Genomic DNA, 55877 nt, shown 5'->3' on the forward strand with positions numbered 1-55877 from the left:
CATGATCACCACCATGCGCACCCTGCCGGAAGCGATCCGCCGTTCCCTGACCTGGGATCAAGGAAAAGAACTGACCCGGCACGCCGAGATCACCTTCGCCCTGGACCTGCCGATCTACTTCTGCGACCCGCACAGCCCCTGGCAGCGCGGCAGCAACGAGAACACCAACGGCCTGCTACGCCAGTACTTCCCCAAAGGCACCGACCTGTCCCGGCACAGCCGAGCCGACCTCGACCGGGTCGCCGCCGAACTCAACGCCCGACCACGCAAGACACACGGCTGGGACAGCCCCGCCGAAGTTCTCCCTCGGCTACTGTCTCGCCCCGTAACCACCGGTGTTGCGATCACGCCCTGAACTCAAGAAGATCGAACACCGATGAGGTCTACCTCGTCCCGGCGGACAACCAGCCCGGTTCCCGCCGGCATCCGGCTCCCGGTCGGGGCCGCAGGCAACGCGGTGCAGCACGGCAACCGCGTCCGGGGTGAGGGCCGAGGCGGTGAGTCGGGACCACCGGATAGTGGCGTGGGCACCCGGCAGCGACGGTCTCGTCGGAATGGGCGTGCCAGAGGGTCGGGGACGGCCGCCCACGCAACCACGGGGTCCGGTAGCGGCGCCAACCCGCCCACCGCGCCCACCGGCGGGGCCGGTGCCGACACCGGTGCCGGCCCGCGGCACCCCGGGGCGGGTGTGGATCGCCTCCGGTCGCGAGGTGGGCGGGCTCGCCCACGGGAGCCGAACCGCTGCGACACCGGCGATGGCCGCGTGCTCACCGATGATCGCCGGTAGCGGTACGGCCCGCCTGCCCGGCGGGGCGCGAGGCGCCATCGGAGGCGGTGGGGCGGCCGTGATCGTCGGGATCGGGACCTCACGCTCGTATGGAGGGTGTCGCCGAATCGGCCGCGCCGGGCGATCGATGCCCTGGCCTGCCGTTATCGGGTGCACATCGTCGTTGCCACAACCATGGACAACCGATACCGCCGCGGGCGTCACCGCCCTCCCTCCGCACGTTCCGCACGACGATGCACGGGTGCCGCAGCCCCGATTCGGCAACACCCTCCCCGTGCGGCTCTGCGACCACTCTCGTCGATCACGGTCGCCGCGGGATGGACCGCGAGACGTTCAGCGGCCACGGCCGCACCCGGGTACTGCTCACATCGATCACGAGTCGCACCGCCGCGCGCTGCGGGTGATCGCCGGGGTCCGCCGCGGTGGGCGGTCCCCGGCGGAAGGGCACGCCTGTCTGCGACGAGACCGTCGCTGCCGGGCGCCTTCGCGACTATGCGGTGGTCCGGTTTCCCGCCGCTACGACCCGGTGGCGCTGGGCAGCAGCGCCGGGCACCCGGACGTCACGTACGCGGCGTCGAACTCGAAGTGCCACGGCTCGTTCTCGTAGCGACGGCACCACCCCAGCGCACGGCCGTTGCGTTCCACCCAGCCCGCCGAGGCGAGCGGCTGGATGTCCACCGCGATCCCGACGACGTGCATCGACTCGTCGGGTTGCAGCACGTACTTGCTGGCCAGCTCCGCGGTGCCGAACTCCTGCACGGCGTCGGCGAACTGCCGTGCCTGCTGCTCGCGGCTCCGTTTGCCGTCGTTCATGCAGAGGTGCACGCCCTCCGTGCCCGCGGCGGAGCGGAGCCGCTGCCAGGCGGCGAGCGTGCCGGGGGGCAGCCGGTCGGGCGGCTCGTCGACGTAGCGCGCATCGAGGGGGCAGGGTGGGCCGGTCTCCGCTCCGGGCATCTCCTCGACGATCGCCAGCGGCTTCCCGACGACCCGGTCCCAGACGAGCACCACCCGGCCGGCCGCGCCGAGCGCACCGAGCGCGGCGGTCGCCCCCACCACCGACGCCATCAGCACGCCGATCACCGCGCTCCGGATCTTGGTTCGGCGCTCGGTGGGCACCGGTTCGAAGGTACCCACCGGACCCGCCCGTTCCCCGATATCGTGATCTTGCTCGCGCGCTCAGCCGAGCTCCTGCGCCACCACCGCCGCCGCCTCCGCGAGCAACGCGTCGTCCCGCGTCGCGTCCTCGGCGGCCCGCGACGTCAGCACGGCGACGACGATCGGTGCGGTGTCGGGCGGCCACGCGACCGCGACGTCGTTCGCGGTGCCGTAGCTCCCGGTCCCGGTCTTGTCGCCCACCCGCCAGCCCGCGGGCAGGCCGGCACGGATGCGCTTGTCGCCCGTCTTGTTGCCGATCAGCCATTCGGTGAACAGGTCGCGGTCGGCCGGGTCGAGGTGGTCGCCGAGCACCAGCGTCCGGATGCTGCCGGCGATCGCCCGCGGCGTGGTGGTGTCGCGTTCGTCGCCGGGGATCGCGGTGTTCAGCGCCGGCTCGGTCCGGTCGAGCCGCGTGACCTCGTCGCCGAGCGACCGGGCGAAGGAGGTGATGCCGGCCGGGCCACCGACGTCCGCGAGCAGCAGGTTGCCCGCGGTGTTGTCGCTGTAGCGGACGGCGGCGTCGCAGAGCTCGCGGACCGTCATGCCCTCGGCGACGTGCTGTGCGGCAACCGGCGACGGGTCGACGACGTCGGCCCCGGTGAAGTGCACGCGTTCGTCGAGGTGCTCGGGCGGGGTGCGCTGCAGCACCGCGGCCGCGGCGAGCGCCTTGAACACCGAGCACATCGCGAACAGCTCGTCGGCACGGTGGGCCAGCTCCCGGCCGCTGCCGGTGTCCACCGCGTAGACGCCCAGGCGGGCGTCGAAGCGCCGTTCCAGCTCGGGCAGCCGGTCCGTGCGCGGCGCGGGCCGCTCCGGCGGGGCGACGGGCGCGGGCGGCGCGGCTGCGGGCGCACCGCATCCGGCCAGCGGGAGCAGGAGCGCCGCCGCCAGCACGGAGCGACGGGGCAGCTTGGTCTCGATCACGCGCGACAGGCAAGCAACCACCCGGCGATACCGCAAATATGGCGACACGCCGGACGCGATACGGATCGGCTATGGCTGCTGCTACCGTTCGCCGGGTGGATCTCCTCCGGCACCTGGAGTTCTTCGTCGCGATCGCCGAGGAGGAGCACTTCGGGCACGCCGCGGCCCGGCTCGGGATCGCGCAGCCGCCGCTGTCGCAGGGCTTGCAGCGGCTGGAGCGCTCACTCGGCGTGGTCCTGGTCGACCGCAGCTCCCGCGGGGCCCGGCTCAACGCCGCGGGGCGCGATCTCCTCCCCCGGGCCCGGGCCCTGCTGGAGGATGCGGAGGACCTGCGCCGCGCGGCGAGCGCGCACGGCGCGGCACCGGTCCGGATCGGCGCCGTGCCGCAGCTCCCGATCCGGGCGGTGGCCGCGATCGCCACCGCGTGCAGCGACCCTCCGGAGATCGTCACCGCGCCGTCCACCGAGCTGCTGGACGCGCTCGCGGCGGGCCGGCTCGACCTCGCCGTGGTCGTGCACCCCGCGCTACTGGGCAGCCTGCAGAGCGGCCCCGTCCACCGGGTCGCCACCGCGCTGCTGCTGCCCGCGGGCCACCCGGCGGCGACGGGGGGCCCGGTGGTACTGCGGTCGCTGCGCGGACTCGCGCTCGCCACGGCCCCTCGCGCCCACGGGCCCGCGGCCCGCGACCTCCTTCTCGACACGCTGGAGCAGCGTGGGCTGGTCACGAGCACCGTGAGCGCACCGGACGACCGCGCGGCCCTCGTGCACGTCGCCGCCGGCCGGGCGTTCGCCCTCACCGCCGACCCGGGCCTCGACGCGCCGGGCGTCGTCCGCCGGGACGTCGCGGGCGAGCCCCTCCCGCTGCGCCTGCGCACGGCGTGGCGCGGCGCGGGCCCCGACCCGGCCGTCCGCGACGCGGTGCTGGACGCGCTCGACCGGGAGCCGGCGCCGTGAACGGACTGGAACGGGAGATCCGGCGCGCGTTCGCCGACGCCGGCGTGCACGGCAGGCTGCACGCGATACCGCTCGGCGGCCCGGCCAGGGAGGTCGGGTTGGACCCCGACGAGCCCGTCGTGATGGCGTCGGTCTACAAGCTTCCGCTGCTCGTGGCGTTCTGCCGCCTCGTCGACGCGGGCGAGGTCGACCCGCGCGAACGGATCACCGTCGACCCGGCCGGACGCACCACGGGACCCACCGGTCTGTCGATCATGCGCGACCCCGTGACGATGTCGTGGCGCGACCTCGCCTGCTCCATGATCTCGGTCTCGGACAACGCCGCCGCCGACGTGCTGCTGCGGCGCGTCGGCCTCGACCGCGTGAACGAGGCCCTGAGCGACCTGGGTCTGGAGCGCACGCGCGTGCACGGGGGCACCGCCGACGTCTACCGCGGGCTGGTGGCCGACACCGCCGCCGCCGACACCGCCTCGGCGTTCCGCACCCTCACCAGCAACGACGCCGCGGTGGCCGTCCGCGCCTACGACGCCGTCCTCACCAGCGCCACCACCGCGCGCGAGATGACCCGCCTGCTCGCCGCCGTCTGGTCCGACCGCGCCGCCTCGCCGCGGCAGTGCCGGTTCGCCCGCGATCTGCTCGGCGCGCAGGCCTCGCAGCACCGGATGCGCTCCGGTTTCCCGCCGGTCGGGGTGCGGGTCGCGGGCAAGACCGGCACGCTCGCCGCCGTCCGGAACGAGGTCGGCGTGGTGGAGTTCGACGGCGAACGGCCCGTCGCGGTCGCCGTCTTCACCCGGGCCGCGCGCGCCGAGGAGCTGCTGCCGCGGGCGGACGCGGTGATCGGCCAGGCCGCGCGGCTGGCGGTCACGGACCTGCGATCCGGTCGCCTCTGACCATCGCCACCTGCCCGATCTCCAGCGCCACCAGGACGGTGCCGTCGGGACCGACCGCCACCCCGTGCGGCTCCGATCCGGCGCCGAGGTCGTGCACCGCGGTGACGGTGCCGCGCTCGTCGAGGTGGGCGAGGCAGTTCGCGGCCCACAGCGTCACCCAGCACCCGCCCGCGCCGTCCGGTGCGACGGCGTGCGGGCGCGCGGCGCGGTCGGGCAGGTCGAACTCCTGCAGCGGCTCGCCCGGGACGAGCCGCCCGACCCGGCCGGCGCCGATCTCGGCGAACCAGATCGCGGTCCCGTCGCTCGCGATCCCGACAGGACCGCAGCCGGGGTCCGGCAGCGGGTGGACGGTGATCTCGCGGCCGGCGTCGACCCGTCCGAGCGCGGCCCCGCGGTTGAGGGTGAACCACATCGCTCCGTCGGGCCCCGCCGTGATCATCGCCGGCATGCCGGTGCCGCCCGGGACCGGTGTGAGCGTCGCCGTCCCGTCCGGGGCGAGGCGTCCGATCGCGTCGGCCGCGATGGCGGTGAACCAGACGGCGCCGTCGGCTCCGAGCGCGATCCCGTACGGGCCGGCGCCCACGGGGAAGCTGCGCCGGGTGCCGTCGGGTCGATCGATGCGGTCGATGCGGTCGTCGCCTCCGCGGGTGACCCAGACGGCCCCGTCGGGCGCGAGCGCGAGCAACGACGGCCGGGATTCCGGGTTGCCCAGGTCGTGCAGCTCCGCCGTGCCGCCGGGCGGGATCCGGGCGACCTGGCCGCTGTGGACGAGCGTGACCCAGGCGACGCCGGCACCGTCGACGGCGACCGCGTACGGGCCCGCCCCGGGTTCACCGATCGCGGTTCGAGTGAGCACCAGACCTCCTAGACGCGACTAGTGTCGCAGTAGGAGGATAGGCCGCATGTCGATCACACGTCGGCCCGGGGGCCGCACCGCCCGCACCCGCGCCGCGGTGCTGGCCGCCGTCGAGGCGGAACTGCTCGACCACGGCTTCGACGGCGTCACGGTCGACGCGGTGGCCGACCGGTCGGGCGTGCACCGGGCCACGGTGTACCGGCGGTGGCACGACGTCGGCGGCCTGCTGGCCGACGCCCTAGCCGCCGGCCGGGAGGACGGCTGGCAGCCGCCCGACCTCGGATCCCTCGCCGCCGACCTGGCCGCCCTGAACCGGGACATCGCCCTGCACCTGACCGGCGAGCGGTCGCTCGGCCGGGCCCTGATCGTCGCGTCCTACCGCTCGGCCGCGGCGGCCGCCGCCCTGCGCGAGTTCCACGCGGACCGGTACCGCCGCTGCGCGGTGGTGGTCGACCGGGCCGTCACCCGCGGGGAGGCGCCCGCGGGCACCGACGCCCGGCGCCTCCTCGTCGCCGCCACGGCCCCGCTCTTCCACGAGATCCTGCTGCTCGGCGGCACCGTCGACGACGCCCTCGCAGCCCGGTGCGCCACGGATGCGGCGAGAGCCGCCGCCGCGGCGGTCTACGTCTGACACGCGCACCCCGGCTCGCCGATCAAGGCGAAATGGTTGCCAAATGATCTCCAGGAGCGACCATTTCCCCTTGATCACCCATGTAGAGCAGCCCTTTGCCCTTGATCGCTGCGACAAGCCGGCCCCTGCCCGTGGGACCGCCTCCTGGCGGCACCGCGCGCCCCCACGGGCAGGCCCCCGGCCTGCCCACGAAGCCTGCCGTAGGGGCCGCGGAGGCTCGCAGGTCAAGGGGCGCGAAGCGCTCGCGCAGCGACGCGAAGCGCCCTTGAGCTGTGAGGGGCGGCCCCGCACACTGCGCGGTGCCGCCAGGAGGCCCTGAGCAGGACGATTCCACGGTCTTGCGCGAGGTCGTCCCCTCATGCCCTCACACCACCCCGGGCAACGAAGATCCAATAGGGATCAACGGTCTAGTCCCGGCGGCGCGGCGGGTAGGTGCACGGCGACGCGGAGCCCACCAGCGGCCCGGGGGGTGAGGGTGAGGGTTCCCTCGTGCGCCCGGGTGATGCTGTCGACGATCGCCAGGCCGAGGCCGACGCCGGCGTGGTCGGTGCGTACGCGTTCGGTGCCGCGCCGGAACGGCTCGGCCAGCGTGGCGACCACCTCCTGCGTGAGCCTCTCGCCGGTGTTCTCGACGGTGAGCAGCACGCTCCCCGGGTGAACGCTGGTCGTGACCCACACGCCGCCCCGCTCGGGCAGGTTGTGGACGATCGCGTTGTGCACGAGGTTCGTGGCCACCTGCTGCAGGAGCGCGGGTGAGCCGACGGTGGGGGCGATGTCGCCGCCGGTCGCGACGGCGACGCCGTGCTTGTCGGCGAGGGGGAGGAGCGTCTCGGTGGCCTCCTCCGCCAGCAGGGACAGGTCGATCGGTTCGCGGGTGAAGGAGCGCCGGTCGGAGCGGCTGAGCAGGAGCAACGCCTCGGTGAGGTCGATCGCTCGGGCGTTGACGACGTCGAGGCGGCCGACGAGCTCGCCGGTGTCGCGATCCGGGTCGTTGCGGGCGACGTCCAGCAGCGCCTGCGTGATCGCCAGCGGAGTGCGCAGTTCGTGGGAGGCGTTGGCGGCGAACCTCCGCTGCTCGCCGACGTGCGCCTCGAGCCGCGCGAGCATGGCGTCGAACGCGTCGGCGAGCTCGCGGAACTCGTCCCGGCGGCCCGGGAGCCGCACCCGGTGCGACAGCGACCCGTTCGTGGCCAGGCGGGTGGCATCGGTGATGCGAGCCAGCGGGGCGAGCATGCGACCGGCGAGGATCCACCCTCCCACCAGGCCGAACACCAGCAGGAACGCCAGCACGGTGATCGCCGCCGGAACGAAGACGATCGGCCCCCGGCCCTGGAGCAGGAGGACGTTGGACACCAGGTTCCGGAGCGTGAGGCCCCCCGCCCCGGGCGCGTCGGGAAGGAGGAACACCCACACGGCGGCCAGGAGCAAGGCCCCGGCGAGCATGACGAACCCGGCGTAGCTGAGGGTGAGCTTGAGGCGAACGCTCAGACCGGGCCGCCTGTCCACGGTCTACTCCTCCCCCGCCCGGGTGCCGGGTGTCTCGATGCGGTAGCCGACGCCGGCCACCGTGCCGATGATCCCGGGCTCGCCGAGGCGTTTGCGCAGCGCCGACACCGTGATGCGCACCGCGTTGGTGAACGGGTCGGCGTTCTCGTCCCACGCCCGCTCCAGCAGCTCCTCGGCGCTGACGACACCACCGTCCGCTGCGACGAGGACGTCGAGCACGGCGAACTGCTTGCGGGTGAGCGCGACGTAGCGCCCGTCGCGGTAGACCTCCCGGCGGAACGGGTCCAGCCGCAGGCCCGCGATCTCGCGCACCGGTGGCCTGCTGTGGGCGCGCCTGCGTTCGAGCGCCCTGAGCCGGAGCACGAGTTCCCGGAGCTCGAACGGCTTCGTGAGGTAGTCGTCGGCGCCGAGTCCGAACCCGGAGGCCTTGTCGTCGAGCCGGTCGGCGGCGGTGAGCATCAAGATGGGCATGCCGCTGCCGGAGGCGACGATGCTCATCGCGATCTCGTCGCCGGAGGGCCCGGGGATGTCGCGATCCAGGACGGCGATGTCGTAGGCGTTGACGCCCAGCAGCTCCAGAGCGGTGTCCCCGTCGCCGGCGATGTCGGCGGCGATCGCCTCAAGGCGCAGCCCGTCCCGGACGGCCTCGGCCAGGAAGGGTTCGTCCTCGACGATCAACACGCGCACAATCCCGTGATGCTACGAGCCGGCGCATATCGCCGGCATATCGAGAACCTGATACGGGCCGGCAACACCACGCTGCCTTGACTGCGGGGCATGACCTTCCGCGGACCAGCACGAACAGCGGCCCGGTCCCTGCTGACCGCCACCGCCCTCGTCGCCCTGATCGCCACGGGCTGCTCGAACGCGCCGGCGGAGACCGACAGCGGTGCCGATGAGAACGCAGAAGCGGCCCCGAATCCCGAGCGGACGAGGAAGCTTCCCGAGTTCGCCCAGTGCATGCGCGAGAACGGCGTGGAGGACTTCCCGGACCCCGACGCCGACGGGATCATCCAGTTCCACGGCGGGACGGACACGCCGGAGTTCCGGTCCGCGCGTGAGAACTGCCGCGCCGTCCTGCCCGAGGGCCTCGGAACCGAGCAGGGGGCCCCGGGAGGCGGCGGATGACCCGGGTGCAGGCCGGAGGCGCCGACCCGTTCGGCGACCGCTTCCCGACGCAGCCCATCGCCGTCGGCCGCCGCCAGGGAGGGCTCGTCCTCGACGACCGTCCGCCCCGGCACCACCACGCGGCCGCCACCGGAGGTGTGTCCCGCCGCGCACCGGCACGAACAGCAGCCCACCCGACGCGGCTGACGATCCTCATCGCCGTTGCCGTCGTCATCGCCGCGACCATCGGAGCCCTCGGCCACCGGTCGTGGGCGGTGTCGTCCCCCGCTCCCCCGCGGTCCGTTCCGGCGACGGGCCCGGCACCGGAGGCCCGGCAAGCGGGTGACCTCCCACGGCCGCACCGCCCACCGGGCGGCGACGCTCGCGACCGCAATGGCGCGCTCGGCCAGGCCGACGGTGCCGTCCCCGACGGCGTGACGGTCTTCGACGACGACGTTCCGGCCGTCGCCAACCTCGACCCGGGTCTGCTCGGGGCCCTCCGACGGGCGGCAACGGATGCCGCGGACGACCGGGTCGAGTTCGTCGTCAACAGCGGCTGGCGTTCCCCGGAGTACCAGGACCACCTCCTCGACGAGGCGATCTCGAAGTACGGCTCGAAGAAGGAAGCCGCCCGGTGGGTGGCCACCGCGGACACGTCCCCGCACGTGTCCGGGGACGCGATCGACATCGGGCCCACCGCCACCACGGCGTGGCTGTCGAAACACGGCGCCGAGTACGGGTTGTGCCAGATCTACCGCAACGAGCCCTGGCACTACGAACTGCGCTCCGACGCCGCCGATGACGGCTGCCCGGGCATGTACGCCGACCCCACGCACGATCCGAGGATGCACCAGTGACCAACAGCCCGACCACCACCCAGCGGGCCACCCAGGAAACCCTGGCCGCCAGCGCACGGGGCCTGACCAAGACCTACGGCCGCGGCGACACCCAGGTGCACGCCCTGCGCGGCATCGACCTCGACCTGCCCCGAGGCAGGTTCACCGCGATCATGGGACCGAGCGGGTCGGGCAAGTCGACGCTGATGCACTGCCTGGCCGGGCTCGACCAGGCCGGCGCCGGCACCGTCACCGTGGCCGGGACCGACCTCGGATCGCTCGACGACGACGCGCTCACGATCTTCCGCCGCGAGCACGTCGGGTTCGTGTTCCAGTCGTTCAACCTGCTGCCGATGCTCACCGCGGAACAGAACATCGTGCTCCCGCTGGAGCTGGGGGGCGCCCGGATCGACGACGCGACGACCGAGCGCGCGCACACCCTCGCCGAGACCCTCGGCGTGGCCGACCGGCTCGGCCACCGGCCGGCCGAGCTGTCCGGCGGCCAGCAGCAGCGGGTCGCGATCGCCCGGGCCCTGATCACCCGACCGGACCTGTTGTTCGCCGACGAACCCACCGGGAACCTGGACAGCACCACCTCGGCGGAGGTGCTGCAGCACCTGCGCCGGTCGGTGCGCGAGCTCGGGCAGACCGTCGTGATGGTCACCCACGACCGGGACGCGGCGACCTACGCCGACGACGTGATCACGATGCAGGACGGGCGGATCGCCTGATGCGCACCGTGTTCCTCGCGTCGCTGCGCACGAACGCCCGCCGCTACGTCGCCGCGGCGATCGCGGTGATCGCCTCGGTCGCCTTCGTCGTCGTGATCGGCGTGCTCACCGCCGGGGCCAGGAGCGGGCTCATGGCCGGCGACGGGGCGCCGTTCCGGAACGCCGACCACGTGGTGTCCCCGGCGGGGTGGCCCGCGGCCCAGATGGACCTCGAGGAGGTGATCGCGTTCGCCGATCGGCAGCGTGACGCCGCCGCGATCGGCCGGGGCAGCCCGCCGGCCCAACTCGCGGATCGGCCGCTGTCCGAGGCGAGGACGTGGACCGTGGGGCCGATCGCCACCTCCCCGCAGCTGCGCTGGCAGGAGCTCGCCTCGGGCCGGTTCCCGGCGGGCGGGGGCGAGGCGGTGGTCCAGGTGTGGTTCGCCCAGGCCGAGCGGATCGCGATCGGCGACCGGATCCGGATCGGCGAGGGCGACGCGGCGGCCGACGTCGACGTGGTCGGCCTCGTGGAGACGCCCTCGCCCGGTGCCCAGGCCTCGGTGTACGTCACCTGGCCGCAGCTGCTGCAGTGGCGCGACGACCTCCATCTGGGCTCGGTGGCGGTGCGCGGGGACATCGTGGGTCCGCTCCCCCGAGGCGCGAAGGTGCAGTCGGCGGAGGAGTTCGTGACCGAGCGGCAGGCCAAGCTGACCGACGCGGTGGACACCTGGTCGCTGCTGCCGCTGCTGTTCGCCGCCATCGCCCTCGTCGTCTCGGTCCTGGTCATCGCGAACACGTTCTCCATCCTGTTCGCGCAGCGGATGCGCGACTTCGCCCTGCTGCGTTGCGTCGGCGCGACCCGGGGGCAGGTGCTGGGGTCGGTTCGCCGGGAGGCGGCCGCCGTCGGGGTGCTCGCGTCGCTGGTCGGCGTCGCAGCCGGGATCGGCCTCGGCTACGGGCTGATCGCCCTGATCAACGTTCTCGTGCCCACGGCCCGCAGCGGCGTCATCAACACCCGCGCGCCCATCATGACGGCGAGCGCCCCCGAGCCGGCCGCGTTCTGGCCCTGGCTGGTGGGCGCGTTCGCCGTCGGCCTGGTGATCACCCTGGTCGCCTCCTGGCTGCCGACCCGCCGCGTGGTCCGGGTGACCCCGCTGGCCGCACTGCGCCCCGAGACCGCGGTCGACGCGCGCACGGCCACCGGCCGGGTGCGGCTGGTGCTCGCCGCGCTCGGGCTGGTCGTCGGACCGGTCCTGCTCGGGCTGGCGATGGCCCGGGACGACACGGTTCTGATGCTGGCCGGAGGGGCGGCGACGGCGGCCGGCGTGCTCCTCGTCGGACCGGTGGTCGTGCCCCGCCTGGTCCGGATCGCCGGAGCGCCGCTCGGCCCCACCGGAAGGCTCGCGACGAAGAACGCCGTGCGCAACCCCCACCGGACCGCCGCCACCACCGCCTCCCTGCTGGTCTGCGTCACCCTGACGACCGCCGTGCTCACCGGATCGGCCACCACGCGGGCCGCCTCCGACGCCGAGCGCGGCGAGGAGCACCCCATCGACGTCGCGCTGACCTCGCCGGGGGCACCGCTCGGCGGCGACCTGCTCGACCGGGTCCGTCGCACCCCCGGCGTCGAGCGGGCCGTTCCGGTCGACGGCGCCGCGGCCCGGGTGTCCGGGCTCGACGACCCGGTCCCGCTCCTCGCCGCGGCCGACGCGGCGCAGGTGGCCCGCGACGGCGGGGCGTTCGCCCGCGTCGAGCCGGGCGAGATCAGGATCGACCCCACCGAGTTGACCCGCGACCCGCTCCACGACCCGATCGACATCGGCGCCGGTGCCGAGGTCACGGTGCGTGTGGGCGATCGGGAGGCCCGGCTGCGGGTCGTCGTCGGCACCGGGTGGGGCCGGGCCGGCGTGGTCGCCCCCGAGACGCTGGCGCGGCTCGCCGACCCCGCGCAGCCGCAGGCCATCTGGGTCCGCGCCACCTCCGGCGACGACTCGCTGCAGCTCGTAGGAGCCTTGGAGGAGCTGGCGCGCCCGGCCGGCGCCCGGGTCTACGACCAGCTGCAGGCCCGGGCCGTCGAGAACCAGACGCTGGGGAACCTCACCTGGTCGGTGCTCGGCCTGCTCGCCGTCTCCGTGACGATCGCCGTGATCGGGATCGCGAACACCCTGGGCCTGTCCGTGCTCGAACGCGCCCGGGAGAACGCGATGCTGCGCGCGCTCGGGCTCACCCGCAGGCAGCTGCGGCGGATGCTGGCCCTCGAGGCGATGCTGCTGTCGGTGGTCGCCACCGGGCTCGGCACCGTGATCGGCATCGGGTTCGGCTGGGTCGGCTACAAGACGTTCGCGGAGCGGGCGCTGAACACGGTCCCCCTGCAGGTCCCGTGGCTGCAGCTCGGGGTCGTCGTCCTCGTCGCCGCGCTGGCCGGACTGCTCGCCGGCGTGCTCCCGGCACGCCGGGCCGCCCGGGTGACGCCCGCCGCGGGACTGTCCTTCGACTGATCAGACCCCGAGCCAGGTCAGCACGGCCATGACGCGGCGGTGGTCGTCACCCGATGGCGGGAGGCCGAGCTTGGTGAAGATCGACGAGATGTGCTTCTCCACCGCCCCCTGGCTGATCACCAGCGTGCGGCCGATGGCGGTGTTGGTGCGACCCTCCGCGATGAGGCCCATGACCTCCCGCTCCCGCGGCGAGAGCTCGGCGAGCGGGTCGCGGCGGCGCCGGTGCGCGAACAGCGCGGAGACGACCTCCGGGTCGAGCACGGTGCCACCGTCCACCACCCGCTGCAGCGCGTCGGACAGGTCGGCGAGCTTCGAGACGCGGTCCTTCAGCAGGTAGCCGACGCCCCCGCCCGCCGTGAGCAGGTCGGAGGCGTAGGACTCCTCGACGTACTGCGACAGCACCAGGATCGCCGTGCCGGGAACGGTGCGGCGCACCTCCAGCGCGGCGCGCAGCCCCTCGTCGGTGAAGCTCGGGGGCATCCGGACGTCCACGACGGCGACGTCCGGGCGGTGCTCCTGCACGGCGGCCACCAGGCCGTCACCGTCCCCGACGGCGGCCACGACGGCGGCCCCGGCCTCGTCGAGGAGGCGGACGAGCCCCTCCCGCAGCAGGAGCGAGTCCTCGGCGAGCACCACACGCATCTACCGATCATCCCCCACGCCGCGCAGCGGGATCTCGGCGGTCAGCACGGTGGGTCCACCGGGCGGGCTCACCACGTCGAGCACGCCCTCGACCGTGGCCAACCGGTCGGCGAGCCCGGCGAGCCCGTGGCCCTTCCCGAGGTGGGCGCCGCCGCGCCCGTCATCCCGCACCTGGACGAGCACGCGGTCGGCGTCGGCGGTGACGACCACCGTGCAGAGGGTGGCGTTGGCGTGCTTCGCGACGTTCGTGAGTGCCTCGGTGACCACGAAGTACGCGGTGTTCTCGACGGCGGCGGCGAGTCGCTGCCCCTGCCGCAGTGCGACGTCGAGGGAGACCTCCACCGGGCAGCGGGCCGCGGCGGCCGCGAGGGCGGGACCGAGGCCGCGGTCGGCGAGGATCGGCGGGGCGATGCCGCGGGAGAGGGCGCGCAGCTCGTCGAGGGCCTCGCGGCTCTGTTCGAGGGCCTCCGCCACCAGCGGGCGCGCCTTGTCCGGGCTGTCGTCGAGCCGGCGGGCCACCGCCTCCAGGTCCATGTTCAGCCGGACGAGCCGCTGCTGCGGGCCGTCGTGGATGTCGCGTTCGAGCCGGCGCAGGGTCTGCGCCTCGGCCTGGACGGCGGCGCGCCTGCTGGACTCCAGCTGGGCCGCGCGGGCGCGCAGGGCCGCGGTCTGGTTGGTGAGCAGGCCGCGCGCCAGCCCGGCCCGGGTGGCCACCAGCCCGCGGATGACCAGCGGTGCCGTCGCCAGCATGATCACGCCGAGCACCGTGTTGAGCGCGATCTCCCCGAGCCGGAACTGGTAGCCGAAGATCAGCCAGAACAGGCCCCCGTTGTTCCCGTCGGCGTCGTCGCGGGGCAGGGACCACTCCCACGTGATGTAGAGCAGCGAGCCGAGCCCGCCGACCGTCCACACCACGGCGATGACGAACATCGCGAGCCGCACCGGGAAGGCGACCACGGAGTGCAGCAGGTCGCGCCACGACTGCGGGTCGGCGAGCATGCTGAACAGCCGGCCGAGCCCCCGGCCGCGCGTCTCGCGGTAGTGGTGCGGGGGCAGGGGCCGGCCCGTGGCCCACTCCGCACCCCGCCGCTCGACGCCGGCCAGCCCGCGCGAGGCGCGCAGCGTGCCCGCGAGGATCGGCAGCCCGAGCCACACCACGATCGTCCCGACCCCTGCGGCGAACCCCGCGACCGCGATCACGAACGCGACGATGCACAGCGGGAGGCCACCGAGCAGGTAGCCGTAGCCCCGCCAGAACCGCTGGGCGGCGGTCGTGGGCCCGGTGACCGCCGGGACCGGCACGTATTCGGTCATGCCACTACTCTCGTCCCCCCGCACGAGGCCACCCAGCCGGTGCGCCTCCGCGCTGAGGGTAGGGCGAACCCGAACTCCCGCGTGCATAGGCTGATCACATGGACCCGCGGACGTGGCAGGCCGTCGACGAGTACTTCACCGGGCAGTTGCTGGGCCCGGACCCCGTGCTCGACGCGGCGCAGGAGGCGAACGCCGTGGCCGGGCTGCCGGCGATCGACGTCAGCCCGGCGCAGGGGAAGCTGCTGAACCTGCTGGCCCGCACCGTCGGCGCCCGCCGGATCCTCGAGATCGGCACGCTCGGCGGCTACTCGACGACCTGGCTCGCCCGCGCGCTGCCGGCCGACGGGGAGCTCGTGACCTGCGAGGTCAACGCCACCCATGCCGAGGTGGCCCGCACCAACCTCGCCCGCGCCGGGCTCGACGGCGTGGTCGACGTGCGGGTCGGGCCCGCCCTCGACACCCTCCCCACCCTCGACGGCCCGTTCGACCTGGCCTTCATCGACGCCGACAAGCGGTCGAACGCGGAGTACTTCCGGCACGCCCTGCGCCTCTCCCGACCCGGCACGCTGATCGTCGTGGACAACGTCGTGCGCGCGGGCCGGGTCGCCGACGCGGACGACCCCGACCCGGACGTCCGCGGCACCCGCGCGGTGGCCGAGGTGATCGCGCAGGAGCCGCGCGTCGAGGCCACCGTCGTGCAGACGGTGGGGAGCAAGGGCTACGACGGCTTCCTCCTCGCGCGCGTGCGCTAGTGGCCCGCACCGGCGGTAGCGTCCCCGGCATGGACCCCTCCGACCTCGCCGACGTCCTCTCCGCCGTGCGCGACTTCGTCCGCAAGGAGGTCGTGCCGGTCGAGGAGCAGATCGACGCCGAGGACGAGATCCCGGAGCGCGTGATCGAGACGTGCAAGGAGATGGGCCTGTACGGGTTCGCGATCCCGCAGGAGTTCGGCGGGCTCGGCATGACCCTCACCGAGGAGGCCCAGCTCGCCTTCGAGCTGGGCTGGACCACACCGGCGCTGCGGTCGCTCTTCGGCACGAACAACGGGATCGCCGGGCAGGTGCTTCTCGTCGGGGGCACGGACGACCAGAAGAAGACGTGGCTGCCCCGGCTGGCGTCGGGCGAGGTCACGGCGTCGTTCGGACTCACCGAGGCCGACGCGGGCTCGGACCCGGCGGGCCTGGCCACCACCGCCCGCCGCGACGGCTCCGACTGGGTGCTGAACGGCTCGAAGCGCTACATCACGAACGCCCCGGTCGCGGATGTGATCATGGTGTTCGCCCGTTCCAACCCGGATGCGGTCGGGAACCGGGGCATCTCCACGTTCCTCGTGCCGACCGGCACGAAGGGGCTCTCGGTCGGGCCGAAGGACCACAAGATGGGCCAGTTCGGCGCCTGGACCGCCGACGTCCACCTCGACGACGTGCGCGTGCCGGCGGAGGCGCTGGTGGGCGGCGCCGACGGCGTGGACCGCGGCTTCCAGACCGCGGCGAGGTGCCTCGCCCACGGCCGCGCGCACATCGCGGCGTTGTGCGTGGGGATGGCGGGACGGCTGGTGCACGAGTCGGTCGAGTACGCGCGCGCCCGGGAGCAGGGTGGGCGGGCGATCGCGTCCTTCCAGCTGGTGCAGGGCCTGATCGCCGACTCGGTCACCGACCACATGGCCGGCCGCTCCCTCGTCCTCGACGTCGCGCGGGCGTACGACGCGGGCACGGACAAGGTGCGGGGGCCGTCGGTGGCCAAGTACTTCGCGAGCGAGATGGTGGGCCGCGTCGCCGACCGGGCGGTGCAGGTGCACGGCGGCGCGGGGTACATCCGCGGGGTCGCGGTCGAGCGGTTCTACCGGGACGCGCGCCTGTTCCGGATCTACGAGGGCACCAGCCAGATCCAGCAGGTGATCATCGCCCGGCAGGTGCTGGGGGACGCGGCTCGCGGCTAGTGCGCAGCCGGTCGAATGGGCACCGGCAGCGACGGCTCGTCGAGTACCGCCGCGCCCTCGTCGAGCGCCGGGATCGGGTCAAGATCACCGGCCGGGTGCGCGGGTCCATACAGCCGTGGGTGCACCCATCCGCCGATCAAGCCCACTACCCGACAAGCATGATCGGCCGCCTGGTGCGGGGGCGGCCGCATGTGGCTGCCGGCGCACCGACCCGATGATCATGCAGCCCCGGGTGCGGGAACAGCCCGAGGTCGCCACAGCCGATTGGCAGCACGGAGTCCCGTTTCGGCACTAACGCCTGATGTCGTAGCGGTCCAGGTTCATCACCTTGTCCCACGCGGCCACGAAGTCGCGCACGAACCTCTCCCGCCCGTCACGGGTGGCGTAGACCTCGGAGATGGCCCGCAGCTCGGAGTGCGAGCCGAACACGAGGTCGACCCGGCTCGCGGTCCACCGGACCTCGCCGCTCCGCCGGTCCCGGCCCTCGAAGGTCTCCGCGCCCCTGGACGTGGGCTTCCACGTGGTGCCCATGTCGAGCAGGTTCACGAAGAAGTCGTTGGTCAGCGACCCGGGCGCCGAGGTGAGGACGCCCAGCGGGGACCGCCGGTGGTTCGCCCCCAGCACGCGCAGGCCGCCGACGAGGACGGTCATCTCGGGTGCGCTCAGGCCGAGCAGGTTCGCGCGGTCCACCAGCAGGTGCTCCGCCGGCAGCCGGTTGCCCTTCCCGCGGTAGTTGCGGAACCCGTCCGCCGTGGGCTCGAGCGGGGCGAACCACTCGACGTCCGTCTGGTCCTGCGACGCGTCCGTGCGGCCCGGGGTGAACGGGACCTGCACGTCGTGGCCCGCGTCGCGGGCGGCCCGCTCGACGGCGGCGCACCCGGCGAGCACGATCACGTCGGCCAGCGAGATCCGCTTCCCGCCGGCCTGCGTGCCGCCCCAGGCCTCCCGGATCCGTTCCAGCCCGGACAGGACCTGGGCGAGCTCGTCCGGCTCGTTGACCTCCCAGGCCCGCTGGGGCTCCAAGCGGATGCGCGCACCGTTGGCCCCGCCGCGCTTGTCGCTCGTGCGGAACGTCGACGCCGACGCCCACGCGGTGGACACGAGCTGGGACACCGACAGCCCCGAGGCGAGGATCTGCCGCTTGAGCTCGGCGACGTCGTCGGCGTCCACCAGCTCGTGGTCCACGGCGGGGACCGGGTCCTGCCAGGTCAGGCTCTCCCGCGGGACCAGCGGCCCGAGGTAGCGCTGGATCGGGCCCATGTCGATGTGCGTCAGCTTGAACCAGGCCCGGGCGAACGCGTCCGCCATCTGGTCGGGGTTCTCGTAGAAGCGCCGCGCGATCGGCTCGTAGGCCCGGTCGAACCGCAGCGCGAGGTCCGTGGTGAGGATCTTCGGGGGGTGGGTCTTCGCCGGGTCGTGGGCGTCCGGCACCGTGCCGGCCCCGCCACCGTCCCTCGGGAGCCACTGCCACAGGTCGCCCGGCGAGAGCTCCAGGTCCCACTCGAACTCGAAGAGGTTCTCGAAGAAGCTGTTGTCCCACCGCGTCGGGGTGGCCGTCCAGGTCCCCTCCAGCCCGCTGGCGATGGCGTCGGACCCCATGCCGGTGCCGTAGCCGCACCTCCAGCCCAGGCCCTGGTCCTCGAGCGGAGCACCCTCGGGCTCGGGGCCGAGATGGCGTTCCGGGTCGGCCGCCCCGTGGGTCTTGCCGAACGAGTGCCCGCCCGCGATCAGCGCGACCGTCTCCTCGTCGTCGAACCCCATGCGCCGGAACGTGTCGCGGATGTCCCGGGCCGAGGTGTACGGGTCCGGGACGGTGAGCGGGCCCTCCGGGTTGACGTAGATGAGGCCCATCTGGTCGGCGGCGAGCGGCCCCTCCAGGTCCCGGACACCGCTGTGGCGCTCGTCGCCGAGCCAGGCGCCCTCCGGGCCCCAGTAGACGTCCTCGTCGGGCTCCCACACGTCCTCGCGGCCCCCGGCGAAGCCGAAGGTCGTGAAGCCCATCGACTCCAGGGCCCGGTTGCCCGCGAAGACCATCAGGTCGGCCCACGAGATCTTCCGGCCGTACTTCTGTTTCACCGGCCACAGCAGCCGGCGCGCCTTGTCGAGGTTGCGGTTGTCGGGCCAGCTGTTCAGCGGTGCGAAGCGCTGCATGCCGGCGCTCGCGCCGCCCCGGCCGTCGCCGACGCGGTACGTCCCGGCGCAGTGCCACGTCATCCGCACCACGAGCGGCCCGTAGTGGCCGAAGTCGGCGGGCCACCAGTCCTGCGAGGTCGTCAGCACCTCGTCGACGTCCCGGGCGAGCGCGTCGAGGTCGAGGGTGGCGAACGCCGCCGCGTAGTCGAAGTCCGTGCCCATCGGGTCGGCGGCAGCCGGGTGCTTCCGAAGGATCGAGAGGTCGAGCCGGTTCGGCCACCAGTCGCGGTTGGTCGCGGGTCGCTGCGGGCGGCTGCGGGGCGCGGCCGGGGCGGGGAGGCCGAGGCCGCCCCCGCTCTTCTCGTCGGCAGCGGTGCCCGCGCTTCGTACATCCGTCATGGAGAAGAACCGCCTTCGGTCCTACGTCACCAGCACCCGCCACCATAAGTACTCGCGCCGGGACGCGTCACCTTCGGCCCCGGAACCATCCCTGGGGAAAAGGTCAGGCCTGCGCCTCCTGCGCGCGCACCGCCGAGCGGGTGCCGGCCCAGGTGGCGAGGAACGCGAGCACCAGGGCCACCAGCACGCCGAGGTTCGCGTACGCCCAGGGGCCCTCGCGGCCACCGAGCGGGCCGAGCAGGTAGCCCTGCCAGGCCAGCCACGCGGCGGTGCCGTTGACGACGAGGCCCCAGCCGAGCAGCGTGGAGACCACCACCACGGCGATCGGGAACGCCCGCACGTCGCCGTAGCGACCGGCCGGATCGAAGAGCGCGGCCTCGTCGTAGTCGCTCCGCCGGAGCGCGACGTCGGCGAGCATCACGCCGCACCACGCCGCCACGGGCACGCCGAGCGTGATCAGGAAGCCCTGGAACTGGCCGAGGAACTCCCCGCCGAGGAAGACCGCGTAGATCGTGCCGAGGATCATGATCCCGCCGTCGATCAACGCGGCGACGTACCGCGGCACCCGCACGCCCATCGCGAGCATCGCGAGCCCGGACGAGTAGATGTCCAGCACCGCCCCGCCGACCAGACCGAGCACCGCCACCAGTGCGAACGGGACGAGGAACCAGGTGGGCACCGCGGCGGTGAGCGCGCCGACCGGGTCGGCGGCGATGGCGTCCGACAGCTCCGCGGACGAGCCCGCGAGCAGCAGCCCGAACGCGAAGAGCACCAGCGGCGCGAGTGCCGACCCGACCGTCGTCCAGACCACCACCCCGTGGCCGGACGCCGAGCGCGGCAGGTAGCGGGAGTAGTCGGCGGCCGCGTTCACCCAGCCCAGACCGAACCCCGTCATCAGCATCACCAGGGCGCCGACGACCTCCTGGGCGGACCCGCTCGGCAACGCGGCGACGGCCGCGAAGTCGACGTCGTCGACGACGAGCAGGATGTAGACGACGGTGAGTACCGCGGTGACCACCGTGATCACCGTCTGCAGGCGCATGATCAGCTGGAACCCCAGCACACCGGCCGCGACGGTGAGGGCCGCCACCACGACGAGCGCCACCAGCAGGGTGCCGGTGCCACCGCCCCAGCCGAGCCGGGAGAACACCGTGGCCGTGGCCAGCGTCGCGAGGGTGGTGAGGACGGTCTCCCAGCCCACCGTCAGCAACCAGGAGATCGCGGACGGCAGGCGGTTGCCCCGCACACCGAACGCCGCCCGGCTCATCACCATCGTCGGCGCCGAACCGCGCTTGCCGGCGATCGCGACGAACCCGACCAGCAGGAACGAGAACACGATGCCGACGAGCCCGGCCACCAGAGCCTGCGCGAACGAGATCCCGAAACCGAGCGCGAACGCGCCGTAGCTCAGCCCGAGTACCGAGACGTTGGCGGCGAACCAGGGCCAGAACAGCTGCCGGGGGCTGCCGTGGCGCTCGGCGTCGGAGATGACATTGATGCCGTTCTCCTCGACGCGGAGCGCCGACGGCTGCCGCTCCGCCACGGTGGTGACGTTAGTGGTCAGCCGGCCTGATGTGGTACTCGAAGACCAGCCCGCCGACGGCGAACAGCAGCAGCACGCCGCCGATCACCAGCAGCCACACGTGCCAGAAGGCGAGCGCGATGCCGCAGAGGGCCGCGCTCCCGGCCACGCCGATCGGCCAGTAGCTGCCCGGGGAGAAGAAGCCCACGTCCCCGGCGCCGTCGGACACCTCGGCCTCCGGGTTGTCCTCGGGACGCTCCTCGAGGCGTCGCGACACGAACCGGAAGTAGGTGCCGATGATCAGCGAGAGGCCACCGGTGAGGAACAGCCCCGCGGCGCCGACGGCCTCGCGGGCCAGCACGGTGTAGACGATCGCCGCGATGAAGAAGAACGCGGTGATGATCTCGAAGATGCGGGATTCGACCTTCATGTCGTGCCTCAGCTCCCCGCGGTGACCGGCTGCGACGCGGCGCGGTGCGTACGTTCGGTGTTGAACGGGTAGGTCGTGTAGGCCTCGGGCGTGCACAGCTGCCCACAGCCGAGCTGCTGCAGCGCCTCACCGGCCGTGTAGGGGGCGCCGGTGGCCGGGTTGACCTGCTGGCGCAGGCCGAGCCACTGGTCGAACTGTGCCGGCGAGATCGCCCTGACCTCGAAGTTCATCATCGAGTGGTACGTGCCGCACAGCTCGGCGCACCGTCCGACGAACGCGCCCTCACGGTCGATCGAGTCGATCTGCCACACGTTGTCCTGGTCGTTGACCTCAGGCATCGGGAAGACGTCGCGCTTGAACAGGAACTCCGGCACGAAGAAGCTGTGGATCACGTCGTTGGACCGCTGCGAGAACTCGATGCGCCGCTCGGTGGGCAGCACGAGCAGCGGGATGGTCTCGCTCGTGCCCAGCGTGCTCACCGGCCGCCCGTCCGGCGTCGGGGCGTCCGGGTACTCGAACTCCCAGTTCCACTGGAACGCCGTGACGTCCACCCGCAGGTCGGGCTCGTGCTCGTCGGTGTCGACGTAGTTCTGCACGTTGACGGTGAACGCGAACAGCACCGCCACGATGATCGTCGGGATCACCGTGAAGGTGATCTCGAGCGGCAGGTTGTACTGCGTCTGGCGCGGCACGCTGTCGTCGCCCTTGCGCTTGCGGTGGAACGCGATCGCCCAGAGCATCGCGCCCCATGTGATCGCGCCGACGACGAGCGCCGCGATCGCCGACCACGTCCACAGCTGGCGCATCGCCTCGGCCTGTGGGGTGATGCCGGCAGGCCACCCGAAGCGCAGGACCTCCTCCACCGAGCAACCGGTGGTGAGCGGGATGACCAGGAGCGCCAACCCGGCCAGCTGGACCACGCGCCTCATCGGGCCCCGCCTCGTCGCTGAGCGACGGTCTCCCCCGCGCTGTGCTCGGCCCACTGCACGCCGCCCTCCTGAACCGTAGCTGCTTCCCGGCCGCCTTCGACCACGCGTAGAGACTAGCCGAGCAGGTTGCCGCGGACCGTCGCGGGTCGGCCGTCCCGTCGGATCAGCATTGTGGCTCCACACTGCTGTTCCGAGCGGCCGAGAACAGCACCGTGGAGCCTCGGTGCGACGTCAGGCGGGCAGCACGGGCTCGATCTCCGTCGCCGCGCCCGGGCCGTAGGCGTCGCCCAGGCGGGTCAGGGCCGCCGCCCGGTCCCACGCCCACTCCTGCGGGCCGTCGGTCTCCAGCACCTGCACGGCGATGAGCGAGCCCAGCTGCGCGGCGCGCTCCAGCGACAGGCCGCCCGACACCGCGGCGAGGAACCCTGCGCGGAACGCGTCGCCGACGCCGGTGGGGTCGACCTTGCCGGTCTCGGGCACCACGCCCACCTTCAGCGTCTGCGGGCCGTGGATCTCCACGCCGTTCTCGCCGTGGGTGGTGATCCTTATCTCCACCTCGTCGGCGACCTGCGCCTCGGTCCAGCCGGTCTTCTTGAGCAGGAGCTCCCACTCGTAGTCGTTGGTGAGCAGGTAGCGGGCGCCCTGCACGAGCCGGCGGATCTCCGGCCCCTCCATGCGGGCGAGCTGCTGCGACGGGTCGGCGGCGAACGGGATGCCCAGCTCGCGGGCCTCGTCGGTGTGGCGCAGCATCGCCTCGGGGTCGTTGGCGCCCACCAGCACCAGCTCGATCCGGTCGCGCAGCGGGGCCAGGGAGATCTCCCGCGAGCGGGCCATCGCGCCGGTGTAGAACGACGCGATCTGGCGCATGTCGTCGTCGGTGGTGCAGACGAAGCGGCCCGTGTTGACGTCCTCGCAGACGAGCACCGCGGAGCAGTCGACGCCGTTGGCCTCCAACCGGGCCCGGTAGTCGCCGAAGTCCGCCCCGACCGCGCCCACCAGGAGCGGCGAACGACCGAGTACACCGAGCGCGAAGGCGATGTTCCCGGCCACCCCGCCGGGCCGGATCACCATGTCGTCGACCAGGAAACTGAGTGACAGCCGGTCGAGCTGCTCGAGGACGATCTGGTCGGCGAACCGACCGGGGAAGTGCATCAGCTGGTCGGTGGCGATGGACCCGGTCACGGCGATAGGCACGGGGAGTCACCCTACAGACGCGTCGGACCCCGGCCGAGGGTCCGGCCGGGGTCCGAAGGGAAGCCGCAGTCTGCTCGCAGAGCTCAGTTGAACGAGTCGCCGCAGGCGCAGGAGCCGCCCGCGTTCGGGTTGTCGATCGTGAAGCCCTGCTTCTCGATGCTGTCGACGAAGTCGATGACGGCACCCTGCAGGTACGGGGCCGACATCCGGTCGACGCCGACCTTCAGCCCCTGGAAGTCGCGGAACAGGTCGCCGTCGAGCTCGCGGTCGTCGAAGAACAGCTGGTAGCGCAGGCCGGCGCAGCCACCGGGCTGGACGGCGATGCGCAGGTGCATGTCGTCGCGGCCCTCCTGATCGAGCAGCGCCTTGGCCTTGAGCGCGGCGGTGTCCGTGAGCTCGATGCCGTGCGTCTCGGTCTCGACGGCGGTGGTGTTGTCGACAGTCATGACTCTCCCCAACTGCGTGCGGCGCTTTCCTGTTCCCAGCCTACCTCCGATGCCCGATCCCGCCCGTGCGCCGGCGGCACCGTGACGCGCGCCACCCTCAGCTCTTGCTCCACTGGCGCGCCACGTGCTCGGCGAGCGCGGAGAGGGTGCCGGCCGGGTCCGCCATCGAGGCCTCCACGCTCCCGGCGTGCTCGGCCACCCCGTAGGCGGAGTCGACGCCCACCGCGGCGGCCTCCCGCCGCCCCACCGACACCTGCCCGGCGAGCACCACGCACGGCAGGCCGCGGTCGGCGGCGCCCCGGGCCACGGCCGTGATGAGCTTCCCGCGCAGCGACTGCCAGTCGAAGCTCCCCTCGCCCGTGATCGCGAGCTGGGCCTTGTCGAGCTCGGTGTCCAGGCCGACGAGCTCGCGCACGAGCCCGGCCCCCGACACCCGGCGCGCACCGCACGCGAGCAGCGCGGCCCCGAGCCCGCCCGCGGCGCCCGCGCCCGGGTCGTCGCGCACGTCCACGCCGAACGCGGCCGCGAGCGCGTCGGCGAAGCGCGTGAGCGCGGCGTCCAGCTCCGCGACGGCGGCGTCGTCGGCGCCCTTCTGCGGCCCGAACACCGCGGCCGCCCCGTGCCGTCCGAGCAGCGGGTTGTCGACGTCCGCGGCGGCCACGAGCCGCACACCCCCCAGCCCGACGGCGCCTTCCAGCCGGGCGCAGCGGGCCAGGGCCGCGCCACCGCCGGGCAGCGGGGCGCCGTCGGAGTCGACGGGCACGGCGCCCAGCGCCGCCAGCATCCCGGCGCCACCGTCGGTGGTGGCCGAGCCACCCAGCCCGATGACGACCTCCGCGACCCCGGCGTCGCGGGCGTCGGCCACCATCTCGCCGACCCCGCGCGAGGTGACCGAGACCGCCACCTCGGGGACGCGGCGTTCCCGCGGCACCAGGTGCAGCCCGCACGCGGCGGCCGACTCCAGGTAGCAGGTGTCGCCGATCCGCAGCCAGCGCGCCGCGACCGGGTCCCCGAACGGCCCCGTGACCTCGCGCTCGTGCCACTCGCCGCCGAGCGCGGCGTGCAGCACCTCGACGAACCCGGTGCCGCCGTCGGCGAGCGGGAGGAGCCGCAGCTCGTCGTCCGGGGCGGTGCGGCGCCACCCCTCCGCAATCGCCTCGGCTGCCGCCGTGGCACTCAGGGTGCCGCCGAAAGAATCTGGAGCCACGACCACTCGCATGTGCCAGACGCTATCGCCCGTAAGGTGACGTGTGTGAGGTTCCTGCGCCGTTCCACGCCGTCGAAGGTCGGCGCCGACTCGTCCGAGTCTGCGGCGCCGGCTCCCACCGATTCCGAGACGTCCGCGCCGAAGCGCTCCACCGGCAAGGGGCGGCCCACCCCGAAGCGCCGCGACGCCGAGGGCAAGCGGCGGGGCCCGGCCGCCCCACCTCCGCGCACCCAACGCGAGGCCGCCCGGCTCGCCAAGGCGAACCGGCCGAGCAGGGACGAGCGCCGCCGCCTCGCGGACGAGCGGCGGCAGCGGATGGCAGCGGGCGACGAGCGGTACCTGATGCCGCGCGACCGCGGGCCGGTGAAGGCCTACGTCCGCGACGTGATCGACTCGCGGCCGCACATCATGGGCCTGTTCATGCCCCTCGCGCTGATCGTCGTGCTCTCGCTGCTCGTCCCGGTGCCGGCCGCCCAGCAGTACCTGAGCCTGTTCAGCCTCGTCGCCCTGTCGGTGATGATCATCGAGGGCATCTTCCTCGGCGTCTCGGTCAGCCGGAAGGCGCGCGAGAGGTTCCCCGACGAGCAGATCGGCGCCCTGTCCACCGGCTGGTACGCGTTCACCCGGGCCAGCCAGCTGCGGAGGCTGCGCATCCCGAAGCCGCGGGTCCAGCGGGGCGCGAACCCCTGACGACCCGGACGCTGGTGCTCGGGGGCACCCGCTCGGGCAAGTCGGCGCACGCCGAGGGTCTGCTGCCCGCCGACGCGCCCGTCCGCTACCTGGGCACGGCCCGCCGCCGCGCCGACGACGCGGAGTGGTCGGCCCGCATCGACGCCCACCGTGCACGCCGCCCCCCGTCCTGGACCACCCTCGAGGACGCCGACGTCGCCGCGGTCGTGCGCGCGGGCGGCGGTCCGCTCCTCGTCGACGACCTCGCCACCTGGCTCACCGGGGTGCTCGACGACGCCGGGGCCTGGGACGCACCCGGCGTTCCCCGGGCCGTCGGCACCGCCGTCGAGGGCCTGGTCGCCGCGGTCGCGGCGGCGCCGGGCCGGATCGTGCTCGTGTCGGCGGAGGTGGGTCTCGGGGTCGTGCCGGCCACCCGGGCCGGGCGCCTCTTCCGCGACGAGCTGGGGGCGCTCAACGCCGCCCTCGCCGCGGTGTGCGACGAGGTCGTGCTGCTGGTCGCCGGCCTCCCGCTGCAGCTGAAGTGAGCGGCGAGCCCCCGGCCCGTCACACACCAACATCCGCGCTCACACACCAACTGCAGTTGCTGTGCCGGCACCGAAGTTGGTGTGCGACCACCTTGTCGCCGGCAGTCGCGGCACCCGACCCTCGAGCGCCGTGGCGCGCGCTGTAGGAACATCCCGTGGAGCTTCCTGCGATCACCGCGCCCGACGTCGACGCCCGGCGGGCCGCCGTCGCCCGCCATGCCGAGCTCGACGTGCCCGACGGGGCGCTCGGCCGGCTCGCCGAGCTGGGTGTCTGGCTCGCCGCGGCGCAGGGCGCCTGCCCGCCGCGGCCGCTCGCCCGCCCGCGGGTGATCGTCGTTGCGGGCGACCACGGGATCGCCGCGGCCGGGGTGTCCGCGCACGCACCGGGCGACACGATGCGCCAGATCGCCGAGATCGGGGAGCGCGCGGCGCCGGTCGGGGTGCTCGCCACCGTCGCGGGGGTGTCGGTGCGGGTCGTCGACGTCGCGCTCGACACCGACGACCCGGACCCGCGCCGGGTCCGGCGCGGCAGCGGCCGGATCGACCGGGAGGACGCGCTCACCGCCGACGAGGTCGAACGCGCGCTGGCCCTCGGGCGGGCGCTGGCCGACGAGGAGGTGGACGCCGGCGCCGACCTGCTGATCCCCGCGTCCCTCGGCGTCGGGGCCAGCACCCCGGCCGCGACGCTGGTGGCCGCGCTCACCAAGACGGAGCCGGTGGCCGTGATCGGGCGGGGCAGCGGGATCGACGACGCCGGCTGGATGCGCAAGGCCGCCGCCGTGCGCGACGCGTTGCGCCGGGCCCGCCCGCACGTCCGCGACCCGCTCGCCCTGCTGCGCGTCGCCGGTGGCGCCGACCTCGCCGCGCTCACCGGGTTCTGCGTGCAGGCCGCGCTGCGACGCACGCCGGTGCTGCTCGACGGGCTCGTCGTGGGCGCCGCCGCGTTGCTGGCCGACGAGCTGGCCGAGGGCGCCAGGGAGTGGTGGCTCTACGCCCAGCGGTCCCCGGACCCGGCGATGGCCCCCGTCGAGGAGCACCTGGGGCTCTCCCCCGTGCTCGACCTCGGCGTCCGGCTCGGTGACGGCACCGGCGCGGTGGCCGCCGTCCCGATCCTGCAGATGGCGGTGCGGCTGCTCGGAGAAGCCGGCCCGGCCGCCGGTTCGGGGTGAGGTCGCTCGCGGTCGCGCTGGGACTGCTGACCGTGCTGCCCGTGCGGTCGCCCGAGCCGACCGGCGGGCTCGGTGCCGGTGCGCTGCGCTGGGCGCCGGTCGTCGGCGCGGCGCTGGGCGCGGGGGCGGGTGGGCTGCTCCTCGGCCTGGCCGCCCTCGGCGTGCCTCCGCTCGGCGCGGGGCTGCTCGCCGTCGGGTTCCTCGCGCTCGCCACCCGCGGCATGCACGTCGACGGGCTCGCCGACACCGCGGACGGGCTGGGCTGCTACGGCCCGCCGGAGCGGGCGCTCGCCGTGATGCGCGAGGGCGGCGTGGGCGCGTTCGCCGTGGTGACGCTCGTCGTCGTGCTGGGTGTCCAGGCCGCCGCGCTGGCCGAGCTGGCATCCACCGGCCCGTCCGCGGTGGCCGCCGCCGCGCTGGCCGCGGCGGCCGGTCGGGCCGGGTTCGGCTGGGTCGCCCGGCGGGGGGTCCCCGCGGCGCGGCCCGGCGGGCTCGGCGCGCTGGTGGCCGGGTCGCAGCCGTGGTGGGCGCCCGCGGCCTGGTGGGGGGCGCTGGCCGCCGCGGGGCTCGCCCTCGGCCCGCGCGCCGCGGTCGGTGTGGTGCTCGGCGCCGCGCTCGTCGCGGCGCTGTCCCGGCACACGGCCCGCCGCTTCGGCGGCATGACCGGCGACGTCCTGGGCGCGGCGAACGAGCTCGCGACGACGGTGGTCCTGGTGGCCCTGTCGGTCGGCTGAGACTCAGGCCGGGACCAGGGTGCGCATCCAGCTGTGCGTGTCGGCGGCGGCACCGCGCTGGATGTCCGTCAGCAGGGCGCGCAGCTTCAGCGTGATCGGGCCGGGCCGGCCCCCGCCGATGACGACCTCGCCCTCGTTGTGCTTGACGCGCCCGATCGGCGTGATCACCGCCGCCGTGCCGCAGCCGAAGACCTCGCTGATCCGCCCGTCGACGGCGCCCTCGAGCCACTCCTGGCCCGACACGCGCCGCTCGGTGACCTGGCAGCCCAGCTCCTTGGCCAGCACGAGCATCGAGTCGCGGGTGATGCCGGCGAGGATGCTGCCGGTGAGCGTCGGGGTGACTACCTCGAGGTCGGGGCCCCCGGAGTCGGTATTGCCGAAGACGAAGAACAGGTTGTTGGAGCCCATCTCGTCGACCCAGCGCCGCTCCTCGGCGTCGAGGTAGGCGACCTGGGGGCAGCCGTGGTGGGAACCCTGGGCCTGCGGCAGCAGCGAGGCGGCGTAGTTGCCGCCGGTCTTGGCCGTGCCCGTGCCGCCGAGCGCCGCGCGCGTGTAGTCGGTGGACAGCCACACGTCCACCGGCGCGACGCCACCCGTGAAGTACGGGCCGGCGGGCGAGGCGATCAGGGCGTACACGTACTCGGCGGCCGGGCGCACCCCCAACCCGACCTCCGTGGCCATCATGAACGGGCGCAGGTACAGCGACTCCTCGCCGCCCGCGGGCGGCACCCACTCGCGGTCGGCGCTCACGAGCTCCTCGAGCGAGGCGAGGAACAGCTCGTCGGGCAGCTCGGCCATCGCCATGCGCGCCGCGGACGACCGGAAGCGGGCCGCGTTGGCCTCGGGCCGGAAGCTCGCGATCGACCCGTCGGGCTGCCGGTAGGCCTTGAGCCCCTCGAAGATCTCCTGCCCGTAGTGCAGCACCATCGTGGCCGGGTCGAGGCTGAACGGCCCGTAGGGCACGACGGCCGGGTCGTGCCACCCCTCGTCGGCCGTCCACCGGATGGTGACCATGTGGTCGGTGAAGTACCGGCCGAACCCGGGGTCGGCCACCATCTCCGCCCGCCGGGCCGCCGGCACCGGGGACGGGTGAGGGGTGCGGGAGAACTCCACGGTCATACCGGACAAGGTACTAGGCCGCACAACGGTCGGACGTCCGACCATCGGTGGACTGGCGCCCCGAACTAGCGGACGTGGGACGGGACGAAGGGCGGCTTCGCGACCACGCAGTCCAGGGCCCTGCCGCGGACGTCGACGGTGACCTGGTCGCCCGGTCCGACGCCGGCGACGGTGTCGATCAGGGCGAGCGCGATGCCTGTCCTGAGCGTCGGGGAGAACGTGCCCGAGGTGGTGGTGCCGACCCGCTGCCCGCCGGCCAGTACGGCCATGCCGGCCCGCGGAACGCCGCGGCCGGTGGCCCGCAGCCCGCGCAGCCGCCGCGCCGGCCCGGCCTCCTTCTCCGCGAGCAGGGCCTCCCGGCCCCAGAACTCGGGCTTGGACCAGCCGACGGCCCACCCGCTCCCGGCCTGAACGGGGGTGATGTCCTCGGAGAGGTCCTGCCCGTGCAGCGGGTAGCCCATCTCGGTGCGCAGCGTGTCGCGGGCGCCGAGGCCCGCGGGCCCGCCGCCGAGCGGCCCGGCCGCGGCCAGGAGCGCGTCCCAGACGCGGGGGGCGTCCTCGGCGGGCACCAGGAGCTCGTAGCCGCGCTCACCGGTGTAGCCGGTGCGGCAGACCCGCACGCCGTCGGCATCGACGAAGGACATGTAGTCCATGTCGGCGACACCGGGCGTCACGCCGACGAGCGCCTCGGCGGCCTTCGGCCCCTGCACGGCGAGCACGGCGACGTCGCGGTGCCGGTCGGTGATGGTGACCCCGTCCGGGGCGGCCGCCCGCAGCAGCTCGGCGACCCGGGCGGCGTTGGCGGCGTTGGGCACGGCGAGCACCTCGTCCGGCCCGACGAGGTACACGATGATGTCGTCGACCACGCCCCCGGACCCGGTGCAGCACAGCGTGTACTGCGCCTTCCCGGGCCCGATCTTCCCCAGGTCGGCGGTGAGGCAGCGGTTCACGAACTCCGCCGCGCCCGGCCCGGTGATCGCGAGCTTGCCGAGGTGGCTCACGTCGAACACCCCCACGGCCTCGCGCACGCCCGTGTGCTCGGCCACGGTGCCGGCCGGGTAGGCCAGGGGCATCGACCAGCCCCCGAACGCGCCGAGGGTGGCGCCGAGCGCGGTGTGCCGGTCGTGCAACGGGCTGGTGAGGAGGTCGGCCACGCGGCGACCCTAGCGATCCGGACCGGAGATCCACCACACAACTCGACGGCCCAGCTCCCCGCTGGCCGCACCGACGAACCGGCCGAGTACGCCCGGTACGAGGCCGCTTCGTCGGCACACCCAGCGGAAACCTGGATCCGCCGATTTATGCACCGGACCCCCGGTCCGGATCGCTGCCGGACGCCGGTGGCCGGCCGCGACCGAGCAGCGTGCAGAGCGTCCACCCGACGGCGAGCACGACGACCGTGATCAGCACCTGGCGGGTCGGCAGCAGCGCGGCGAGCCCGAGGCACATCAGCAGGCCGAGCACCGACGTGACGTGCGGCCAGCTGCGCTCCGCCCGCGACAGCCGCAGCGCGGCCAGGTTGATCACGGCGTAGTAGACCAGCACGGAGCAGGCCGAGAGCGCGATCGCCGCGATCGGTCCGGCCAGCGCCGCGATGCCGATCGTGACGAGGCCACCGGCCACGTCGGCGCGTTGTGGCGTGCCGCGGGCGGAGATCGTGGCCAGGCCGCCCGGCAGCTCCCGGCGCCGGGCCATGGCCAGCGCGGTGCGGCTCACGCCGACCAGCACCGACAGCAGCGCCGAGCCGGCCGCCACGGCCGCGCCGGCGCGGACGAGCACGCCGAGCGCGCTCGTCTCCCCCGCGTCGACCACGGTGACGAGCGGGGTGGCCTCGGTGGCGAGCCGGTCCGTGCCGACCCCGACCATGAGGGCCGCGGCCACGAGCAGGTAGGTCAGCAGCGTGATCCCCAGCGCCAGCCCGACGGCCCGCCGGATCGTCCGGCGGGGGTCGCGCACCTCCTCGCCGAGCGTCGCGACCCGGGCGTACCCGGCGAACGCGAAGAACACGAGCGCGGCGGCGGTGAGCACGCCGAGCCCGCCGCCGGGAGCGGGCACGGGTTCGGCGTCCGGGGTGGCCAGGGTGGCGGCGTCGGTGGGGCCCGGCCCGACCAGCCCGATCACCACCACCACCAGGAGCACCGCGAGCGTGCCCCCGACCAGCGCGTACGCCCCGCGCGTCGTCCAGCGCACCCCGGCGACGTTCAGCACGGTGGCGGCCACGATCACCAGCACGGCGGCCGGCAACGGGCTCGACGGCAGCACGTAGGCGCCGAAGATCCCGGCCGCCGCGGCCGCCGAGGAGGTCTTCCCGACCAGGAACGCCACGCCGGCGAGCCGGCCCGCGGCCGGGGCGAGCCGCTCCCGGCCGTAGACGTACCCGCCCCCGCTCTCCGGGTGGGCGACGGCGAGGTCGGCGGTCGACGCGGCGTTGCAGGCCGCGACGACCCCCGCCAGCAGGACGGCGAACAGGAGGAACGGGCCCGCGGCGGCCGCGGCAGGCGCCCAGACCGCGAACACACCCGTGCCGAGCATGGCGGCCAGCCCGAGCACCGTGGCGTCGGCCGTACCCAGTCGGCGCTGCACGCTCGAGGACACGGCGTCCACCCTTGCACCCGGGCCTGCCCGGTCCGACGGCACGCCGGTGTCATTAGCATCTCGAACCGGTCTCGCCACTCCTTCTCCCGAGAGGACCCCACCGCGTGTCCACCGACCTGCACATCGCGAACGGCTCGCCCGTCACCGCCGACGTCGACGCCGTCGTCGTCGGCCTGCTCCCGGCCACCGACGGCGAGGATCGCCCACGCCTCGCCACGGGCGCGACGGAGATCACCGAGGCGTTCGGCGGGGAGGCCGCGCTCGCCGACCTGCTCGCGGTGGTCGGCGCCACCGGCAAGGCCGACGAGGTCGTGAAGCTGCCCACGCGCGGGGCGATCACGGCGCCGCTGCTCGTCGGCGTCGGGCTCGGCGCGCCGGACGAGGGCGGGGAACCGCACGCCGACCAGGTGCGGCGCGCCTCCGGCTCCGCGGCCCGGGCGCTGGCCGGCAGCGAGCGCGTCGTGAGCACGCTCGGGCGGCTCGACCTCGGCGCGGCCGCCGAGGGCACGCTGCTGGGCGCCTACACGTTCACCGAGTACCGCTCGAACGGCGGCAACCGGGCCCCCGTCGGCACCGTCGGGCTCCTCGCGGAGGACGGACAGGAGGACGTGCTGCGCACCGCCACGGCGGTGGCCGGCGCCGTCCGCACCGCCCGGGATCTGATCAACACGCCGCCCAACGACCTCTACCCCGAGACGTTCGCCGGCCGGGCGCGCGAGCTCGCCGAGGCCGCGGGCGTCGAGGTCGAGGTGCTCGACGACGAGGCCCTCACCGCCGGCGGCTTCGGCGGCGTCCTGGGCGTCGGCGGCGGCTCGTCGCGCAAGCCGCGCCTGGTGCGGCTGCGGTACGCGGGCGGGTCCGAGCCGCGCGCGACGGTCGCGCTGGTCGGCAAGGGCATCACGTTCGACACGGGCGGCATCTCGATCAAGCCCGCCGCGAACATGGACCACATGACCTCGGACATGAGCGGTGCCGCCGCGGTGATCGCCACCACGGTGCTCGCCGCGCGGCTGCAGCTGCCCGTGGCCGTCACCGCCACCGTGCCGATGGCCGAGAACATGCCGAGCGCCACCGCCTACCGGCCCGGTGACGTGCTGCGGATGTACGGCGGGAAGACCGTCGAGGTGCTCAACACCGACGCCGAGGGCCGGCTCGTCCTCGCCGACGCCATCGTCCGCGCGTCCGAGGACGACCCCGACTACCTGGTGGAGACCTCGACGCTCACCGGCGCCCAGCAGGTGGCGCTCGGGATGCGCACGGCGGGCGTGATGGGCAGCGACGACTTCCGCGACCGGGTGGCCGCCCACGCCCGCGCCACCGGCGAGGACGGCTGGGCCATGCCGCTGCCCGAGCACATGCGCGGCGAGCTGGACTCCCGCATCGCCGACATCGCGAACGTCACCGGCAGCCGCTGGGGCGGCATGCTCGTCGCCGGGACCTTCCTCCGCGAGTTCGTGCCGGACGGCCTGGCGTGGGCCCACATCGACATCGCCGGCCCGAGCTTCCACAGCGGGGGCCCCTACGGCTACGTCACGAAGGGCGGCACCGGCGTGCCCGTCCGCACCCTCCACGCCCTCCTGACGGACATCGCCACGAACGGCTGACGGAAGGGGCTACCGGCCTTCGGCCCGCTTGCGGAGGATGCGTTCCCGGGCATCGTGGTCGCGCATCCGCTGCGGGTAGCCGACCAGCTGCACGTCGTAGATCGGCATCGCGAGCGACCGCGCGAACTTCCGGGCCGCGGCCGGGTCGTGGACGCGCCGGCGCGTCCACGCGCCGTCCTTGTCGACCAGCAACAGCGTGGTCTCGGTGACCGTGGTGCGCGGCTCGACGAAACCCTCCACACCTTCGTGCGCGGCGGACCACGCGCGCAGGTGTGCCAGCGCGTCGTCCACGGAGGATCCGCGCGCGCCGATCCGGCCCTTCGTCAGCCTTGCCAGCAGGCCCATCCGCCCCACCTCCCGCACGGCTCAACGCACGAACCCCGCGTTTCGCTCCCGGCCGACCAGGCGCCACGTCCGGCACCCGGTGATGACAAGATGGCTTCGGCGGCGTGACATGCCGCATCCACATCCGTGGCAGCCGATCGATAGGGAGTGCACACGTGCCCGAGCACAACGCGGACCTGGTCGTTCTCGGGGGAGGTTCGGGCGGCTACGCCGCCGCGCTGCGGGCCGCCGAGCTGGGCATGTCCGTGGTTCTGGTGGAGCGGGACAAGCTGGGCGGCACGTGCCTGCACTACGGCTGCATCCCCACCAAGGCGCTGCTGCACGCCGCCGAGGTGGCCGACGCCGCCCGCGAGGGCGACAAGATCGGCGTCAAGAGCTCGCTGGCCGGCATCGACATGGCCGGCGTCAACGGCTACAAGGACGGCGTCGTCGCGAAGCTCTACAAGGGACTGCAGGGGCTCGTGAAGTCCCGCAAGATCGACCTCGTGGAGGGCACCGGACGGTTCGAGGGCCCGAACACGGTGGTCGTCGGTGATGATCGTTACGTCGGCCGGAACGTGGTGCTGGCCACCGGCAGCTACGCCCGGTCGCTCCCCGGCCTCGACATCGGCGGCCGCATCATCACCAGCAACGAGGCCATCCACCTCGACTCCGTGCCCAACCGGGTGGCGGTGCTGGGCTGCGGCGTGATCGGGGTCGAGTTCGCCTCGGTGTTCCGCAGCTTCGGCGCCGAGGTCACACTCGTCGAGGCCCTGCCCCGCCTCCTCCCCAGCGAGGACGAGTTCTCCTCCAAGCAGCTCGAGCGCGCGTTCCGCCGCCGCAAGATCGCGTTCAAGACCGGCGTGAAGTTCACCGGCGCCACGCAGACCGAGCAGTCGGTCACCATGTCGCTGGAGTCCGGCGAGGAGATCGAGGCCGACCTGCTGCTCGTCGCCGTCGGACGGGGCCCCAACACCGCGGGCCACGGCTACGAGGAGGCCGGCATCGCGATGGAGCGCGGGTTCGTGCTCGCCGACGAGCGACTGCGCACCAACCTCCCGAACGTGTACGCCCTCGGCGACATCGTCCCCGGTCTGCAGCTCGCCCACCGCGGCTTCCAGCAGGGCATCTTCGTGGCCGAGGAGATCGCCGGGCTCGCGCCCGCGCCGATCGACGAGGCCGGGATCCCGCGCGTCACCTACTGCGAGCCGGAGGTCGCGTCCGTCGGGCTGACCGAGGCGCAGGCCCGCGAGAAGCACGGCGACGTCCAGACGCTCGTCTACGACCTCGCCGGCAACGGGAAGAGCCAGATCCTGCAGACCCAGGGCGCGATCAAGCTCATCAAGGCGGGCGGCGAGGGCACGCCGGGTCCGGTGGTCGGGATCCACATGATCGGCGCTCGCGTCGGCGAGCTCATCGGTGAGGCCCAGCTCGTCTACAACTGGGACGCCCAGGCCGAGGACGTCGCGGCGCTCGTGCACGCCCACCCCACCCAGAACGAGGCGTTCGGGGAAGCGCACCTCGCGCTCGCCGGCAAGCCCCTGCACAGCCACAGCTGACGCCCCCGAACCCCGAACCGCAGGAAGAGGAGCTCCGACCCGAAATGGCCTTCTCCGTCCAGATGCCCGCCCTCGGTGAGAGTGTCACCGAGGGCACCGTCACCCGGTGGCTCAAGCAGGAGGGCGACCGGGTCGAAGTCGACGAGCCGCTGCTCGAGGTGTCCACCGACAAGGTCGACACCGAGATCCCCTCGCCCGCCGCCGGCGTCCTGCAGCGCATCGTCGCGGGCGAGGACGAGACCGTCGAGGTCGGCGGCGAGCTCGCCGTGATCGGCGGCGCCGACGAGGCGCCCGCCGACTCCGGCGGCGCCGGCGAGACGTCGCAGCCCGCCGCCGACGAACCCGCCGAAGAGGTGGCCGAGGCCGAGGAGGAGCCGGCTCCCGCTCCGGCCCCATCCCAGCAGGAGCAGCCGGCCGAGGCCCCGCAGGCCGCCACGGCGCCCGCGGGCGAGGGCACCGCCGTCCGCATGCCGGAGCTCGGCGAGAGCGTCACCGAGGGCACCGTCACCCGGTGGCTCAAGCAGGTCGGCGACCGCGTCGAGGTCGACGAGCCGCTGCTCGAGGTGTCCACCGACAAGGTCGACACCGAGATCCCCTCCCCCGTGGCCGGCACGTTGCTGGAGGTCACGGCGGCCGAGGACGAGACGATCGACGTCGGCGCGCAGCTCGCCGTCATCGGCGAAGCGGCGGCGGGCGGCGGGCGGGCCGCCCCGGCACCGACCCAGCCGGAGCCCCGGGCGGAGACCCCGGCACCGGCCCCGCAGGCTGAGCCCACCCGCCCGCGGCCCGCTCCGCGGCCGGCCGGCGACGGTGCCGCGGCCCCCGCGCCCGCAGCGCCCGCGCAGGCGCAGGAGCCGGCCGAGGAGCCCGTGGCGGAGGACGACGGCGCCCGCGGCGGCGCCCCGTACGTCACCCCGCTGGTGCGCAAGCTGGCCGCCGAGCACGAGGTGGACCTGTCCGCGATCAGCGGTTCCGGCGTCGGCGGCCGCATCCGCAAGCAGGACGTGCTGGCGGCGGCCGAGGCGAGGAAGCCGGCCCCGGAGCCCACCCCGGAGCCCGCGGCCCCGTCCGCGCCGGCGGCGGCCCCGTCGGCCGGGCCCGCGCGCCAGGTCCCGAAGCCTGCGGCCGGCGCGCCGGAGCCGGGCACCACGGTGAAGATGCCGCGGCTGCGGCAGCTCATCGCCCAGCGGATGACCGATTCGCTGCGGATCTCGGCCCAGCTCACCACGGTGCAGGAGGTCGACGTCACGCGCATCGCCGCGCTGCGGGCCCGCGCCAAGGGCGAGTTCGAGCGCCGCGAGGGCGTCAAGCTGACGTACCTGCCGTTCTTCGCGAAGGCCACGGTCGAGGCGTTGAAGGCGTACCCGCAGGTCAACTCGTCGATCAACGAGGAGACCAAGGAGGTCATCTACCACGGGGGCGTGCACCTCGCGATCGCGGTGGACACCCCGCGCGGCCTGCTCGTGCCGGTGATCAAGAACGCCGAGGACCTCAACATCGCCGGGCTGGCCCGCCGGATCGCCGACGTCGCGCAGCGCACGCGCGACAACAAGATCGGCCCCGACGAGCTGTCCGGCGGCACGTTCACGATCACGAACATCGGCAGTGCGGGCGCGCTCTTCGACACACCGATCATCAACCAGCCGCAGGTCGCCATCCTCGGCACGGGCAAGATCACCAAGCAGCCCACGGTCGTCACCGGCCCCGAGGGTGACGACGTCATCGCCATCCGCTCGATCTGCTACCTGCCGCTCACCTACGACCACCGGATCGTGGACGGCGCCGACGCCGGCCGGTTCGTGAGCGCGATCAAGGCCCGCCTGGAGGAAGGCGCCTTCGAGGCCGACCTGGGCCTCTAGGACCGGTCGTTCTCGTCCCGTGACCGGTCCCCGGTCGCGGGGCGGGGCGGCTTCCGCGAAGATCTCGGGCGTGCGTGTCGTGGTCGCCGGTTCGTCCGGTCTCATCGGTACCGCTCTCGTCGCCGACCTCCGGCACGCGGGCCACGAGGTCCTGCGGCTCGTCCGGCGGGCCCCCGCGGCCCCGGACGAGCGTGGCTGGGACCCTCCCGCGGGCCGGATCGACGACGGGACGTTGGACGGCGTCGACGCCGTGGTGAACCTGGGTGGCGCCGGCATCGGCGACCGGCCGTGGAGCGGGGCGCGCAAGCAGCTGCTGCGCGACAGCCGCAACGTCCCCACCGAGGTGCTCGCGGCCGCGGTTGCGCGGCACCGGGTCCCGACGCTGCTCAGCGCGTCGGGCGTGCACTTCTACGGCGACACGGGCACCCGTGTCGTGGACGAGACGGCGCCGTCGGGGACGAGTTTCCTGTCGGAGGTGTGCCGGGACTGGGAGGCCGCCACCGGCCCCGCCACCGAGGGCGGTGCGCGGGTGGTGCTGATGCGCTCGGGGGGCGTGCTGGCCCCGCACGGTGGGCTGCTCGGGCGACTGCGGCCGCTGTTCTCACTGATGCTCGGCGGCCGGATCGGCACGGGCCGCCAGGCGTTTCCCTGGATCTCCCTCGACGACGAGGTCGGGGCGATCCGGTTCCTGCTGGAGCACGACGAGGTGGTCGGCCCGGTGAACCTCGCGGGCCCGGAACCCGCGTCGAACGCCCAGTTCACCGCGGCACTCGCCGAGGTGCTGAACCGCCCGGCGCCGTTCGTCGTGCCGGAGGCGGTGCTGCGCACCGTGCTCGGGCAGCTCGCCGAGGAGCTCGTCCTCACCGGCCCGTTCGTGGTTCCGGCCGTGCTGCAGAAGCACGGCTACCCCTTCCGCCACCTCGCGATCCGCGACGCGCTGCAGGCCGCGGTCGAGCAACCCTAGAACATGCGCGATCGGCAAAATTGCCGAGCCCGCAAGTTTGCGCTAGCCTCGGTCCCATGGGGTTGCGCGAACGCAAGAAGCAGCAGACCCGCGCAGCACTCAGCTGGGCGGCGCTGCGCCTGGCCGTCGAACGCGGCCTCGCCGACGTCACCGTCGACGAGATCGCCGCGGAGGCAGGCGTCTCCCCCCGCACGTTCAACAACTACTTCACGAGCAAGTACGAGGCCATCGTGTGGCGGCACCTCGACCGCTTCGCGCGCATCGCCGACCAGCTCCGCCACCAGCCGGCCACCGCACCGCTCTGGACGGCGCTCGAGGGTGCCACGGGCGCGGTGTTCGGCACCTCCGACCGCACCGACCCCGGACCCTCGGCGGAGTGGACGGCCGGCGTGCGGCTGCTCCTGGCGCAGCCCGAGCTGCGCGGCGTGTTCGTGACGGCGTCCGCCACGGCCGAACGCGAGCTCGCGGCGGCCGTGGCGGAACGCACCGGCACCGACCCCGAGCGGGACATGTACCCGCGGTTGGTCGCCGCGGCGGTCGGGTCGGCCGTCCAGGTCGCCAGCCAGCAGTGGCTGCGCACCGACCCGCCGGTCGCGCTCGGCGTCCTGCTCGCCGAGGCACTGGACCAGTTCGCCGCCGGCCTTCCGGCACCACGTCCCGCATAGAGCCACATCCGAAGCGCGCCCCGCCGGGGCGCCGTCCCGTCCTGCCCTGGAGGACCCGTGTCCCCTGATGTCGTGATCGTCGGTGCCGGCCCGAACGGCCTGCTGATGGCCGGTGAGCTCGCGCTCGCCGGAGTGGACGCGGTGGTGCTGGAACGCCTGCCCGAGCCGTCCACGAGGCCCAGGGCCAACGGCCTGGTCGGCCGGGTGGTGGAGGCGCTCGACCGGCGCGGGATCTACGAGCTCTTCAGCGGTCACGAGGGCCCGCCGCGCCCGGTGCCCCGGTTCATCTTCGGGGCGATCCCGCTGGAGCTCTCCGCGCTCCCCGACCACGCGCTCCACGCACTCGGGATCCCGCAGCGGCGCATGGAGGAGCTGCTCGCGAAGCGGGTGGGCGAGCTCGGCGTCGCCGTCCGGCGCGGGCACGGGGTGACGGCGGTCCACCAGACGCCGGACTCCGTCACGGTCGACGTGCTCGGTCCGTCCGGGCGCTACCGCCTCGACGCGCGCTACGTCGTCGCCGCGGACGGCGGCACCAGCGCGATCCGCAAGCAGCTCGGCATCGGGTTCCCCGGGATCACCGACACCGGGTTCGTGTCCAGGTCGGGCCGGGTCGGGCTCACCGGCACCGCCGCGCTGGACACCGGGGAGCTGGACGTCCCCGGCCACGGCCGGCTCGCCCCCGCGATGTTCCTGCGGACCGAGACGGGGGTCTTCGCCTACGCGATGGTCGAACCGGGCTGCTACCGCATGAGCGCGTTCGAGTGGGACGAGAACGGCGGGGACGAGAACGGCGGGGAGGACGCCGACGAGATGCCGCTCGAGGAGCTGACCGCCGCCGTGCACCGGGTGCTCGGCACGGAGCTCCCGCTGACCGCACCGCCGGACGGACCGTACGAGCTGCGGCGCCGGGTGGGCGTCAACTCCCGGCAGGCCGACCGCTACCGGGACGGGCGGGTGTTCCTCGTCGGCGACGCGGCCCACGTGCACAGCGCCGTCGGCGGCCCGGGGCTCAACCTGGGCATGCAGGACGTGCTGAACCTCGGCTGGAAGCTCGCCGCCGCGGTGCACGGCACCGCACCCGCCGGCCTGCTCGACACCTACGAGAGCGAGCGCCGCCCCGCCGGGGAGCGCGTGATCATGCACAGCCGGGCCCAGAGCGCGCTGCTGTCCCCCGGCGCGAACATCACCGCCCTGCGGTCGCTCGTCACCGAGCTGCTGGGCGACACCGCGGCGGTGCGCCGGATCGCGGACCTCATGGCGGGGGCGGACCTGCACTACCCGGCACGGTTCGACGGGCCGGCCCACCCGCTCACCGGACGGTGGGCGCCGGATCTCCCGGTGCGCGTCGAGGGCCGGGAGACGCGGGTGGCCGAGCTGCTCAGGTCCGCCCGTCCGGTCCTGCTCGACCTGGCCGGCCGGGCGGATCTCACGGCCGCGGCGAGCCCGTGGGCCGACCGCGTCGACATCGTGACCGCCACGACCCCCGAGGCGCCCGCCGACGCCCTGCTGGTGCGTCCCGACGGGTACGTCGCGTGGGCGGGCGAGCACGACGCCGCGGGACTGCGGCAGGCCCTGGACCTCTGGTTCGGCGCATCGACCCTCCCGGCGGCGGGGGTAGCGTGACGGTCATGGTCACCCGCTCCTGCCGCCGCAGCGCCGAACCGCTGCGCATCGACCGCCTCGGCACCGTCGAGTACCGCGCCGCGTGGGACGTCCAGCGCGCCAACGCCGACGCCCGCCGTGCCGGCACCGGGCCGGACGTGCTGATGCTGCTGGAGCACCCCTCGGTCTACACGGCGGGCAAGCGCACGCAGCCCGAGGACCGGCCCACCGACGGCACCCCGGTCGTGGACGTCGACCGCGGCGGACGGATCACCTGGCACGGCCCCGGCCAGCTCGTGGGCTACCCGATCGTCGGGCTGGCCGAGCCGCTCGACGTCGTCGACTTCGTCCGGCGGCTGGAGGAGGCCCTCATCCGCGTCGTGCACGACGCCGGAGTCGTGAGTGCGGGCCGCGTCGACGGGCGCAGCGGGGTCTGGCTGCCGGCCGACGGCCGGCGCCCCGAACGCAAGATCGGCGCGATCGGCGTGCGCGTGCAGGGCGGGGTCACCCTCCACGGCTTCGCGCTCAACTGCGAGCCCGATCTCGCCGCGTTCGACCGGATCGTGCCGTGCGGCATCACCGACGCCGGCGTCACGTCGCTGTCCGCCGAGCTGGGCCGGCCGGTACCGGTGGCCGAGGTCGTCGACGCTGCCGCGGTGGCCGTCGGTGCGGTTCTCGACGGCACGCTCCCGGTCGCCGAGCACGTCGTGCCGCGGGCGGCCGCGCCCGCCGGGCTCGACCTGCGGCTGCACCCGGCCCTGCACTGATCAGACCGGCACTGATCAAGCCCGGTCTCGGCCCTCCGAGGCGCTGCCGTCCTCGTCAGCGGGCTTCTTCCGGCCCGCCGCGAACGCGATCCCGAACAGGAGCCCGATCGGGATGCCGAAGAGCACGTTGTCCAGGCTGACCCCGATGGCGAGGCCGAGGGGCAGTCCCATCGCCACGGCGGTCCAATCGATCTCCCGGATGCGCTGCATGCCGTCATCGTACCGGAAATCCGTAATTACGGAGAACGGGTAAGCTGATCGCATGACCGACGTGGCGGACCGGCTCGCCGACCTGGAGCGGCGGGTGGCCGCCCTGGAGGCGGCTGCACCCGCCCGCCCCGACAAGCCCGCGGCGGACGGGTCCGCCGGCATCGTCACGTACGCGGGCGAGGTACACCTGCACGGCGACGTCACCTGGGAGATCGCCCTCGACGCCGGCACGGCGCTCGCGCTCGACGACGAGCCCCGGGTCGCCGTGCTCGCCGCGCTCGGCCACCCGGCCCGCGCCCGGATCGTCCGCAGCCTGCTCCGCAGCGGGCCGTGCGGCACCGCAGCGCTGCAGGAGGCGGCCGGGCTCGCCTCCACCGGGCAGCTCTACCACCACCTGCGCTCGCTCACCCACAGCGGCCTGGTCGAGCAGGACGGTCGCGGCTCGTACCGGGTGAACGCCCGCGCGGTGGTGCCGGCGCTGGTGCTGCTGACCGCGTCCGCGGACGTGGCGGGCCAGCTCCGCTAGTCAGAGCTGGGGTGCCACCCGGGAGGCGATGAGCTCCACCTGGTCGAGGTCGGCGAGGTCGAGCAGCTGCAGGTAGATGCGGGTGATGCCGGTCTTCTCCCGCCACACCCCCAGCCGGTCGACCACCTCGGACGGGGTGCCGGCCAGCCCGTTCGCACGAAGCTCGTCCACCTCGCGCCCGATCGTCAGCGCCCGGCGGGCCACCTCGGCGTCGTCCCGGCCCACCGCGATCACCTGGGCCACCGAGCGCAGGATGTCGGACGGATCGCGCCCGACCACCTGGCACGCCGCGTCGACCCGCTCGAACTGCGCGGCGGTGACGTCCACCGGCGAGAAGCCCACGTTGAACTCGGCCGCGAACCGGGCGGCGAGCGCCGGCGTGCGCTTCGGGCCGTGTCCGCCCACGATCACGGGCGGGTGGGGCTGCTGCACCGGCTTGGGCAGCGCGGGCGAGTCGGTGACGGTGTAGTGCTCGCCCGCGAACGAGTACCGGTCGCCGGGCAGCGTGCCCCACAGGCCGGTGACGATCTCGAGCTGCTCGGCGAGCCGGTCGAACCGCTCCCGCAGGCCGGGGAACGGGATGCCGTAGGCGGCGTGCTCGGCCTCGAACCACCCGGCGCCCAACCCCAGCTCGACGCGGCCGCCGGACATCTCGTCCGCCTGCGCCACGGCCACCGCGAGCGTCCCGGGCAGCCGGAACGTGGCCGAGTTCACGAGCGTGCCCAGCCGGATCCGCGACGTCTCGCGCGCCAGGCCGGCGATCGTCAGCCAGGAGTCCGTGGGCCCCGGCTCACCGGAGACGTCGCCCATCTTGAGGAAGTGGTCGGAGCGGAAGAAGGCGTCGTAGCCCGCCGCCTCGGCGGTGGTCGCGACGCGCAGCTGGTCGTCGTAACTGGCCCCCTGCTGGGGCTCGATGAAGATCCGCAGGTCCACGGATCGAACCTAGTCCTGCCCCGCGGGCGGCCTCCGTGCAACCTCCGATGTGCGGATCCCCGGGGCGTAGCCTGGGGCCGTGACGATCGCACCCGAGGGTCGCAAGCTCCTGCGCCTGGAGGTCCGCAACAGCGAGACCCCGATCGAGCGCAAGCCTCCGTGGATCCGGACGAAGGCCCGCACCGGCCCGCAGTACACCGAGCTCAAGTCGCTCGTCCGCTCCGGCGGGCTGCACACCGTGTGCGAGGAGGCCGGCTGCCCGAACATCTACGAGTGCTGGGAGGACCGCGAGGCCACGTTCCTCATCGGGGGTGAGCAGTGCACCCGCCGCTGCGACTTCTGCCAGATCGACACCGGCCGGCCCGCCGAGCTCGACCGCGACGAGCCGCGCCGCGTCGCCGAGTCGGTGCGCACCATGGGGCTGCGGTACTCCACCGTCACCGGGGTGGCCCGCGACGACCTGCCCGACGGCGGGGCGTGGCTCTACGCCGAGACCGTCCGCCAGATCCACGAGCTCAACCCGGGCACCGGCGTCGAGCTGCTGATCCCCGACTTCAACTCCCGCGACGACCAGCTGGCCGAGGTCTTCGACTCCCGCCCCGAGGTGCTCGCGCACAACCTGGAGACGGTCCCGCGGATCTTCAAGCGGATCCGTCCCGCGTTCCGCTACGACCGCTCGCTCGGGGTCATCACGAAGGCCCGCGCGGACGGGCTGGTCACCAAGTCGAACCTGATCCTGGGCATGGGCGAGACCCCCGACGAGGTCACGGCCGCACTGCACGACCTGCACGAGGCCGGCTGCGAGATCATCACGATCACGCAGTACCTGCGCCCGTCGGCCCGCCACCACCCGGTGGAGCGGTGGGTCAAGCCGGAGGAGTTCGTCGAGCACTCCCGGGTGGCCGAGGAGATCGGCTTCGCGGGCGTCATGGCCGGCCCGCTGGTGCGCTCGTCCTACCGCGCCGGGCGGCTCTACGCCCAGACCGTGGCCCACCGCGGCGAGGAGCTCTCCCCCGACCTGGCCCACCTCGCGGCCGAGGGCCCGGCGGCCCAGGAGGCGAGCTCACTGCTGGCGCGCTGACCCCTCACGTCACCGTGGCCACGGAGCGGCGCTCGCGGTGCAGCGCCACGCCGCCCACCACCAGCACGACGCCGGCCACCTCCAGAGCGGTCGGCAACTGCGCGAGCACGATGATGCCGATCACCGTCGCGGTCGCCGGCAGCAGCGAGACCAGCAGCGCGTAGGTGGCGCGCGGCAGCCGGGCCATCGCGAGCTGGTCGCACACGTACGGGATCACCGACGACGCGATCCCCACGCCGATGCCCGCGGCCAGCGCCACCGGGTCGACGAAGGCCGGAGCCGCGTCCATGAGCCCGATCGGGACGGCCACGACCGCGGCGACGAGCATGGCCAGCGCGAGCCCGTCGATGCCGGTGACCTGCGGGTTCCGGGCCACCCGGTGGCCCAGCACGATGTAGAGCGCGAACAGCACCGCGTTCATCGCAGCGAACGCGAAACCCCACGGCTCGGCGACGAGGCGCACGTCGGAGAGCAGCCACACCCCGCCCACGGCCAGGCCGACGGCCGCGGCGTTGCGCGGCGTCCGCGCCCCGATCGCGGCCAGGACGATCACGGGCAGGAACTCGATCGCCGCGACGGTCCCGAGCGGGATCCGGTCGATCGCCAGGTAGAACACGCTGTTCATCACCGCCAGCACCGCGCCCCAGCCGACGACGAGCCGCCGGGTGCCGCCGTCGAGCCGGTGCCACCCGCGCCACGGCCTGCGCCAGAGCGCGAAGACGAGACCGGCGGCGGCGATCCGCAGCCAGGCCACGCCCAGGACGTCGATCCGGGCGAACAACAGCACCGCGAACGCCGGACCGAGGTAGTGGAAGACCGCGCTCCCGACGAAGTACGCGTGCGGTGGCACCCGGCTGCTCTGCATCCGCTTATCGTTGACGGCCCGATCGGTAGGAGCCATGGCCATCGGAAGGCGGAAGGGCGCCATGACCTCGTCCCGTACACCTCGCATCCCGAACGGCCTTCCGGACGGAAGGTCCGTGCTCGACGACGTGAACCGGCGCATCCTCGCCCTGCTGAGCGAGGACCCCCGGCAGAGCGTGGCGCAGCTCGCCCGCCGGGTCGGGATGTCCGGGCCTGCGGTGCGCGAGCGCGTGGCGCGCATGGAGGAGACCGGGGTGATCCGCGGCTACCGGCTCGACGTCGACCCCGCCGCGCTCGGCCTCCCCGTCACCGCGTGGGTGCGGGTCCGTCCCGGCCCCGGGCAGCTCCCGAAGATCGTGGAGCTCGCGGCGCGGCTTCCCGAGGTCAGCGAGTGCCACCGGATCTCGGGCGAGGACTGCTTCCTGCTGAAAGTGCACGTCGCGGCCATCGACGCGCTGGAAGAGGTCCTCGACCGGTTCCTGCTCCACGGCCAGACCACCAGCTCGTTCGTCGTCGCCACGCCGGTGCCGCCGCGCACGCCGCGTCTCGACACCTGACGCGCGCGGTGCCACTGGCGCGGCACCCGTATCCTCGTCACATGGCCGGTGGGAAGCCCGACAAGGAAGCGAAGCAGGCAGCCAAGCGCGCGCGGCGCGCGGCGTCCAGGGCGCGCTACAAGCAGATCTGGCAGGCGTTCCAGATGCAGCGCCGCGAGGACAAGGCGCTGCTCCCGATCATGGTGGGCGTCCTGCTGCTGTCCGTGGCGGTCTTCTTCGTGATCGGGCTGTTCTTCGGCATGCAGTGGATCCTGCTGCCGCTCGGCGTCGCGGTCGGCCTGCTGGCGGCGGTCAGCATCTTCGGCCGCCGCGTCCAGCGCAACGTCTACAGCAAGGCGGACGGGCAGGCGGGCGCCGCGGGCTGGGCCCTGGACAACCTGCGCGGCCAGTGGCGGGTCACCCCCGGCGTCGCCGGCACCACCCACCTCGACGCCGTGCACCGGGTCATCGGCCGGCCCGGGATCATCCTCGTCGCCGAGGGCGCCCCACACCGCGTCAAGAGCCTGCTCGCGCAGGAGAAGAAGCGCACGGCCCGCGTCGCCGGCACGATGCCGATCTACGACGTGGTCGTCGGCAACGACGAGGGCCAGGTGCCGCTCTCCAAGCTGCAGCGCCACCTCATGAAGCTGCCGCGCAACATCAACCGCCAGGAGATGGAGTCGATGGAGGCGCGCCTCGCCGCCCTCGGCTCCCGCGCGGCCGCCATGCCCAAGGGCCCGATGCCGGCCGGGGCGAAGATGCGCAGCGTGCAGCGCACGGTGCGGCGCCGCTAGCCGCAAACCCGCTCACACACCAACTTCCGCGCTCACACACCAACTGCAGTTGCTGTGCGGACGCACGAGTTGGTGTGTGACCGCCGGCCCGACGCCCATCCAGCCATCCGGCGCCAGCGCCACCGCCACCCGCGTCACCAGCTCCGCCGGCTCCGCCGTGGCCGGGTCGGTCAGGTACGTCTCGGTCACCGGGCCGGCCGGGCGGTGGCCGAGCCCGCGCACGTGCTCCAGCAGCGCGGCGTAGGCCAGCGGGAGCTGCGGGTACGGGCCGACGTGCAGGGTGGTGGCCCACGCACCGCCGGGCAGCGCGGAGTCACCCGCGGCTGCGGGCACTCCGACCAGCACGTCGAACTCGTCCACCAGGTCGAGCGGGAAGACCGCGACCAGCGGGGTGCGCCCGGCGTCCGGGAGCTCCCGCAGCGCGGCCCGGCACAGCGCAGCGGTGCCCTCGTCGAGGGCGTCCGCCCGCACCCGGCCGGTGCGCCCGGACAGGTGCACGGGCGGCCGCCCGGCGATCGTGACGGCGTAGGGAACGTGCTCGGGCGCCCGGCGCAGCGCGTCGATCGTGCGCAGCGCCTGCTCCCGGCGGGCCAGCTCGGCGGCCAGCCGCTCGCGCTGCTCGCCGAGGACGGCGGCCACCGCGGCGTCGTCGGGCGCGGACAGCACCTGCCGCACCACCGGCAGCGGAACGTCGAGGCCGCGCAGCAGCGCGATCGTCGTGGCCGTCCGCACCTGCTCCGCGCGGTAGTAGCGGTAGCCGGAGTGCGGGTCGACCGATGCCGGGACGAGCAGCCCCTCGGTGTCGTAGTGGCGCACGGCCTTGACCGTGAGCCGGGCCAGGCGGGCGAACTCGCCGATCGGCATCAGACCCATCGGCTGACCGGGACCTGCAGGAACGTCCGCATCCGGACCGGCGGCGTGGTGGCCGGATCGGTGAGGTAGACCTCCGTGTGCGGGCCGGCCGGCGCGAGGCCCGCACGCTCGACGAACGCGTACAGCGCCGCGAGCGACGGCCCCTCGTCGGCGTACGGGCCGTGGTGCAGCAGCCGCGCCACGCGCTGTGCCGCCGGGCTGCGCAGGTGCACCGGCGCGCCGAAGCGCCGGCCGGCCGTCTCGACGGCCTGCGCGGTGACGTGCGCCGGCGCGGGCACGAGCAGGCGCCAGTGCCAGCCGCCGGGCTCGGCGAGGTCGAAGCGCAGCGGGTCGCCGTCCTGGCTGTAGCTGCCCTCCAGCGGCACGTCCTCGCGGGCGCCGAGGGCGGCCCGTACGGCGAACAGGGCGCGGACCGCCCTCGTGAACTCCGGTGCCTCGGGCGCGCCGGTGCCGTCGACGGTCAGCACGGCGCGGGCGGGCAGGTCGACGAGCTCCGGGGTGGCGGTGTCGGTGTGCATGGGAGTGGACGCTCCGGTCTCCCCCACGGGGAGGGTCAAGCCCGGCTGCGGACCACGACCGTCCGCGTGGCGCGGTCGTGCCAGCCGCAGCCGTCCTCGTCCCGTGCCAGTGGCGGCAGCACGAGCGCGATCATGGCCGTGCGCAGCAGCGCCCGCGGCACCCCGATCACCGCGGCCGAGTCCAGCGACGCGACCCGGATCCCGAGCGCCGTCATCCCCGCGCTCGCCCCGAACACGGCCACCGGAACCGCCGTGAGCAGGTACCAGATCCCGAGCACGTACCAGCCGATGTTCTTCTCGCCCAGCGCGTCGGAGCCGAGCAGCAGCGCCGTGATCCCGTAGCCCAGCAGCCAGTCGATCGCGAGCGCCACGAACCGGCGCCCGAGCCCCGCCGCCGAGCTGACGCCCGTGGCGGGCAGCCCCAGCCGCTCCCCCGGGTACGGCTCACCCGCTGCCGGGGAGGCGCCGGGCAGCCAGGACTCGATCCAGCGGGCCATGAGGCATAGCGTATGCGTGCGCGATGTGACGAGGACCTGCCTCCCGGCGGGTCCGTTAACGTCTGTGAAACGACCGAGTGACCGCTGGGCAACAAGCCCGCCATAGGTTCGCGGCCAGACGAGGGCAGCAGTCCTACCCGACCACCGTGTCGCACGAAGGAGTCAGTGGGTGTTCAGCAACTCCGAAGAGGTCCTGAAGTACATATCGGACGAGGGTGTCGAGTACGTCGACATCAGGTTCTGCGACCTCCCCGGAGTGATGCAGCACCTCACGGTCCCCGCCGCCACGGCCGGTGACCTGCTGGAGAACGGCGCCGCGTTCGACGGCTCGTCGGTCCGCGGCTTCCAGGCGATCAACGAGTCCGACATGGCGCTCCTCGCCGACGCCGCCACGGCCCGCCTCGACCCGTTCCGCAAGCACAAGACGCTGAACATCAACTTCTTCGTGCACGACCCGATCACGGGCGAGCCCTACAGCCGCGACCCGCGCAACGTCGCCCGCAAGGCCGAGGACTACCTGCGCGCGTCCGGTGTCGCCGACACCGCGTTCATGGCGCCCGAGGCGGAGTTCTACATCTTCGACTCGATCCGCTTCGGCTCCAACCCGCAGGAGACCTTCCACCACATCGACTCCGCGGAGGGCTGGTGGAACACCGGGCGTGAGGAGGCCGGCGGCAACCTCGGTTACAAGGTCAACTACAAGGGCGGCTACTTCCCGGTGCCGCCGGTCGACCACTACGCCGACCTGCGCGCCGACATCGTCAGCAACATGACCGCCAGCGGCTTCGAGGTGGAGCGCGAGCACCACGAGGTCGGCACCGCGGGACAGGCCGAGATCAACTACAAGTTCAACACCCTGCTCCACGCGGCCGACGACATCATGCTCTTCAAGTACCTGGTCAAGAACACGGCGTGGCAGGCAGGCAAGACCGCCACGTTCATGCCGAAGCCGCTGTTCGGCGACAACGGCTCGGGCATGCACGTCCACCAGTCGCTGTGGAAGGACGGCCAGCCGCTCTTCCACGACGAGTCCGGCTACGGCGGCCTGTCCGACATCGCCCGCTACTACGTCGGCGGCCTGCTGCACCACGCCCCGAGCCTGCTGGCCTTCACCAACCCGACGGTGAACTCCTACCACCGCCTGGTGCCGGGCTTCGAGGCCCCGGTCAACCTGGTCTACTCGGCCCGCAACCGCTCGGCGTGCATCCGCATCCCGATCTCGGGCAACAGCCCGAAGGCCAAGCGCGTCGAGTTCCGCTGCCCCGACTCGTCCGGCAACCCGTACCTCGCCTTCTCGGCGATGATGATGGCCGGCCTCGACGGGATCAAGAACAAGATCGAGCCGCCGGCCCCGATCGACAAGGACCTCTACGAGCTGCCGCCCGAGGAGGCCAGGGACATCCCGCAGGTGCCGGGCAGCCTCGGCGCGGTCATCGACCGGCTCGAGGCCGACCACGACTACCTGCTCGAGGGTGGCGTGTTCACCCCCGACCTGATCGAGACCTGGATCGACTACAAGCGGGAGAACGAGATCGACCCGCTGCGGCTGCGCCCGCACCCGTACGAGTTCGCCCTGTACTACGACGTGTAGATCGTCGCAACGGTCTGACGCACCGAGGGTGGACGAGCGGCACTCTCGTCCGATAGAGCTGGACGAACGTGCCGCTCGTCCATGCCATTCGCTTCACTAGGTTCACCGGCATGGACGCCACCGCGATCAGCCACCGGTCCGTCGACGTGCACGGCCTGCGGATGCACCTGGCCGAGGCCGGGCCCGCGGACGGGCCCGTCGTCCTGCTGCTGCACGGGTTCCCGGAGTGCTGGTACTCCTGGCGCCACCAGCTCGTGGCCCTCGCGGCCGCGGGCTTCCGGGCCGTCGCGCCCGACCAGCGCGGCTATGCCCGCACCGACGCGCCCGGGGACGTCGCGGACTACACGATCCTGCACCTGGTCGGTGACGTGATCGGGCTCCTGGACACGCTCGGCGCCGAGCAGGCCGTGGTGGTCGGGCACGACTGGGGTGCCCCGGTCGCCTGGCACACGGCGTTGCTGCGTCCCGACCGCGTGCGGGGTGTCGTCGGGTTGTCGGTGCCGTACCGCAGCCGTGGCCCGGCTCGGCCCACCGAGGCGTTGGCCCAGCGCTTCGGCCCCGGCTACTACATGCTCTACTTCCAGCCGACCGGCGTGGCGGACGCCGAGCTGGCAGCCGACCCGCGGGCGACGTTCCGGCGGTTGCTCTCGGCCACGTCCGGCGGGACGTCGCCGCTGCTGCCGGTGATCGAGCAGGGCGTGGGCCTCCTGGACCTGCTGCCCGAACCGGAACGCCTCCCGGCCTGGCTCGCCGAGCAGGACCTCGACGCCTACGTCGACGAGTACCGCGGCCGCGGCTTCACGGGCGGGCTGAACTGGTACCGCAACCTCGACCGCAGCTGGGAGCTCACCGCCGCCTGGCACGAGGCGCCGATCACCCGGCCCGCCCTGTTCGTGGCGGGCGAACAGGACCTGGTGATCGCCGGCGTGCCCGCCGACCTCCTCGTCGACGCGCTGCGCGGCGCGCTCACCGACCTGCGCGGCGCCACCCTGCTGCCCGGTTGCGGGCACTGGACCCAGCAGGAACGGCCGGAGGAGGTCAACGCGGCGATCATCGAGTTCGCCGGGGCGGTCAGCTGACGGGAGCGGCCGCAGCGTTCACCACGGGCGGCGCGTAGCCCGCCGGCTCGTCGCCGATCCCGGGACCGAGGACCCGGGTCATCCGGCACCGGCACGGGTGAACGTCACATGGGTGACCCCGCTGGGCGAGGAGACCGACTCGACGTCGTAGTCGTTCTCGAGGCCCTCCAGCCCGTCCCAGAGGCGTACGCCGCGCCCGAGCACGATCGGGACCACAGCGGTGTGCATGTGGTCGATGAGCCCGGCCGCGAGGAACTCGCGGATCACCGTGGGGCCGCCGCCGATGCGCACGTCCTGGCCGTCCGCCGCCTTGCGGGCCGCCTCCAGCGCCTCGGCCGGCGAGGCGTCGATGAAGTGGTACGTCGTGCCGCCCTCCATCTCGATCGACGGGCGCGTGTGGTGGGTGAGGACGAAGACCGGCGTGTGGAACGGCGGGTTGGGCCCCCAGGCACCCTTCCACTCCGGGTCCTCGTGCCATCCGGGGTGGCCCCACTTCCCGGCACCCATGATCTCGGCGCCGATCCCCCGGTCGTGCTGCCGGGTGAAGACGTCGTCGACGCCGCCGCCCCCGCCGGGCTGCCACCACGCGGTGGTGAACATCCACTCGTGCAGCCGCTCCCCGGCGTGACCGAAGTGCGCGGTGGCGCTCTGCCCCTCACCGGTGCCGAAGCCGTCGAGCGAGATGGCGAAGTTGTGGACGCGGACGAGTGACATGGCCGGCGCTCCTTCGGTGATCGGGCGGTCGCGGTGGTGCAGGTGCTGTGTACACCGCGGACGCCGGCGGGTGGGCGAATCCGCCGCCGTCACCGGGAAGATGGCGCGATCACGGCGCTGGCAGCGACCGTGGGTGCGGGCGAGGGGTGAGCGCGAGCTCCCGCGGGCGCGCCGGATCGTTGGCGGCGCGCACCGCGGCGGCCACGATCTCGTGGTCCGGGGAGAGGTGGCAGACCGGATCGGTGCGGGCCGCGTCGCCGGTGAGCTGGAACGCCTGGCAGCGGCAGCCGCCGAAGTCGATCTCCCGCCGCTCGCAGCTGCGGCACGGGTCGGGCATCCAGTCCGTTCCCCGGAACCGCTGGAAGAGCGGCGACTCGTCCCAGATCCACTCCAGGCTCCGCTCGCGCACGCTGGCCCGCGGGAGCGGGAGGGCCTGCGCGGTGGGGCAGGGCAGCACGTCGCCGTTGGGCGCGACGGTGAGCTGGTGGTGGGCCCAGCCACCCATGCAGGGTTTGGGGTAGCGGCTGTAGTAGTCCGGGATGATGTAGAAGATCTCCATGTCGCCCGGCTGCTCGCGAGCGGCGCGCACCGCGGCCTCGGCGCGGTCGAGCTGCGCCCTGCTCGGCAGGAGGCCGTCGCGGTTCAGCAGGCCCCAGCCGTAGTACTGCGTGTTGGCCAGCTCCAGCCGGTCGGCGGCCAGCTCCCGGGCCAGTTCGACGATCCCCGGGATCCGGTCGATCGTGTCGCGGTGCAGCACCGCGTTCAGCGTCAGCGGCCAGCCCAGCTCCTTCACCAGCCGCGCCGCCGCGATCTTGCGGTCGAACGAGGGCGTGCCGGCGACGCGGTCGGAGAGCTCCCGCTCGTCGGCCTGGATGCTGATCTGGACGTGGTCGAGGCCCGCCTCCCGCAGCTCCTCGGCGCGGCGGGTCGAGAGCCCGAGCGCGCTCGTGACGAGGTTGGTGTACATGTCGAGCTCGCCGGCCCGGCGCACGATGTCGACGAGGTCCCGGCGCTGAAGCGGCTCGCCCCCGGACAGGTGCAGCTGCAGCACCCCCAGCTCCCGCGCCTCGGCCACCACGCGCAGCCACTCCTGCGTGGTCAGCTCGTCGCGGTAGCCGGCGAGGTCGAGCGGGTTGGAGCAGTACGCGCAGTGCAGCGGGCACGCGTAGGTGAGCTCGGCGAGGAGCCCGAACGGCCTATCCACGGCGGACCTCCAGGAACCTCCTGGCGGCGAGGCGCCCGAGGAACCGCCGCACGTCGTCCTCGGGGACCTGCCGGTACCGCTGCCGCAGCCCGGTGAGGATCTCGGCCACGGTGCGCTCGCCGTCGCAGAGATCGAGGATCGCCGCCCCCGTCGCGTTCAGGACGGAAGCCGTCTCCGGGGAGAGCAGCACATCGGTGTTCCGCGCCCGGTCGAACGACCGCCGAACGTGCCGCGCGAGCACCGGGCGGTCGGTGTCCTCAACGGTCGGGGTAGGCCGTGTCGATGGCATCGAGCATGCTCCAGAGGACGTCGTTCTTGAACGCCAGCGCCGACACGGCCGCCTCCTGCTCGGCCGGCGTCCGGCAGTACTGCGTCACCACCTCGAGCGCGTGCTCGGAGTCGCGGGGCGCCTGGGTGAGGCGGGCCCGGAAGTAGGCGAGCCCGTCGGGGTCGATCCACGTGTAGCGCCGCTCGAAGGCGGCGAGCCGCTCGGCCATGAGGTCCGGGGCGAACAGCTCCGTCAGCGACGAGGCGACCGCCTCGACCCAGGGCCGGGTGCGGGCGAACGTCAGGTACGCGTCCACGGCGAACCGGACGCCCGGCACGACGTGCCGCTCGTCCGCCACCTCCGCCCGGGAGAGCCCGACGGCCTCGCCGAGCCGCAGCCACGCCTCGATGCCGCCCTCGCCGGGGGCGGCGCCGTCGTGGTCGACGATGCGGCGGATCCAGCGGCGGCGCACGTCCGAGTGGGGGCAGTTGGACAGGATGGCGCCGTCCTTGCGGGGGATGTTCGCCTGGTAGCAGAAGCGGTTGGCCACCCAGCCCCGCACCTGCTCACGGCTCAGCAGGCCCTCGTTCATGCGACGGTGGAACGGGTGCAGCGAGTGGTAACGCCGGGACTGGGCACGCAACGCCGACACGAAGGCGTCGGTGTCGGACAGGACCGCCGTCATACCTGGACCTCCAACCCGTCCATGGCCACCTCCATGCCGCGCTCCTCGACCATCCGCCGCTCCGGCGAGTCGTCGAGGAGGATCGGGTTCGTGTTGTTGATGTGGATGTAGACCTTCCGTGCGATCGGGAGCGGGGCCAGCTGTTCGAGGCTCCCCCCGGGCCCGTCGATGGGCACGTGCCCCATCTCGCGGGAGGTCTTGGCGGCCAGCCCGAGCCGGACCATCTCGTCGTCGCGCCAGCAGGTGCCGTCGACGAGCAGGCAGTCGCAGCCGTCCAGCTGGTCGCGCACCGGCGCGAGGTCCTGCACACCCGGCAGGTAGACGGCGGACCGCCCAGTCCGATCGTCGGTCAGGCGGTAGCCCACCACCCGTCCCTTCTCGGTGCCGGAACCGAAGCGCGCCCGCTTCGTGGTCGGCACGTCGAAGGCCCGGTACGACAGCCCGGCGCCGAGCGGGACGTCCGCACCCGGCACGACCGGGTGCCAGCGCACCGGGCAGTACGCCTCGAGCGTGCGCAGCAGCCCCGTGCCGTCGGCGAGCGTTTCGCGCATCGCCTCGGTGGCGTGCACGTCGACGCCCCGCCCCTCCCGGAGCAGCAGCAGACCGAGCGTGTGGTCGAGTTCGGCGTCGCTGAGCAGCACCGCGTCCAGCGGCGTGCCCCGGTCGTCAGCCGGGTGGAGCGCGGGGAACGACTCGATCTGCGCCTGCACGTCCGGCGAGGCGTTCAGCAGGTACCACGTGCGCCGGTCGGCGCTCACCGCCACCGACGACTGCGTGCGGGGCCGGCAAGGCCGGGAGCCGTCGCGGACCGCCCGGCAGCCCGGGCACCCGCAGTTCCACTGCGGGAAACCTCCCCCCGCCGCCGATCCCAGCACGCGAAGCCACATCGTCGGCGTCCTTTCCCGAGTGCCCCGTTCCGGGGGACGCCGGCATCGGCCGGCGTCCCCCGGAGCCGGAGTCAGTCCTCCATCCGAGCGACGTACATCGTCACCTCAGGGGCACACGCGATTTCCTCGATGTCGGGGGACTCCCACTCGACGAGCTCCATGGTTGGTCACCTCCTCCCGTCGTTCCCGGCCCGGCGGATCGATCGCGACTACGACTCCGGGAGGGCGAAGACGATCAGCGCGCTGCCGTGGCCGGCACCGAGCATCCCGGGCAGGAAACCTTCCGCCCATCCACCCCAGCCGACCGGCACGGCGACGTACTGCCTTCCGTCCACGCTATACGTCATCGGGCCGCTGTGGTGGCCGCTGCCACACTGGAACTGCCACAGCTGCTCCCCGGTCCGCGAGTCGAGGGCGTTGAACTCGCCCGAGGGCTCGCCGGCGAACACCAGGTCGCCGCCCGTGGCCAACGTCGAGGCGCACATCGGGAGCCGGGCGCGCCAGCGCCACTTCTCCTCACCGTTCCCGTCGAACGCGCTGACGGACCCGGTCATGTCCTCGAGGTCCACGTTCACGCCCGCGCCCCAGTACGGGATGCTCTCCTTGAACTCCCGGCGGCGCCGGGTGGCCGTCGCCCCGACGTCCTGGACCGGCACGTAGAACAGCTCGGTCTTCGGGCTGTAGGACGCCTGGGTCCATTCCTTGGCGCCGGCCGGACCCGGGTAGAAGTGGACCGGCTCCCCCTCCTTCTCGGGGTACACCTTGGCCGTCACCTGGCCGTCCCTCGTGATCGCCCCCCACGTGATCCGGTCCACGAACGGGGTGATCTGCACCAGCTCACCGTTCGTGCGGTCGAGGACGAAGAAGTACCCGTTCTTGTCGAAGTGGCCGAGCAGCTTGCGCCCGCCCATCTCGAACAGGATGCACTCCGAGATGCTGTCGTAGTCCCACACGTCGTGCGGGGTGCACTGGTAGTGCCACTGGATCCGGCCGCTGTCCACGTCGACGGCGACGATGCTGTCGGTGTAGAGGTTGTCACCCGGGCGGACCTCGCCGTCGAAGTCGGGCGCCGGGTTGCCGGTGCCCACGTACAGCAGGTTCGTCTCCGGGTCGAACGTGCTGGTCAGCCAGCAGTTCGCGCCGCCCCGCGCCCACGCCTGGCCGTCGGCCGGCCACGTCTCGCTGCCGGGTTCGCCGGGCTTCGGGACCATGTAGCAGCGCCACTGGTGCTCGCCGCTGTCGATGTCGAACGCGTCCATGTGACCGCGCACGCCGAACTCGCCGCCCGAGCTCCCCACGACCACCATGTTCTTGATGATCAGTGGCGCGACCGTGGCGCTCTCCCCGGCCCGCACGTCACCGTAGGTCTTGTCCCAGACCTTCTTCCCGGTCTCCGCGTCGAGCGCGATGATGTGGGCGTTCCCGGTGACCATG

The 55877-nt window shown here is 73.7% G+C and carries 58 protein-coding genes (1 of these 58 running past the window's edge); 27 read left to right on the plus strand and 31 right to left on the minus strand.

Translation table 11 applies throughout. From position 1 onward, the window contains the following. Positions 1 to 355, plus strand: a 355-nt coding sequence (locus ACU436_RS32725; RefSeq protein ID WP_459030904.1) for an IS30 family transposase, incomplete at its 5' end; no start/stop codon positions are given. A 948-nt stretch (positions 356 to 1303) separates the two neighbouring features. On the opposite strand, the gene ACU436_RS32730 is transcribed toward ACU436_RS32725, so the two are convergent. Together ACU436_RS32730 and bla are read right to left on the minus strand one after the other, a co-directional pair. Continuing rightward, positions 1304 to 1903: a D-alanyl-D-alanine carboxypeptidase family protein gene (locus ACU436_RS32730; RefSeq protein ID WP_459030905.1), complete on the minus strand. Its 600-nt coding sequence runs from the start codon at positions 1901 to 1903 to the stop codon at positions 1304 to 1306. 60 nt (positions 1904 to 1963) lie between these two features. After that, complete coding sequence (gene bla, locus ACU436_RS32735) at positions 1964 to 2863, minus strand: class A beta-lactamase (protein WP_459031132.1); 900 nt, start codon at positions 2861 to 2863, stop codon at positions 1964 to 1966. 98 nt (positions 2864 to 2961) lie between these two features. On the opposite strand from bla, the gene ACU436_RS32740 reads away from it, so the two are divergent. Both ACU436_RS32740 and ACU436_RS32745 read left to right on the plus strand, forming a co-directional pair. Further along, positions 2962 to 3819, plus strand: a complete 858-nt coding sequence (locus tag ACU436_RS32740; protein WP_459030906.1) for a LysR family transcriptional regulator — start codon at positions 2962 to 2964, stop codon at positions 3817 to 3819. After that, positions 3816 to 4709, plus strand: a complete 894-nt coding sequence (locus ACU436_RS32745; RefSeq protein ID WP_459030907.1) for a serine hydrolase — start codon at positions 3816 to 3818, stop codon at positions 4707 to 4709. The genes ACU436_RS32740 and ACU436_RS32745 overlap by 4 nt, the downstream gene beginning before the upstream one ends. On the opposite strand, the gene ACU436_RS32750 is transcribed toward ACU436_RS32745, so the two are convergent. Further along, positions 4681 to 5565, minus strand: coding sequence for a Vgb family protein (locus ACU436_RS32750; protein ID WP_459030908.1), 885 nt, complete (start codon positions 5563 to 5565; stop codon positions 4681 to 4683). The two genes, ACU436_RS32745 and ACU436_RS32750, sit on opposite strands and share 29 nt — an antisense overlap. 46 nt (positions 5566 to 5611) lie before the next feature. Between ACU436_RS32750 and ACU436_RS32755 the strand changes: the two genes are divergently transcribed. Continuing rightward, positions 5612 to 6196: a TetR/AcrR family transcriptional regulator gene (locus tag ACU436_RS32755; protein WP_459030909.1), complete on the plus strand. Its 585-nt coding sequence runs from the start codon at positions 5612 to 5614 to the stop codon at positions 6194 to 6196. Between the two features lie 399 nt (positions 6197 to 6595). Here ACU436_RS32755 and ACU436_RS32760 read toward each other — a convergent pair whose 3' ends face one another. Together ACU436_RS32760 and ACU436_RS32765 are read right to left on the minus strand one after the other, a co-directional pair. After that, the gene (locus tag ACU436_RS32760; RefSeq protein WP_459030910.1) at positions 6596 to 7702 is read right to left on the minus strand and encodes a sensor histidine kinase; all 1107 of its coding nucleotides are present in this window, start codon (positions 7700 to 7702) and stop codon (positions 6596 to 6598) included. A 3-nt stretch (positions 7703 to 7705) separates the two neighbouring features. Continuing rightward, positions 7706 to 8389: a response regulator transcription factor gene (locus ACU436_RS32765; protein WP_459030911.1), complete on the minus strand. Its 684-nt coding sequence runs from the start codon at positions 8387 to 8389 to the stop codon at positions 7706 to 7708. 90 nt (positions 8390 to 8479) lie between these two features. Here ACU436_RS32765 and ACU436_RS32770 point away from each other — a divergent pair, with 90 nt between their 5' ends. The 4 genes from ACU436_RS32770 to ACU436_RS32785 are packed head-to-tail and all read left to right on the plus strand — an operon-like array spanning position 8480 to position 12853. After that, the gene (locus ACU436_RS32770; protein WP_459030912.1) at positions 8480 to 8830 is read left to right on the plus strand and encodes a hypothetical protein; all 351 of its coding nucleotides are present in this window, start codon (positions 8480 to 8482) and stop codon (positions 8828 to 8830) included. Then, positions 8827 to 9666: a M15 family metallopeptidase gene (locus ACU436_RS32775; RefSeq protein ID WP_459030913.1), complete on the plus strand. Its 840-nt coding sequence runs from the start codon at positions 8827 to 8829 to the stop codon at positions 9664 to 9666. The genes ACU436_RS32770 and ACU436_RS32775 overlap by 4 nt, the downstream gene beginning before the upstream one ends. Then, positions 9663 to 10376, plus strand: coding sequence for an ABC transporter ATP-binding protein (locus ACU436_RS32780; protein WP_459030914.1), 714 nt, complete (start codon positions 9663 to 9665; stop codon positions 10374 to 10376). The genes ACU436_RS32775 and ACU436_RS32780 overlap by 4 nt, the downstream gene beginning before the upstream one ends. Then, a complete protein-coding gene (locus tag ACU436_RS32785; protein ID WP_459030915.1) occupies positions 10376 to 12853 on the plus strand; it encodes an ABC transporter permease in 2478 nt (825 codons plus the stop codon). The genes ACU436_RS32780 and ACU436_RS32785 overlap by 1 nt, the downstream gene beginning before the upstream one ends. Here the strand turns inward: ACU436_RS32785 and ACU436_RS32790 are convergent, their stop codons facing one another. Both ACU436_RS32790 and ACU436_RS32795 read right to left on the minus strand, forming a co-directional pair. Beyond that, the gene (locus ACU436_RS32790) at positions 12854 to 13495 is read right to left on the minus strand and encodes a response regulator transcription factor (protein WP_459030916.1); all 642 of its coding nucleotides are present in this window, start codon (positions 13493 to 13495) and stop codon (positions 12854 to 12856) included. Further along, positions 13496 to 14809, minus strand: a complete 1314-nt coding sequence (locus ACU436_RS32795; protein WP_459030917.1) for a sensor histidine kinase — start codon at positions 14807 to 14809, stop codon at positions 13496 to 13498. It lies immediately after the preceding gene. Positions 14810 to 14907: 98 nt separating this feature from the next. Between ACU436_RS32795 and ACU436_RS32800 the strand changes: the two genes are divergently transcribed. Next, entirely contained in the window at positions 14908 to 15561 is a 654-nt protein-coding gene (locus tag ACU436_RS32800) for an O-methyltransferase (protein WP_459030918.1), read from the plus strand. 29 nt (positions 15562 to 15590) lie between these two features. After that, entirely contained in the window at positions 15591 to 16748 is a 1158-nt protein-coding gene (locus tag ACU436_RS32805; RefSeq protein ID WP_459030919.1) for an acyl-CoA dehydrogenase family protein, read from the plus strand. A gap of 291 nt (positions 16749 to 17039) precedes the next feature. On the opposite strand, the gene katG is transcribed toward ACU436_RS32805, so the two are convergent. The 7 genes from katG to ACU436_RS32840 form a co-directional block, all read right to left on the minus strand. Continuing rightward, complete coding sequence (katG, locus tag ACU436_RS32810; protein WP_459030920.1) at positions 17040 to 19280, minus strand: catalase/peroxidase HPI; 2241 nt, start codon at positions 19278 to 19280, stop codon at positions 17040 to 17042. 103 nt (positions 19281 to 19383) lie between these two features. Further along, entirely contained in the window at positions 19384 to 20823 is a 1440-nt protein-coding gene (locus tag ACU436_RS32815; protein WP_459030921.1) for a purine-cytosine permease family protein, read from the minus strand. A gap of 10 nt (positions 20824 to 20833) precedes the next feature. Then, complete coding sequence (locus ACU436_RS32820) at positions 20834 to 21232, minus strand: cytochrome c oxidase subunit 4 (RefSeq protein ID WP_459030922.1); 399 nt, start codon at positions 21230 to 21232, stop codon at positions 20834 to 20836. An 8-nt stretch (positions 21233 to 21240) separates the two neighbouring features. Then, positions 21241 to 22161 (minus strand): aa3-type cytochrome oxidase subunit II, encoded by a 921-nt coding sequence (gene ctaC, locus ACU436_RS32825; protein WP_459030923.1) that lies wholly within the window; start codon positions 22159 to 22161, stop codon positions 21241 to 21243. Between the two features lie 231 nt (positions 22162 to 22392). Beyond that, complete coding sequence (locus ACU436_RS32830; RefSeq protein ID WP_459031133.1) at positions 22393 to 23313, minus strand: carbohydrate kinase family protein; 921 nt, start codon at positions 23311 to 23313, stop codon at positions 22393 to 22395. 125 nt (positions 23314 to 23438) lie between these two features. Continuing rightward, positions 23439 to 23801 carry a HesB/IscA family protein gene (locus ACU436_RS32835; protein WP_459030925.1) on the minus strand — a complete coding sequence of 121 codons (363 nt, stop codon included), beginning with the start codon at positions 23799 to 23801 and terminating at the stop codon, positions 23439 to 23441. A 97-nt stretch (positions 23802 to 23898) separates the two neighbouring features. Then, positions 23899 to 25020 carry a glycerate kinase family protein gene (locus ACU436_RS32840; RefSeq protein WP_459030926.1) on the minus strand — a complete coding sequence of 374 codons (1122 nt, stop codon included), beginning with the start codon at positions 25018 to 25020 and terminating at the stop codon, positions 23899 to 23901. 33 nt (positions 25021 to 25053) lie between these two features. Here ACU436_RS32840 and ACU436_RS32845 point away from each other — a divergent pair, with 33 nt between their 5' ends. The 4 genes from ACU436_RS32845 (at position 25054) to ACU436_RS32860 (ending at position 28125) form a co-directional block, all read left to right on the plus strand. Continuing rightward, positions 25054 to 25698, plus strand: a complete 645-nt coding sequence (locus ACU436_RS32845; protein ID WP_459030927.1) for a DUF3043 domain-containing protein — start codon at positions 25054 to 25056, stop codon at positions 25696 to 25698. 14 nt (positions 25699 to 25712) lie between these two features. Further along, positions 25713 to 26222 (plus strand): bifunctional adenosylcobinamide kinase/adenosylcobinamide-phosphate guanylyltransferase, encoded by a 510-nt coding sequence (locus ACU436_RS32850; protein ID WP_459030928.1) that lies wholly within the window; start codon positions 25713 to 25715, stop codon positions 26220 to 26222. A 155-nt stretch (positions 26223 to 26377) separates the two neighbouring features. Beyond that, positions 26378 to 27391, plus strand: a complete 1014-nt coding sequence (locus tag ACU436_RS32855) for a nicotinate-nucleotide--dimethylbenzimidazole phosphoribosyltransferase (protein ID WP_459030929.1) — start codon at positions 26378 to 26380, stop codon at positions 27389 to 27391. Continuing rightward, complete coding sequence (locus tag ACU436_RS32860) at positions 27388 to 28125, plus strand: adenosylcobinamide-GDP ribazoletransferase (RefSeq protein WP_459030930.1); 738 nt, start codon at positions 27388 to 27390, stop codon at positions 28123 to 28125. The genes ACU436_RS32855 and ACU436_RS32860 overlap by 4 nt, the downstream gene beginning before the upstream one ends. 3 nt (positions 28126 to 28128) lie before the next feature. Here the strand turns inward: ACU436_RS32860 and ACU436_RS32865 are convergent, their stop codons facing one another. The 3 genes from ACU436_RS32865 to ACU436_RS32875 all read right to left on the minus strand — a co-directional run bounded on the left by ACU436_RS32865 (position 28129) and on the right by ACU436_RS32875 (position 31839). Next, a complete protein-coding gene (locus ACU436_RS32865; protein ID WP_459030931.1) occupies positions 28129 to 29244 on the minus strand; it encodes a branched-chain amino acid aminotransferase in 1116 nt (371 codons plus the stop codon). Positions 29245 to 29309: 65 nt separating this feature from the next. After that, positions 29310 to 30398 (minus strand): glycine cleavage system aminomethyltransferase GcvT, encoded by a 1089-nt coding sequence (gcvT, locus tag ACU436_RS32870; RefSeq protein ID WP_459030932.1) that lies wholly within the window; start codon positions 30396 to 30398, stop codon positions 29310 to 29312. Between the two features lie 145 nt (positions 30399 to 30543). After that, positions 30544 to 31839: an APC family permease gene (locus ACU436_RS32875; protein WP_459030933.1), complete on the minus strand. Its 1296-nt coding sequence runs from the start codon at positions 31837 to 31839 to the stop codon at positions 30544 to 30546. A gap of 104 nt (positions 31840 to 31943) precedes the next feature. On the opposite strand from ACU436_RS32875, the gene ACU436_RS32880 reads away from it, so the two are divergent. Then, positions 31944 to 33443 carry a leucyl aminopeptidase gene (locus ACU436_RS32880; protein ID WP_459030934.1) on the plus strand — a complete coding sequence of 500 codons (1500 nt, stop codon included), beginning with the start codon at positions 31944 to 31946 and terminating at the stop codon, positions 33441 to 33443. 9 nt (positions 33444 to 33452) lie between these two features. Here ACU436_RS32880 and ACU436_RS32885 read toward each other — a convergent pair whose 3' ends face one another. Then, entirely contained in the window at positions 33453 to 33788 is a 336-nt protein-coding gene (locus ACU436_RS32885; RefSeq protein WP_459030935.1) for an oxidoreductase, read from the minus strand. A gap of 155 nt (positions 33789 to 33943) precedes the next feature. Between ACU436_RS32885 and lpdA the strand changes: the two genes are divergently transcribed. The 6 genes from lpdA (at position 33944) to lipB (ending at position 41183) form a co-directional block, all read left to right on the plus strand. Continuing rightward, on the plus strand, positions 33944 to 35326 hold the full coding sequence (gene lpdA, locus ACU436_RS32890) for a dihydrolipoyl dehydrogenase (RefSeq protein ID WP_459030936.1): 1383 nt from the start codon (positions 33944 to 33946) through the stop codon (positions 35324 to 35326). A 44-nt stretch (positions 35327 to 35370) separates the two neighbouring features. After that, the gene (sucB, locus tag ACU436_RS32895) at positions 35371 to 37185 is read left to right on the plus strand and encodes a 2-oxoglutarate dehydrogenase, E2 component, dihydrolipoamide succinyltransferase (RefSeq protein WP_459030937.1); all 1815 of its coding nucleotides are present in this window, start codon (positions 35371 to 35373) and stop codon (positions 37183 to 37185) included. Positions 37186 to 37255: 70 nt separating this feature from the next. Next, entirely contained in the window at positions 37256 to 38149 is an 894-nt protein-coding gene (locus ACU436_RS32900; RefSeq protein WP_459030938.1) for a TIGR01777 family oxidoreductase, read from the plus strand. 56 nt (positions 38150 to 38205) lie between these two features. Beyond that, positions 38206 to 38814 carry a TetR/AcrR family transcriptional regulator gene (locus tag ACU436_RS32905; protein WP_459030940.1) on the plus strand — a complete coding sequence of 203 codons (609 nt, stop codon included), beginning with the start codon at positions 38206 to 38208 and terminating at the stop codon, positions 38812 to 38814. Between the two features lie 57 nt (positions 38815 to 38871). Next, entirely contained in the window at positions 38872 to 40437 is a 1566-nt protein-coding gene (locus tag ACU436_RS32910) for an FAD-dependent monooxygenase (RefSeq protein ID WP_459030941.1), read from the plus strand. Positions 40438 to 40442: 5 nt separating this feature from the next. Further along, positions 40443 to 41183, plus strand: a complete 741-nt coding sequence (lipB, locus tag ACU436_RS32915; protein WP_459030942.1) for a lipoyl(octanoyl) transferase LipB — start codon at positions 40443 to 40445, stop codon at positions 41181 to 41183. Positions 41184 to 41198: 15 nt separating this feature from the next. Here lipB and ACU436_RS32920 read toward each other — a convergent pair whose 3' ends face one another. Next, complete coding sequence (locus ACU436_RS32920) at positions 41199 to 41393, minus strand: hypothetical protein (RefSeq protein WP_459030943.1); 195 nt, start codon at positions 41391 to 41393, stop codon at positions 41199 to 41201. 52 nt (positions 41394 to 41445) lie between these two features. Here ACU436_RS32920 and ACU436_RS32925 point away from each other — a divergent pair, with 52 nt between their 5' ends. Next, positions 41446 to 41919, plus strand: coding sequence for an ArsR/SmtB family transcription factor (locus tag ACU436_RS32925; protein WP_459030944.1), 474 nt, complete (start codon positions 41446 to 41448; stop codon positions 41917 to 41919). Here the strand turns inward: ACU436_RS32925 and ACU436_RS32930 are convergent, their stop codons facing one another. Further along, positions 41920 to 42852, minus strand: a complete 933-nt coding sequence (locus tag ACU436_RS32930; protein WP_459030945.1) for an LLM class F420-dependent oxidoreductase — start codon at positions 42850 to 42852, stop codon at positions 41920 to 41922. It lies immediately after the preceding gene. Between the two features lie 79 nt (positions 42853 to 42931). Here ACU436_RS32930 and lipA point away from each other — a divergent pair, with 79 nt between their 5' ends. Next, on the plus strand, positions 42932 to 43933 hold the full coding sequence (gene lipA / locus ACU436_RS32935; RefSeq protein ID WP_459030946.1) for a lipoyl synthase: 1002 nt from the start codon (positions 42932 to 42934) through the stop codon (positions 43931 to 43933). Positions 43934 to 43937: 4 nt separating this feature from the next. Here lipA and ACU436_RS32940 read toward each other — a convergent pair whose 3' ends face one another. Beyond that, positions 43938 to 44798 carry an EamA family transporter gene (locus ACU436_RS32940; RefSeq protein WP_459030947.1) on the minus strand — a complete coding sequence of 287 codons (861 nt, stop codon included), beginning with the start codon at positions 44796 to 44798 and terminating at the stop codon, positions 43938 to 43940. 115 nt (positions 44799 to 44913) lie between these two features. Between ACU436_RS32940 and ACU436_RS32945 the strand changes: the two genes are divergently transcribed. Both ACU436_RS32945 and ACU436_RS32950 read left to right on the plus strand, forming a co-directional pair. Continuing rightward, the gene (locus tag ACU436_RS32945) at positions 44914 to 45354 is read left to right on the plus strand and encodes an Lrp/AsnC family transcriptional regulator (protein ID WP_459030948.1); all 441 of its coding nucleotides are present in this window, start codon (positions 44914 to 44916) and stop codon (positions 45352 to 45354) included. Between the two features lie 41 nt (positions 45355 to 45395). Further along, complete coding sequence (locus tag ACU436_RS32950) at positions 45396 to 46127, plus strand: DUF4191 domain-containing protein (RefSeq protein ID WP_459030949.1); 732 nt, start codon at positions 45396 to 45398, stop codon at positions 46125 to 46127. A 12-nt stretch (positions 46128 to 46139) separates the two neighbouring features. On the opposite strand, the gene ACU436_RS32955 is transcribed toward ACU436_RS32950, so the two are convergent. From ACU436_RS32955 to ACU436_RS32965, 3 genes are read right to left on the minus strand one after another with little or no spacing between them, the layout of a single operon-like run. After that, positions 46140 to 47000: a MerR family transcriptional regulator gene (locus tag ACU436_RS32955; RefSeq protein ID WP_459030950.1), complete on the minus strand. Its 861-nt coding sequence runs from the start codon at positions 46998 to 47000 to the stop codon at positions 46140 to 46142. Continuing rightward, the gene (locus ACU436_RS32960) at positions 46991 to 47518 is read right to left on the minus strand and encodes a GyrI-like domain-containing protein (RefSeq protein ID WP_459030951.1); all 528 of its coding nucleotides are present in this window, start codon (positions 47516 to 47518) and stop codon (positions 46991 to 46993) included. The genes ACU436_RS32955 and ACU436_RS32960 overlap by 10 nt, the downstream gene beginning before the upstream one ends. A gap of 35 nt (positions 47519 to 47553) precedes the next feature. After that, the gene (locus ACU436_RS32965; RefSeq protein WP_459030952.1) at positions 47554 to 48015 is read right to left on the minus strand and encodes an RDD family protein; all 462 of its coding nucleotides are present in this window, start codon (positions 48013 to 48015) and stop codon (positions 47554 to 47556) included. Positions 48016 to 48184: 169 nt separating this feature from the next. On the opposite strand from ACU436_RS32965, the gene glnA reads away from it, so the two are divergent. Together glnA and ACU436_RS32975 are read left to right on the plus strand one after the other, a co-directional pair. Beyond that, positions 48185 to 49606: a type I glutamate--ammonia ligase gene (gene glnA, locus ACU436_RS32970; RefSeq protein WP_459030953.1), complete on the plus strand. Its 1422-nt coding sequence runs from the start codon at positions 48185 to 48187 to the stop codon at positions 49604 to 49606. Positions 49607 to 49716: 110 nt separating this feature from the next. Next, positions 49717 to 50685, plus strand: coding sequence for an alpha/beta fold hydrolase (locus ACU436_RS32975; RefSeq protein WP_459030954.1), 969 nt, complete (start codon positions 49717 to 49719; stop codon positions 50683 to 50685). A 78-nt stretch (positions 50686 to 50763) separates the two neighbouring features. Here ACU436_RS32975 and ACU436_RS32980 read toward each other — a convergent pair whose 3' ends face one another. From ACU436_RS32980 to ACU436_RS33010, 7 genes are all read right to left on the minus strand, one after another. After that, positions 50764 to 51399, minus strand: coding sequence for a dihydrofolate reductase family protein (locus ACU436_RS32980; RefSeq protein WP_459030955.1), 636 nt, complete (start codon positions 51397 to 51399; stop codon positions 50764 to 50766). Positions 51400 to 51508: 109 nt separating this feature from the next. Continuing rightward, positions 51509 to 52603, minus strand: a complete 1095-nt coding sequence (pqqE, locus tag ACU436_RS32985; RefSeq protein ID WP_459030956.1) for a pyrroloquinoline quinone biosynthesis protein PqqE — start codon at positions 52601 to 52603, stop codon at positions 51509 to 51511. Further along, positions 52596 to 52844, minus strand: coding sequence for a pyrroloquinoline quinone biosynthesis peptide chaperone PqqD (pqqD, locus tag ACU436_RS32990; protein WP_459030957.1), 249 nt, complete (start codon positions 52842 to 52844; stop codon positions 52596 to 52598). Before pqqD ends, pqqE begins: the two co-directional genes overlap by 8 nt. A 16-nt stretch (positions 52845 to 52860) precedes the next feature. Then, positions 52861 to 53556, minus strand: a complete 696-nt coding sequence (gene pqqC / locus ACU436_RS32995) for a pyrroloquinoline-quinone synthase PqqC (RefSeq protein ID WP_459030958.1) — start codon at positions 53554 to 53556, stop codon at positions 52861 to 52863. Then, the gene (gene pqqB / locus ACU436_RS33000) at positions 53553 to 54443 is read right to left on the minus strand and encodes a pyrroloquinoline quinone biosynthesis protein PqqB (protein WP_459030959.1); all 891 of its coding nucleotides are present in this window, start codon (positions 54441 to 54443) and stop codon (positions 53553 to 53555) included. Before pqqB ends, pqqC begins: the two co-directional genes overlap by 4 nt. A 71-nt stretch (positions 54444 to 54514) precedes the next feature. Further along, positions 54515 to 54604, minus strand: coding sequence for a pyrroloquinoline quinone precursor peptide PqqA (gene pqqA / locus ACU436_RS33005; RefSeq protein ID WP_459030960.1), 90 nt, complete (start codon positions 54602 to 54604; stop codon positions 54515 to 54517). 48 nt (positions 54605 to 54652) lie between these two features. Further along, a protein-coding gene (locus ACU436_RS33010; RefSeq protein ID WP_459030961.1) for a PQQ-dependent dehydrogenase, methanol/ethanol family crosses the window boundary here: on the minus strand, positions 54653 to 55877 show its 3' portion. Its footprint extends 467 nt past the window's final position; the window shows 1225 of its 1692 coding nt (coding positions 468–1692); its start codon lies beyond the right edge, outside the window — the gene reads right to left on this strand; it ends in the stop codon at positions 54653 to 54655.

The sequence above is a fragment of the Pseudonocardia wallangbongensis genome, assembly GCF_054486945.1.

Coding starts and splice junctions, on each gene's coding strand:
- ACU436_RS32960 (WP_459030951.1), bottom strand. CDS start 47,518: ATGCACACCGACACCGCCACCCCGGAGCTCGTCGACCTGCCCGCCCGC.
- ACU436_RS32975 (WP_459030954.1), top strand. CDS start 49,717: ATGGACGCCACCGCGATCAGCCACCGGTCCGTCGACGTGCACGGCCTG.
- ctaC (WP_459030923.1), bottom strand. CDS start 22,161: ATGAGGCGCGTGGTCCAGCTGGCCGGGTTGGCGCTCCTGGTCATCCCG.
- ACU436_RS32785 (WP_459030915.1), top strand. CDS start 10,376: ATGCGCACCGTGTTCCTCGCGTCGCTGCGCACGAACGCCCGCCGCTAC.
- lipB (WP_459030942.1), top strand. CDS start 40,443: ATGGTCACCCGCTCCTGCCGCCGCAGCGCCGAACCGCTGCGCATCGAC.
- ACU436_RS32940 (WP_459030947.1), bottom strand. CDS start 44,798: ATGCAGAGCAGCCGGGTGCCACCGCACGCGTACTTCGTCGGGAGCGCG.
- ACU436_RS32965 (WP_459030952.1), bottom strand. CDS start 48,015: ATGGCCCGCTGGATCGAGTCCTGGCTGCCCGGCGCCTCCCCGGCAGCG.
- ACU436_RS32805 (WP_459030919.1), top strand. CDS start 15,591: ATGGACCCCTCCGACCTCGCCGACGTCCTCTCCGCCGTGCGCGACTTC.
- ACU436_RS32795 (WP_459030917.1), bottom strand. CDS start 14,809: ATGACCGAATACGTGCCGGTCCCGGCGGTCACCGGGCCCACGACCGCC.
- ACU436_RS32955 (WP_459030950.1), bottom strand. CDS start 47,000: ATGGGTCTGATGCCGATCGGCGAGTTCGCCCGCCTGGCCCGGCTCACG.
- pqqA (WP_459030960.1), bottom strand. CDS start 54,604: ATGGAGCTCGTCGAGTGGGAGTCCCCCGACATCGAGGAAATCGCGTGT.
- ACU436_RS32775 (WP_459030913.1), top strand. CDS start 8,827: ATGACCCGGGTGCAGGCCGGAGGCGCCGACCCGTTCGGCGACCGCTTC.
- ACU436_RS32835 (WP_459030925.1), bottom strand. CDS start 23,801: ATGACTGTCGACAACACCACCGCCGTCGAGACCGAGACGCACGGCATC.
- pqqC (WP_459030958.1), bottom strand. CDS start 53,556: ATGACGGCGGTCCTGTCCGACACCGACGCCTTCGTGTCGGCGTTGCGT.
- ACU436_RS32820 (WP_459030922.1), bottom strand. CDS start 21,232: ATGAAGGTCGAATCCCGCATCTTCGAGATCATCACCGCGTTCTTCTTC.
- ACU436_RS32800 (WP_459030918.1), top strand. CDS start 14,908: ATGGACCCGCGGACGTGGCAGGCCGTCGACGAGTACTTCACCGGGCAG.
- ACU436_RS32840 (WP_459030926.1), bottom strand. CDS start 25,020: ATGCGAGTGGTCGTGGCTCCAGATTCTTTCGGCGGCACCCTGAGTGCC.
- ACU436_RS32980 (WP_459030955.1), bottom strand. CDS start 51,399: ATGTCACTCGTCCGCGTCCACAACTTCGCCATCTCGCTCGACGGCTTC.
- ACU436_RS32830 (WP_459031133.1), bottom strand. CDS start 23,313: ATGCACTTCCCCGGTCGGTTCGCCGACCAGATCGTCCTCGAGCAGCTC.
- ACU436_RS32770 (WP_459030912.1), top strand. CDS start 8,480: ATGACCTTCCGCGGACCAGCACGAACAGCGGCCCGGTCCCTGCTGACC.
- ACU436_RS32905 (WP_459030940.1), top strand. CDS start 38,206: ATGGGGTTGCGCGAACGCAAGAAGCAGCAGACCCGCGCAGCACTCAGC.
- ACU436_RS32950 (WP_459030949.1), top strand. CDS start 45,396: ATGGCCGGTGGGAAGCCCGACAAGGAAGCGAAGCAGGCAGCCAAGCGC.
- ACU436_RS32925 (WP_459030944.1), top strand. CDS start 41,446: ATGACCGACGTGGCGGACCGGCTCGCCGACCTGGAGCGGCGGGTGGCC.
- ACU436_RS32885 (WP_459030935.1), bottom strand. CDS start 33,788: ATGGGCCTGCTGGCAAGGCTGACGAAGGGCCGGATCGGCGCGCGCGGA.
- ACU436_RS32755 (WP_459030909.1), top strand. CDS start 5,612: ATGTCGATCACACGTCGGCCCGGGGGCCGCACCGCCCGCACCCGCGCC.
- ACU436_RS32790 (WP_459030916.1), bottom strand. CDS start 13,495: ATGCGTGTGGTGCTCGCCGAGGACTCGCTCCTGCTGCGGGAGGGGCTC.
- sucB (WP_459030937.1), top strand. CDS start 35,371: ATGGCCTTCTCCGTCCAGATGCCCGCCCTCGGTGAGAGTGTCACCGAG.
- pqqB (WP_459030959.1), bottom strand. CDS start 54,443: ATGTGGCTTCGCGTGCTGGGATCGGCGGCGGGGGGAGGTTTCCCGCAG.
- ACU436_RS32865 (WP_459030931.1), bottom strand. CDS start 29,244: ATGACCGTGGAGTTCTCCCGCACCCCTCACCCGTCCCCGGTGCCGGCG.
- ACU436_RS32920 (WP_459030943.1), bottom strand. CDS start 41,393: ATGCAGCGCATCCGGGAGATCGATTGGACCGCCGTGGCGATGGGACTG.
- katG (WP_459030920.1), bottom strand. CDS start 19,280: ATGACGGATGTACGAAGCGCGGGCACCGCTGCCGACGAGAAGAGCGGG.